The sequence below is a fragment of the Streptomyces sp. AC555_RSS877 genome, assembly GCF_019049245.1.
In the GTDB taxonomy this organism is placed as follows: domain Bacteria; phylum Actinomycetota; class Actinomycetes; order Streptomycetales; family Streptomycetaceae; genus Streptomyces.
This window is the reverse complement of record NZ_JAGMUK010000054.1, coordinates 287,632-345,139: the sequence shown is the minus strand read 5'-3', so window position 1 is coordinate 345,139 and position 57,508 is coordinate 287,632. Positions and strand designations below refer to the sequence as shown.

The 57,508-nt window shown below is 71.5% G+C and carries 46 protein-coding genes, 1 tRNA gene and 2 pseudogenes (1 of these 49 cut by a window edge); 10 read left to right on the top strand and 39 right to left on the bottom strand.

The annotated features are described in order from the left end of the window. A protein-coding gene (ribA, locus tag KUM49_RS25100; protein WP_217239186.1) for a GTP cyclohydrolase II crosses the window boundary here: on the bottom strand, positions 1-569 show its 5' portion. Its footprint begins 91 nt before the window's first position; 569 of the gene's 660 nt are visible here — the first part of the coding sequence; its start codon is at positions 567-569; its stop codon lies beyond the left edge, outside the window. Positions 570-607: 38 nt separating this feature from the next. Between ribA and KUM49_RS25095 the strand changes: the two genes are divergently transcribed. Beyond that, positions 608-1,372 carry a creatininase family protein gene (locus tag KUM49_RS25095; protein WP_217239185.1) on the top strand — a complete coding sequence of 255 codons (765 nt, stop codon included), beginning with the start codon at positions 608-610 and terminating at the stop codon, positions 1,370-1,372. A gap of 170 nt (positions 1,373-1,542) precedes the next feature. Here KUM49_RS25095 and KUM49_RS48555 read toward each other — a convergent pair. The 5 genes and pseudogenes from KUM49_RS48555 to KUM49_RS25075 form a co-directional block, all read right to left on the bottom strand. Further along, a pseudogene (locus tag KUM49_RS48555) lies at positions 1,543-2,517 on the bottom strand (lysylphosphatidylglycerol synthase transmembrane domain-containing protein); the annotation flags it as partial. Between the two features lie 65 nt (positions 2,518-2,582). Further along, the gene (locus KUM49_RS25090; RefSeq protein WP_217239184.1) at positions 2,583-3,557 is read right to left on the bottom strand and encodes a class I SAM-dependent methyltransferase; all 975 of its coding nucleotides are present in this window, start codon (positions 3,555-3,557) and stop codon (positions 2,583-2,585) included. A gap of 107 nt (positions 3,558-3,664) precedes the next feature. Further along, entirely contained in the window at positions 3,665-4,846 is a 1,182-nt protein-coding gene (locus KUM49_RS25085; RefSeq protein ID WP_217239242.1) for a glycosyltransferase family 4 protein, read from the bottom strand. An 11-nt stretch (positions 4,847-4,857) separates the two neighbouring features. Continuing rightward, entirely contained in the window at positions 4,858-5,256 is a 399-nt protein-coding gene (locus KUM49_RS25080) for a 6-carboxytetrahydropterin synthase (protein WP_217239183.1), read from the bottom strand. Positions 5,257-5,430: 174 nt separating this feature from the next. Next, positions 5,431-6,414 (bottom strand): zinc-binding alcohol dehydrogenase, encoded by a 984-nt coding sequence (locus KUM49_RS25075; RefSeq protein WP_217239182.1) that lies wholly within the window; start codon positions 6,412-6,414, stop codon positions 5,431-5,433. Between the two features lie 108 nt (positions 6,415-6,522). Between KUM49_RS25075 and KUM49_RS25070 the strand changes: the two genes are divergently transcribed. Then, the gene (locus KUM49_RS25070) at positions 6,523-7,299 is read left to right on the top strand and encodes a CDP-alcohol phosphatidyltransferase family protein (protein WP_217239181.1); all 777 of its coding nucleotides are present in this window, start codon (positions 6,523-6,525) and stop codon (positions 7,297-7,299) included. A gap of 122 nt (positions 7,300-7,421) precedes the next feature. Here the strand turns inward: KUM49_RS25070 and KUM49_RS25065 are convergent, their stop codons facing one another. The 4 genes from KUM49_RS25065 to KUM49_RS25050 are packed head-to-tail and all read right to left on the bottom strand — an operon-like array spanning position 7,422 to position 12,479. After that, on the bottom strand, positions 7,422-8,657 hold the full coding sequence (locus tag KUM49_RS25065) for an MFS transporter (protein WP_217239180.1): 1,236 nt from the start codon (positions 8,655-8,657) through the stop codon (positions 7,422-7,424). After that, entirely contained in the window at positions 8,654-10,432 is a 1,779-nt protein-coding gene (locus KUM49_RS25060; protein ID WP_308406727.1) for an ABC transporter permease subunit, read from the bottom strand. The genes KUM49_RS25065 and KUM49_RS25060 overlap by 4 nt, the downstream gene beginning before the upstream one ends. Before the next feature lie 15 nt (positions 10,433-10,447). After that, the gene (locus tag KUM49_RS25055) at positions 10,448-11,938 is read right to left on the bottom strand and encodes an ABC transporter substrate-binding protein (protein WP_217239178.1); all 1,491 of its coding nucleotides are present in this window, start codon (positions 11,936-11,938) and stop codon (positions 10,448-10,450) included. Between the two features lie 4 nt (positions 11,939-11,942). Beyond that, positions 11,943-12,479 (bottom strand): GNAT family N-acetyltransferase, encoded by a 537-nt coding sequence (locus tag KUM49_RS25050; RefSeq protein ID WP_217239177.1) that lies wholly within the window; start codon positions 12,477-12,479, stop codon positions 11,943-11,945. 140 nt (positions 12,480-12,619) lie between these two features. Between KUM49_RS25050 and KUM49_RS25045 the strand changes: the two genes are divergently transcribed. Continuing rightward, entirely contained in the window at positions 12,620-13,576 is a 957-nt protein-coding gene (locus KUM49_RS25045) for an ATP-binding protein (RefSeq protein WP_217239176.1), read from the top strand. A 51-nt stretch (positions 13,577-13,627) separates the two neighbouring features. After that, positions 13,628-14,020, top strand: coding sequence for an SCO5389 family protein (locus tag KUM49_RS25040; protein ID WP_217239175.1), 393 nt, complete (start codon positions 13,628-13,630; stop codon positions 14,018-14,020). Here the strand turns inward: KUM49_RS25040 and KUM49_RS25035 are convergent. From KUM49_RS25035 to KUM49_RS25015, 5 genes and pseudogenes are all read right to left on the bottom strand, one after another. Beyond that, the gene (locus KUM49_RS25035) at positions 13,965-14,888 is read right to left on the bottom strand and encodes an alpha/beta fold hydrolase (RefSeq protein ID WP_217239174.1); all 924 of its coding nucleotides are present in this window, start codon (positions 14,886-14,888) and stop codon (positions 13,965-13,967) included. The two genes, KUM49_RS25040 and KUM49_RS25035, sit on opposite strands and share 56 nt — an antisense overlap. Positions 14,889-15,147: 259 nt before the next feature. Beyond that, complete coding sequence (locus KUM49_RS25030) at positions 15,148-17,319, bottom strand: elongation factor G (RefSeq protein WP_217239173.1); 2,172 nt, start codon at positions 17,317-17,319, stop codon at positions 15,148-15,150. Between the two features lie 384 nt (positions 17,320-17,703). After that, on the bottom strand, positions 17,704-19,185 hold the full coding sequence (locus tag KUM49_RS25025) for an MFS transporter (protein ID WP_217239241.1): 1,482 nt from the start codon (positions 19,183-19,185) through the stop codon (positions 17,704-17,706). Between the two features lie 98 nt (positions 19,186-19,283). Next, positions 19,284-20,312 (bottom strand): XdhC family protein, encoded by a 1,029-nt coding sequence (locus KUM49_RS25020; RefSeq protein WP_308406724.1) that lies wholly within the window; start codon positions 20,310-20,312, stop codon positions 19,284-19,286. Positions 20,313-20,369: 57 nt separating this feature from the next. Further along, positions 20,370-20,537 (bottom strand): annotated as a pseudogene (locus KUM49_RS25015) (xanthine dehydrogenase family protein subunit M); the annotation flags it as partial. Between the two features lie 51 nt (positions 20,538-20,588). Here KUM49_RS25015 and KUM49_RS25010 point away from each other — a divergent pair. Beyond that, entirely contained in the window at positions 20,589-21,182 is a 594-nt protein-coding gene (locus KUM49_RS25010) for a TetR/AcrR family transcriptional regulator (RefSeq protein ID WP_217239172.1), read from the top strand. Between the two features lie 15 nt (positions 21,183-21,197). Here KUM49_RS25010 and KUM49_RS25005 read toward each other — a convergent pair. Beyond that, positions 21,198-21,285 (bottom strand) — tRNA-Leu (locus KUM49_RS25005). Positions 21,286-21,426: 141 nt separating this feature from the next. On the opposite strand from KUM49_RS25005, the gene KUM49_RS25000 reads away from it, so the two are divergent. After that, positions 21,427-22,755: a DUF2254 domain-containing protein gene (locus tag KUM49_RS25000; RefSeq protein WP_217239171.1), complete on the top strand. Its 1,329-nt coding sequence runs from the start codon at positions 21,427-21,429 to the stop codon at positions 22,753-22,755. 175 nt (positions 22,756-22,930) lie between these two features. On the opposite strand, the gene KUM49_RS24995 is transcribed toward KUM49_RS25000, so the two are convergent. The 3 genes from KUM49_RS24995 to sucC form a co-directional block, all read right to left on the bottom strand. Next, positions 22,931-24,472, bottom strand: a complete 1,542-nt coding sequence (locus KUM49_RS24995) for an aldehyde dehydrogenase family protein (protein WP_217239170.1) — start codon at positions 24,470-24,472, stop codon at positions 22,931-22,933. Positions 24,473-24,586: 114 nt separating this feature from the next. Beyond that, positions 24,587-25,465, bottom strand: a complete 879-nt coding sequence (sucD, locus tag KUM49_RS24990; RefSeq protein ID WP_217239169.1) for a succinate--CoA ligase subunit alpha — start codon at positions 25,463-25,465, stop codon at positions 24,587-24,589. An 11-nt stretch (positions 25,466-25,476) separates the two neighbouring features. After that, a complete protein-coding gene (sucC, locus tag KUM49_RS24985; RefSeq protein WP_217239168.1) occupies positions 25,477-26,607 on the bottom strand; it encodes an ADP-forming succinate--CoA ligase subunit beta in 1,131 nt (376 codons plus the stop codon). A 143-nt stretch (positions 26,608-26,750) separates the two neighbouring features. Here sucC and KUM49_RS24980 point away from each other — a divergent pair, with 143 nt between their 5' ends. From KUM49_RS24980 to KUM49_RS24965, 4 genes are all read left to right on the top strand, one after another. Next, positions 26,751-28,433, top strand: a complete 1,683-nt coding sequence (locus KUM49_RS24980; RefSeq protein WP_217239167.1) for a thiamine pyrophosphate-binding protein — start codon at positions 26,751-26,753, stop codon at positions 28,431-28,433. Between the two features lies 1 nt (position 28,434). Continuing rightward, a complete protein-coding gene (gene frc / locus KUM49_RS24975; RefSeq protein WP_217239166.1) occupies positions 28,435-29,676 on the top strand; it encodes a formyl-CoA transferase in 1,242 nt (413 codons plus the stop codon). A 4-nt stretch (positions 29,677-29,680) separates the two neighbouring features. After that, positions 29,681-31,825: an acetate--CoA ligase family protein gene (locus KUM49_RS24970; RefSeq protein ID WP_217239165.1), complete on the top strand. Its 2,145-nt coding sequence runs from the start codon at positions 29,681-29,683 to the stop codon at positions 31,823-31,825. A 122-nt stretch (positions 31,826-31,947) separates the two neighbouring features. After that, a complete protein-coding gene (locus tag KUM49_RS24965) occupies positions 31,948-33,336 on the top strand; it encodes an OFA family MFS transporter (protein ID WP_217239164.1) in 1,389 nt (462 codons plus the stop codon). A gap of 114 nt (positions 33,337-33,450) precedes the next feature. Here KUM49_RS24965 and KUM49_RS24960 read toward each other — a convergent pair whose 3' ends face one another. From KUM49_RS24960 to KUM49_RS24870, 20 genes are all read right to left on the bottom strand, one after another. After that, the gene (locus KUM49_RS24960; protein ID WP_217239163.1) at positions 33,451-34,524 is read right to left on the bottom strand and encodes a sugar phosphate isomerase/epimerase; all 1,074 of its coding nucleotides are present in this window, start codon (positions 34,522-34,524) and stop codon (positions 33,451-33,453) included. Positions 34,525-34,582: 58 nt separating this feature from the next. After that, positions 34,583-35,980, bottom strand: coding sequence for a nucleotide pyrophosphatase/phosphodiesterase family protein (locus tag KUM49_RS24955; protein ID WP_217239162.1), 1,398 nt, complete (start codon positions 35,978-35,980; stop codon positions 34,583-34,585). After that, positions 35,977-37,185, bottom strand: a complete 1,209-nt coding sequence (gene eboE, locus KUM49_RS24950; protein WP_217239161.1) for a metabolite traffic protein EboE — start codon at positions 37,183-37,185, stop codon at positions 35,977-35,979. The genes KUM49_RS24955 and eboE overlap by 4 nt, the downstream gene beginning before the upstream one ends. 3 nt (positions 37,186-37,188) lie before the next feature. Further along, positions 37,189-38,037, bottom strand: coding sequence for a TatD family hydrolase (locus tag KUM49_RS24945; protein WP_217239160.1), 849 nt, complete (start codon positions 38,035-38,037; stop codon positions 37,189-37,191). Next, positions 38,037-38,753 carry an EboA domain-containing protein gene (locus KUM49_RS24940; RefSeq protein WP_217239159.1) on the bottom strand — a complete coding sequence of 239 codons (717 nt, stop codon included), beginning with the start codon at positions 38,751-38,753 and terminating at the stop codon, positions 38,037-38,039. Before KUM49_RS24940 ends, KUM49_RS24945 begins: the two co-directional genes overlap by 1 nt. Continuing rightward, complete coding sequence (locus tag KUM49_RS24935; protein ID WP_217239240.1) at positions 38,750-39,685, bottom strand: sugar phosphate isomerase/epimerase family protein; 936 nt, start codon at positions 39,683-39,685, stop codon at positions 38,750-38,752. The genes KUM49_RS24940 and KUM49_RS24935 overlap by 4 nt, the downstream gene beginning before the upstream one ends. A gap of 80 nt (positions 39,686-39,765) precedes the next feature. After that, positions 39,766-40,719, bottom strand: a complete 954-nt coding sequence (locus KUM49_RS24930; protein ID WP_217239158.1) for an SCO3242 family prenyltransferase — start codon at positions 40,717-40,719, stop codon at positions 39,766-39,768. Then, positions 40,716-41,843, bottom strand: coding sequence for an inositol-3-phosphate synthase (locus KUM49_RS24925; RefSeq protein ID WP_217239157.1), 1,128 nt, complete (start codon positions 41,841-41,843; stop codon positions 40,716-40,718). The genes KUM49_RS24930 and KUM49_RS24925 overlap by 4 nt, the downstream gene beginning before the upstream one ends. A gap of 230 nt (positions 41,844-42,073) precedes the next feature. Beyond that, positions 42,074-43,435: a ThuA domain-containing protein gene (locus tag KUM49_RS24920; protein ID WP_217239156.1), complete on the bottom strand. Its 1,362-nt coding sequence runs from the start codon at positions 43,433-43,435 to the stop codon at positions 42,074-42,076. 14 nt (positions 43,436-43,449) lie between these two features. Continuing rightward, positions 43,450-45,972 (bottom strand): PQQ-dependent sugar dehydrogenase, encoded by a 2,523-nt coding sequence (locus KUM49_RS24915; RefSeq protein ID WP_217239155.1) that lies wholly within the window; start codon positions 45,970-45,972, stop codon positions 43,450-43,452. Positions 45,973-46,067: 95 nt separating this feature from the next. Then, complete coding sequence (locus KUM49_RS24910) at positions 46,068-47,072, bottom strand: sugar phosphate isomerase/epimerase (protein WP_217239154.1); 1,005 nt, start codon at positions 47,070-47,072, stop codon at positions 46,068-46,070. 14 nt (positions 47,073-47,086) lie between these two features. Beyond that, complete coding sequence (locus KUM49_RS24905; RefSeq protein WP_217239153.1) at positions 47,087-48,397, bottom strand: Gfo/Idh/MocA family protein; 1,311 nt, start codon at positions 48,395-48,397, stop codon at positions 47,087-47,089. A gap of 83 nt (positions 48,398-48,480) precedes the next feature. Continuing rightward, on the bottom strand, positions 48,481-49,542 hold the full coding sequence (locus KUM49_RS24900) for a substrate-binding domain-containing protein (RefSeq protein WP_217239152.1): 1,062 nt from the start codon (positions 49,540-49,542) through the stop codon (positions 48,481-48,483). A 17-nt stretch (positions 49,543-49,559) separates the two neighbouring features. Beyond that, positions 49,560-50,579: an ABC transporter permease gene (locus tag KUM49_RS24895; RefSeq protein WP_217239151.1), complete on the bottom strand. Its 1,020-nt coding sequence runs from the start codon at positions 50,577-50,579 to the stop codon at positions 49,560-49,562. Then, positions 50,576-52,093: a sugar ABC transporter ATP-binding protein gene (locus tag KUM49_RS24890; RefSeq protein ID WP_217239150.1), complete on the bottom strand. Its 1,518-nt coding sequence runs from the start codon at positions 52,091-52,093 to the stop codon at positions 50,576-50,578. Before KUM49_RS24890 ends, KUM49_RS24895 begins: the two co-directional genes overlap by 4 nt. 234 nt (positions 52,094-52,327) lie before the next feature. Next, a complete protein-coding gene (locus KUM49_RS24885) occupies positions 52,328-53,509 on the bottom strand; it encodes an ROK family transcriptional regulator (RefSeq protein WP_217239149.1) in 1,182 nt (393 codons plus the stop codon). A gap of 543 nt (positions 53,510-54,052) precedes the next feature. Beyond that, positions 54,053-54,730 (bottom strand): GntR family transcriptional regulator, encoded by a 678-nt coding sequence (locus KUM49_RS24880; RefSeq protein WP_217239148.1) that lies wholly within the window; start codon positions 54,728-54,730, stop codon positions 54,053-54,055. Positions 54,731-54,894: 164 nt separating this feature from the next. Next, on the bottom strand, positions 54,895-55,836 hold the full coding sequence (locus tag KUM49_RS24875; RefSeq protein ID WP_217239147.1) for a beta-ketoacyl-ACP synthase III: 942 nt from the start codon (positions 55,834-55,836) through the stop codon (positions 54,895-54,897). Between the two features lie 147 nt (positions 55,837-55,983). Next, positions 55,984-56,118, bottom strand: coding sequence for a hypothetical protein (locus tag KUM49_RS49865; protein ID WP_302185473.1), 135 nt, complete (start codon positions 56,116-56,118; stop codon positions 55,984-55,986). Then, positions 56,087-57,421 (bottom strand): OFA family MFS transporter, encoded by a 1,335-nt coding sequence (locus KUM49_RS24870; protein ID WP_217239146.1) that lies wholly within the window; start codon positions 57,419-57,421, stop codon positions 56,087-56,089. The genes KUM49_RS49865 and KUM49_RS24870 overlap by 32 nt, the downstream gene beginning before the upstream one ends. Positions 57,422-57,508 lie beyond the last annotated feature (87 nt).

Below are 57,508 nucleotides of genomic sequence, written 5' to 3'. Positions count from 1 at the left end.
GGCGGTATCAGAAGCGGCACCGTCTCGGCGACCTCGATGCCGTGCCGCACCAGCGCCTCGCGTTTGCGCGGGTTGTTCGACATCAGGCGGACCGAGTTCACGCCCAGGTCGTGCAGGATCCCGGCGGCGACGCCGTAGTCGCGGGAGTCCACCGGCAGGCCGAGCGCCAGGTTCGCCTCGACGGTGTCCAGGCCCTCCGCCTGCAGCGCCATCGCCCGCAGTTTGCCGAGCAGGCCGATGCCGCGGCCTTCATGCCCTCTGAGGTAGACGACGACGCCGCTGCCCTCGGCGACGACCGCGCGCAGCGCGGAGGCGAGCTGGTCGCCGCACTCGCAGTGCTGGGAACCGAAGGCGTCACCGGTCAGGCACTCGGAATGCAGGCGGGTCAGGACGTCGTCCGTGCCGATCTCACCGTAGACCAGGGCCACTTGTTCGTCACCGCGGTCGTGATCGAGGTAGCCGACCGCCTGGAATTTCCCGTACACGGTGGGCAGCGGGGCATTCACCACGCGTTCCACACCGGTGCGCTGTGGCGACTTCTTGCCGAGCACGCCAATTTTATCTGTCATGATCTGGTTCCTAAGCAGAGACGAAAGGCCGGGAAAAGATGAGTGGTTCGGGAATACGGTCGGCTGCGTACGGTCTGGTGCCGGCGGACACTACCGAAGACGTACGGACGCGAGGGGCGGACGTCTCAACGCAGGTGGCCGTCCTTCCGGTCGGGAGCTTCGAGCAGCACGGTGCGTACCTTCCGCTGGCGACCGACACGCTGGTCGCCTGTGCCGTCGCCCGGGAGATCGCCGCGGCGTACCCGGTGCACCTCCTGCCTCCGGTGACGATCTCCTGTTCGCACGAGCACGCGGCCTGGCCGGGAACCGTCAGCATTTCCTCCGTCACCCTTCACGCGGTGGTACGGGACATAGCGGCTTCGCTTCGCCGCTCCGGCGTCGACACCCTGGTGGTGGTCAACGGACACGGCGGGAACTACGTGCTGGGCAACGTCGTTCAGGAATCCTCCGCGCGGGGTGAGCGGATGGCCCTCTTCCCGGCCGCGGAGGACTGGGAGGCGGCGCGGGAGCGGGCAGGGGTGGCCACCTCGCTGCTCACCGACATGCACGCGGGAGAAATAGAGACCTCCATTCTTCTGCACGCTCATCCCGAATGTGTCCGACCCGGCTATGAGACCTCCGATTTCGTCGCGGACGACCGTCGTCATCTCCTGACCCTCGGTATGTCCGGCTATACCGATTCGGGTGTCATCGGCCGCCCTTCGCTGGGCTCCGCGGAAAAGGGGAAGGTGCTCCTCGCGAGCCTGACGGAATCATTCGGCACGTATTTCTCGATGCTGACCGGCAGCGAGCCCACGGAGTAGGCCGGGGATGTGTGACGGGGTTCCGGGTCCGCTGCGACGGCCTGGGCCCCGCTGTCGTTTCCCGCCCCGGCACGCAGGCCGGCGTGCCAGCGGACGACGAGTACCAGGACACCCGGCAGGCTCGCCACGAAGCTCAGCACCCCGTACACGACCGCGACCGCGAGGCCGCTGCTCGCGCCCAGTCCGGCGGCGCCGAACGCCCATGCGGTGACGCCCTCCCGGGGGCCCCAGCCGCCGACGTTGAGCGGGAGGCTCATGGCGAGCAGGGCGAGGACCGCGAGCGGCAGCAGCACAGCGGCCGAGGCGGCGGATCCGGCGACGCGGGCGGCGACGACGAACATCCCGAGGTGCCCCGCCAGGACGACGGCGGAGGAGAGCGCGACACCGGGCCCGTTGCGGCGCGACAGCAGCCCCTCGCGCGCCTCGCCGAAGCTCGTGCGCAGCGCCCGTTCCCGGCGTGAGGAGGCCCGGTTCGGCCGCAGGGCCAGGACGACGGCGAGGGCGCCCAGCGCGGCGAACGCGATGAGGGGCGCGAAGTGCCGGACGTCGGCCATGACCGGCGACGGCATCGTGAGCAGCACGGCGACGCCGACGACGGCCAGGACGACCTGTCCCGCGGCCCGTTCGATGACGACCGAGCGGACCCCGCGGCCCAGGTCACCGGTGCTCTGCCCGTGCCGGACCGCCCGGTGGACGTCGCCCAGGACGCCGCCGGGCAGGGCGGCGTTCAAGAACAGCGCACGGTAGTAGTCGGCGACGGCCGGGCCGAGCGGCAGCCGGATGCGCAGACCACGGGCCACCAACTGCCAGCGCCAGGCGCTGAACACGGTGGTGACGAAACCGATCCCGAGCGCCACGAGCAGCGTCACGCCGTCGATCCGGCGCAGGCCGTCCAGGAAGACGCCGGTACCGAGGCGCCAGAGCAGCACGGAGAGGATGGCCACGCCCACCACGGTCCCGAAGTGGGTGCGCAGGGCCCGGGAGCCGAAGCGGGAGAACCGGGGGAACCGGGGGAACCGGGAGAACAAGGAGCGGGCGGCGCCGGGCCGGGGTGCCGACACGATCACGCCGATACGGTCCTCGGAGACGGCCGCACCCGTGGGAGCCGCCGGCGTGCCGCCGGCCAGGGCGGGCGCCACGACCATGTCCGTGTGCCGCGCCCTCGGCTCGACGCCGGGCAGCCCGGCCCAAGTCCGTACCGTCTCCACGCTCATGACGCTCCGCCCGTCGGCCGGGACAGTGCCAGCAGGTCGGTGTGGTGGACCACGACCCGCAACTCGCCCGCCGCGCAGGCCGCCAGGCGTTCTTGCAGATAGCGGTCGGCGCGTTCGCGCAGTTCCGGGCGCTGTTCCACGGCCGCGCCGACCCAGCCGCGCAGCCACTGGGCGGTCAGCTCCGCCTCGGCGGGGCCCAGGCGCCACGGGCTCGGGTGCAGCCGTACCGTCGCGCCGCGCTCGGAGAACGCCTCGCACGCCGCGGTGACGGCGTCCGGGCCGAGCAGGCCGCCCTGGCGCTGGTGGGCGTTGAACGCGTCGGCGATCTCCGCGTCGAGCGGGTGGGACGGGCTGAGATCCACGCGGCCGGCCACGGACAGCGTCAGCAGGGCCGGGCAGCCCGCTCCGGTACAGGCGTCGGCGAGGGTGTCGATCTCCTCACGAGTGAGGACGTCGAGCAGCGCGGACGCCGTCACCAGGGACGCGCCGGCGAGGGCGTCCGGGGTGAGCAGGCCGACGTCACCGCGGCGGGTCTCGGCCGAGACGCGGCTGCCGTCGGCGCCGGCGCGCGGGGACGCCACGGCGGCGAAGTGCAGGAGGTACGGGTCGCGGTCGTGCAGGATCCAGTGCTGGGCGCCGTCCAGGCGGGGGGCCAGCCAGCGGCCCATCGAGCCGGTGCCGCAGCCCAGGTCGTGGACGACGGTCCCGGTCTTGCCCGGCAGGTTCGCGAGCCGGATCCGCAGCGGATCGATCAGCTCGGCCGCCCGCGCGGCGGCGTCGGCGCCCTCCCGCAGCTCCAGCCACTCGGGGGCGTACCGCGGCGGGTCGTCGGGCCCGGCGTCCCGCAGCCGCACGGTGGGACGCTCACCGGGGCGCAGGGTGGGTCCCGCGCCGGCGATGACGTGTCCGGCCTCGCCGGGGACCTCCACGGATCCGGTGACGGGGGCGGGAGCGGGAGCGGGGACTTCCATTGACGTTCCTCCAGGACCGGCGACCACGAAATCCCTCGACTCGACGGCCCCATCGGGGCCGAGCTGCGTCGGAATCATCCCCGTCTGCTGTGTCATTGCCGTCCTCCTCATGCCACCCTCCTGGGTTCGCCGGGCAGTCGTCCCAGGACGACGGCCAGGCTGCGGGCCGTCGCCGCCCAGCCGCCCAGGGCGGACCGCCGGCCCCGGGCGGCTGCCTTCAGCCGTCGTCGTACGTCCGCCTCGCCGAACCAGCCGCGCAGCTCCGAGGCGAGGGCTGCCGGGTCCTCCGGCGGGACGAGGATGCCGGGCACACCGCCGTCGGGGGCGCGGCCGACCGCCTCGGGCAGACCGCCGACGTCCGTGGCCAGCACGGGGATGCCCCGCGCGAGGGCCTCGGTGACCGCCATGCCGTACGTCTCGGCGTAGGAGGTGAGGACCATGAGGTCGGCCGCGTTGTAGCTGGCGTCGAGTTCGGCGCCGGACTGCGGGCCCGCCAGATGCAGGCGGTCCTGGAGGCCGTACTTCTGGATCAGCATTCTGAGGCCGGCGACGTACTGCGGGTCCTGTGTGAGTCCGCCGACGCAGACGCAGCTCCACGGCAGGTCGGTCACCCCGGCCAGCGCCTCCACCAGCCGGTGCTGCCCCTTGCGCGGGGTCACGGCGGCGACGCACAGCAGCCGGGACACGCCGTCGGTGCCGGAGGCCAGGGGGGCGATGTCGGCGCCGGGGGCGGCGACATGGACCCGGTCGGGGGCCAGGCCGTGGTGGGAGACGAGGCGGCGGACCGCCCAGTCGCTGGTGGCGATGACGGCGGGGACGGCCCGCAGAACGGTGCGCTCCCGTGCGTCCAGTTCCGCCGCCACCGCCGGGTCCAGTCCCGTCTCGTCGCCGAGCGGGAGGTGGACGAGGACGGCCAGGCTCAGCCGCTCCGTCTCGGGGACGACGATCTCCGGGACACCGCAGGCGACCAGCCCGTCCAGGAGGACGACGGCCCCGTCCGGCAGGTCCCGCAGGGTCTGCGCGAGTTGCGCACGGGCCGCCGCTCCCGGGCGGGGCCACTCGCCGGGCACCGCGTGCTGGTGCACCTGCCAGCCGAAGCCGTGCAGGTCCAGGCTCACGCGCCGGTCGTAGGCGTTGCCACCGCTGGGCGCGGTCGGGTCGTCCACGCCGCCCGGCAGGACGAAGTGCACGGAGCGCAGGGACATCGGGATGATCTCCGCGTTCTTGAGAGCGGAGTGCTGCACGGGCACGTAGTCGAGCGCCGTGGTGGCGGCCGTCGACCGCTCCATGGTCGTGTCGGTCACAGGGCACGCTCGTAACTCGCCCAGGCGACATGCGACTCGTGCAGCGCGACGGTGAGACCCGCCAGGCCCATGGCGCCCTCGCCGAGCGCGCCCTTGTGGATCCGCTCGGCGAGCCGGTCCGCGATGACCTTGGCCAGGAACTCCGTTGAGGTGTTGACTCCGGCGAAGTCGGGCTCGTTGTCGAGGTTCCGGTAGTTCAGCTCGCTGACTACGGCGCCCAGTTCCTGTGTGGCGAGTCCGATGTCGACGACGATGTTGTCGTCGTCCAGCTGCTCGCGCCGGAACGTGGCGTCCACCAGGAACGTCGCTCCGTGCAGGCGCTGCGCGGGTCCGAAGACCTCGCCGCGGAAGCTGTGGGCGATCATGATGTGATCGCGGACGGTGATGCTGAACAACGGACGACCCTCCAGGTGCGGCGCGTCTTGTCCCCCGCTGATCCCTGCCGGGGGATGCCGTGTAGTACGGCTCCTCACCCCCCGTTGTTCAGCCTCCTCTCACTCTTTTCTCAGGTCAGGCGCTCTTGTGCGCCTGAGGTAGGGCGTACGGGAGGGAACCCGTGTGCCGCCCGTTCACTCGTCCTCGTCGTAGCGGACCCGGTGGCACAGGGCCGGGATCTCGCCCGAGGCCAGGCGCGGCAGCACGTCCGGCAGTTGGCCGAAGCCGCTCTCCCCCGTGACGAGGGCGTCGAGCGCCGGGTCCGCGAGCAGATCCAGGGCGACGGCGAGCCGGTCGGCGTACGTCCGGCTGGAGCGGCGGGCGGGTGACACGGAGCCGACCTGGCTGCTGCGGATGACCAGCCGCCGGGAGTGGAAGGCCTCGCCGAGCGGGAGGCTGACCTGCCGGTCGCCGTACCAGCTCAGTTCGAGGACGGTGCCCTCGGCGGTCAGCAACTCCAGGGAGCGGGCGAGACCTTGCTCGGTGGCGCTGGCGTGCACGACGAGGTCGCAGTCGCCGAGCGCGTCCTGGGGCGAGGCGAAGTCGACGCCGAGGGCCTCGGCGGTCTTGGCGCGGGCCGGATCGGCGTCCACCAACTGGACGCGGACGCCGGGGAAGCGGGCCAGCAGGGCGGCCACCGAACAGCCCACCATGCCACCGCCGACCACCGCGATCCGGTCGCCGACCAGCGGCGCCGCGTCCCACAGGGCGTTCACGGCGGTCTCGACGGTGCCGGCGAGGACCGCCCGTTCGGCGGGCACGGACGGCGGTACGACCGTCACCGCGTCCACCGGGACGACGTACCGCGTCTGATGCGGATACAGACAAAAGACGGTCCGCCCGACGAGGTCCGCCGGTCCTTCCTCCACCAGACCCACATTGAGGTAGCCGTACTTCACCGGCCCGGGGAAGTCGCCCTCCTGGAACGGTGCCCGCATGGCCGCGTACTGGCTCTCGGGCACCCCTCCGCGGAACACGAGGGTCTCCGTGCCCCGGCTGACCCCGGAGTACAGCGAGCGGACGACGACTTCGCCCTCGGCGGGGTCCGGCAGGGCCGTCTCCCGTATCTCGCCATGGCCCGGGGAGCTGAGCCAGAACGCACGTGCGGCGCGCTTCATCGGCATCCTCCTGAACGATCGGGAAGCTGTTCACGTACCGAGGTGTGCACAGGTCGCGCACAGTACGCGGCCTTGATCCACTCTGTCACCTGGCCGGAGGAATGTGCGGTGGCCCTGAACAACACTTACGACGCAAGGCTGGTCCAGCAGGAGACCGCGGTGGGAGCGGGCCTGCAGATCCTGCTGCTGGCCCTGCTCGGCACGGCGATCGGCATGGGGCCGGCGGGCTGGCTCACCGGCCTCGCCTTCGCCATCGCCACCTGGGCGGTCCTCTCCCGAGCCCTGCACCGCTCCCGCCTGCGCTCCTTCGGCCCGGCCAACCGGGTCACCCTCGGACGGGCAACCTTGGTCGGCGTAGTGACCGCCCTGGTCGCGGACTCCTTCGAAAGCTCACCGCCGGTGACGCTGTTCGTCGGCCTCACGGCGGTGGCACTGATCCTCGACGGCGTGGACGGCAAGGTCGCCCGCCGTACGGGCACCTCGACACCCCTGGGCGCCCGCTTCGACATGGAGGTCGACGCGTTCCTGATCCTGGTGCTCAGCGTGTACGTCGCGATGGCCCTCGGCCCGTGGGTCCTCCTGATCGGCGTCATGCGCTACGCCTTCGTCGCCGCGGCCCGCGCCCTGCCCTGGCTCAACGCCCCGCTCCCCCCGAGCACGGCCCGCAAGACGGTCGCCGCACTCCAGGGCGTCCTCCTCCTGCTCGCCGCCTCAAACCTCCTGCCGTACGCCGGGACGTTCGCGGTCGTCGCGACGGCGCTGGCGCTGCTGGTCTGGTCGTTCGGCCGGGACATCCTGTGGCTGTGGCGGACGTCGCGGTCGCAGAAGGTCGCCGTGGCGGAGATGCTGGAGTTGGTGGCGCGGCCGGAGCCGGTGGCGTCCTGAATCTGCGGTATCCGGTATACCGTCGGCAGTAGCCGTACGGCATGCGGTATACCGTCGCCGACGATCACGTCGTCCGTCACCACCCGGATGTCCTGGATTGCCCTGCGGCGGACCCGCGGACCCTATCTGCGTGGCAACAGCCCGATCGCCGCAGCCGGTACGACCGCCAGCACCAGCCACGGCACCACGGCCGGCAGTCCGCTGTCCAGCAGCATCCCCGTCGCCGCGCTGCCGACGAGGACGATCAGGCCGGACACCGAAAACAACGCTCCCGTGTACAGACCGAGTCGGCCTTCCTCGGCGAGGTCGGGGACCCAGGCCCGGGCGACGGGGGCGACAAGCATCTGCCCGAAGGTGAGGAGGACGACGAAGCCGGCGGCGGGCAGCAGACCCGGCGTGCCGGTCCAGGCCGCCGGCCGGGCGAGGGCCACCACCGCGAAGCCGGCCGCGATCAGCAGCAGTCCGGTCGCCATGGAGCGGCGCAGGGCGAGGCGGTCGCCCACCCAGCGGGTGACGGGGAGTTGGGCGGTCACGACCAGCAGCGACGACAGGGCGAACAGCCAGGCGAGCGGGGCTTGGGAACCGGCCGCGCGCTGCACCTCGTCGGGGAGGGCGAGGTAGAGCTGGTTGTAGGCGAGCAGGTAGGCGCCGTACGCGCAGCACAGCGCGAGGAAGCGGCGGTTGCGGAGCAACGCTCCCAGTCCGCCCCGGACGTGGACGCGTTCGCGGCCGGGGATGTGCTGCGGCAGCAGCCACGCGTGGCCGGCGAGGACGAGGACGAAGATTCCGGCTCCTGCCAGGCACACCGTGCGGAAGTCCACCGACAGCAGCAGTGCGCCCAGGAGCGGTCCGACGAACGCGCCCGCCTGTCCGGCCACCGTGAACAGGGCCAGGACGCGGGTACGGGAGCCGCCGCCCGCCGACTCCCAGGCCACCGCCTGCCGGGCGACCTCGGACTCCACCGCCGGTGAGAACAGGGCGGCGGCGAACCCGATGAGCAGGACGGCGCCGATGACGGCCCAGGTCCGTTCGGCGAGTCCGAGCCAGACGAATCCCGCGATCCGCAGGACGCAGCCCGCGAGCACCACCGGCCTGATGCCGTACCGGTCGGCCAGCGCCCCGCCCACCACGAACAGCCCCTGCTGGCTGAAGGTCCGCAGGCCCAGCACCAGGCCGACGAGCCAGCCGGCCATGCCCATGGCCTGTCCGAGGTGTTCGGAGAGGAAGGGCAGCACGGCGAAGAAGCCGACGTTGAAGGCGAGTTGGGTGAGGATCAGCAGGCGCAGCAGGGGCGAGAGGCGGGTGCCTCCGGGCGCCCCGGGCGCCTTGCGTCGCAGTCCCGTCAGCAGTGCGGTCATTGGGTTCCCACCAATTCCTTCGCGGGTGACGGCTCTTCGGCCGGTGGCTGGGGTGTAGGAGGCCGGGTGCGCCTGGGCAGCCGCACTCCGCCGGCTGAGGTCACCGCGAGCGCCCCGAGCAGGGCGAGTACGGCGGCCGGGGCGAGGACCGCCCAGGGGGCTCGCTCGGCGTAGGGCTGGTTCTCGGCGAGGAGCAGGCCCCACTCCGGGGCGGGCGGCTGGGCGCCGAGGCCGAGGAAGGCGAGGGAGGCGAGGGCGAGGGCGATGCCGGGCAGCCGGAGCAGGGCGTGGCGGGTGACGGGCGGGAGGGCGGCGGGCAGGAGTTCGTGGCGCAGGAGGTACCAGCGGTCGGCGCCGAGGCCGCGGGTGGCCGTCACGTGGAGGGCGGCGCGTTCCTGGCGCAGCAGCGCGGCGGTGTGTGCGGCGAGGGGCGCCCAGGCGACGGCGCCCACGGCGAGGGCGGGTGTGGCGGGCCCGCTGCCGGCGATCGCGGTGACCAGGAGCGCGAGGAGGACGGGCGGGACGGCGTTGACGGTGTCGACGAGCGGTCCAGAGAGCCGGGGCACCAGTCCGAGCAGCACGCCGGTGAGCAGCGCGGCCGCGCCGATCGCAAGGGTGAGCAGCAGGGTGTCGACGGCGCCGTGGGCGACCCGGGCGAGGACGTCCCGGCCGAGGGCGTCGGTGCCGAAGGGGTGGGTCCGGGAGGGCGGTCGGAGGCGTTCGCCGGTGTCCAGGGTGAGCGGGTCGCGGGGCAGGCCGAGCGCGATGACGACGGTCAGCAGTCCACCGTATGCAAAAGGCAGGATCCTGCGGACGGGCGGCGATGGCCGGTGGAGTGAGGGCAACGCGCCGTCCCGCAGGGCCGGGCCGACGAGGCGCCGGGTCGCGAGGGCGGCGAGCCCGGCCGTCGCCGCCGCCAGCAGGACCATGGCCAGCGTGCCGGCCTGCAGGACGGGCAGGTCCTGGGCGAGGGCGGCCTGGAGGGTGGTGCGGCCGAGGCCGGGGATGTCGAAGATCTGCTCCACGGCGACGGCACCGCCTGTCAGGCCGACCACGAACAGGCCCAGGTTGGGGAGCAGTCCGGGCAGGCAGCGGCGGACCGCCTGACGGGCGATGCTGCGCCCCGGCAGTCCGCGGGCGGCGGCCGCCAGGGCCCAGGGTTCGGCGAAGGCGCCGGGCAGCAGGTCGTCGAGGAGCCGCCCGATGACGGCGCCGGCGGGCAGGCCGAGGGCGAGGGCGGGCAGCACTGTCCACTGGGGTCCGTACCAGCCGAGGGCGGGCAGCCAGCCCAGTTGTACGCCGACGACGGTGGCGAGGACGGATGCGGTGAGGAACTCGGGCAGCGCGGCGAGTACGGCCGATCCGCCGCCTCCCGCTCGGCGGCCGTCGAGGTGCCGGTGGGCGCCGAGCCACAGGGTGCGGGCGCAGATCAGGGCGGCGGTGAGGGCGGCGACCGCGAGGGCCACCGCCATCAGCAGCAGGGATGCGCCGAGGGCCTGGAGCACGGCGGGGGTGACCTCGTCGCCGGAGAGCCAGGACCGTCCGGCGTCCCCGCGCCACAGCCCGCCGAGCCACTGTCCCAGCAAGGGCAATGGGCCCTGTTCCAGGCCGAGTTGGGACCGGATGTCCGCGAGTACCCGGGGTGTGGGGTCGCGGTCGGCCGAGCGTGCCTTGAGGACGGTCAGCGCGGGGTCGGTCCGTGTCAGCCAGGGCAGCAGGCCGATGCCGCAGACGAGGATGGCCGCGAGGGCGGCACGCCACACGAGGGCGGTCACGTGGCGTCGCACGGTTCAGCGCCGCGTTCCGGTGCCGACGAGGGTGCGCTCGTACGGGTCGAGGAGTACGCCGCCGACCGAGTCGGCGACACCGGTGATGATGCGCTGGTGGACCAGCGGGACGACGGCGTCGGTGCCAAGGACCGCGGCCTCGGCGGCCATGGCGGCGCTCTGGCGTCGGGCGGTGTCGGCGACGCCCTCGGCCTGGGCGACGGCCCGGTCGACGGCCCTGTCGCAGAGTTGCGCGATGTTGTAGCCGCCGTCGCAGGTGTAGTCGCCGGCGAGGACCGCGAGGGGGTCGCCGGTGTCGACGAGGGTGTTGCGGGCGAGGACGAAGGCGTCGAACCGGCCGTCCAGCGCGTCGCTCTCCAGGCGGGAGTACTCGCGCACCTCCAGGGTGACCGTGAACCCGGCCTTCTCCAGCTGCTGCTTCAGCACCTGGGCGACTTCGGGGAGTTCGGGCCGGTTGTCGTAGGTGGCGAGGGTGATCTTCGTACCGTCGGGGTCGCCTGCCTTAGCGCGTCCGGCGGGCTGCCGCCGCTTGCCCTCGGCCCAGGTCACGGCGGGTCCGTAGATGCCGGCGCCGGGGTCGGCGTACCCCTCGTAGACGCCGTCGGCGAGTGCGGAGGTGTCGACGGCCCGGCGGGCGGCGGCGCGCAGTCCGGCGTCCTTGAAGGGGCCCGTCCCGGAGTTGAGGAGCAGGCTCGTGGTGCGGGTGGTGGCCGTCTCCTTGCGGGTGTCCTCGTCCAGGGTGGCGGCCTGCGCGACGGGGACCGCCTCGGCGATGTCGATCTCGCCGGTGCGCAGGGCGCCGGCGCGGGCGGTGCCGTCGGCGATGAAGCGGACGTCGACGCCGGATGCCTGGGCGCGGCCGGCCCAGTAGTCGTCGTACCGGTCGAGGGCGGCCGAGGTCGATCCGGTGACCTTGGTCAGTTCGAAGGGTCCGGTGGCGGTGCCGACCGGGTCGACGCGGCCCTTGGCGTCGTAGGCCTTCGGGGAGAGCACGGCGAGGCCCGGGCCGGCCAGGCGCAGGGGCAGGACGGGGTCGGGGGCGGCGGTGGTGATGCGTACGGCGCCACCGCTCCCGGCCTTGGCGGTGAGCGTGACGCCGGAGAGGGCGGCGGGCGCGGGCTTGGCCTCGGTGGCGTGGGTGAGGGCGGCGGCGACCGCGGAGGGGGTCACGTCGGAGCCGTCCTGGAAGGTGGCCTCGCGCAGGGTGAACACCCAGGTGCGGTCGTTCTCGCGGCGCCAGGACCGGGCGAGCGCGGGGGCGGCGGCGCCGTTGGCGTCGAGGGCGGTGAGGCCCTCGGTGACACCGAGGCGGCTGAGGATGGTGGCGTCGGCGCCGTACGGCGAGAGGTTCTCGGCGGGCGGGAAGGCGAGAGCGACCCGCAGCCGGGAGCCTTCCTTCGCGTCGCTCGGCGAGTCGCTGCCGCCGCCGGAGGCGAAACAGGCGGTGAGCAGGGGGGCGAGCAGCAGGGAACCGAGGATGTGGCGGCGTCGCATGCCGTCACCGCCCCAGCGGGATCTCGAAGTGGACGACGCCGTTGCCGCCGCCGGGATCCTCGCGCTCGTCGTGGACGATCTTGCCGAGGGACCGCCAGAAGGGCTCGGCGCCGGGCACTGCGGGGTCGGTGTGCAGGTAGACGGCACGGTAGCCACCGTCGGCGGCCGCGAAGGCGAGCAGGTCGTCGACCAGGCGCCGGGCGAGGCCGCGCCTGCGGTGCCCGGGGCGCACGTACACCCGGCGCAGTTGGGCCGTCTCGCCACAGGGGTAGCTCTCGGCGAGGTGGCGGGGGTTCGGCGGGTGGGCCGGGCCGCGGGAGTCGAGGGCGGCGGTGGCCACGACGGCCGCGTCGCCCGGGTCGACGGCGACCAGCAGGGTGTGGCGCGCGGGGGTGAGGTAGGCGGCGGCAGGGTCGACGATGTCGGCGTGCCAGCGGGGCACGTACCCGGTGCCGAAGTCGCGGTAGACGGTGTCGAGCATGACGGCTCGCGCACCATCGAGGTCGTCCGGGCCGGCCGCCCTGATGCTGTAGTTAAGCACTTGCACATCATATGCATTAAGCCGGAAGGGTGATCAACGCACCCCTGCCACCACCCCGGGACTGCGGCCTGATTTGACACCCCCGAGTCACACCTACAACCTACCGACATGACATCCATTTTCAAAAAGGTGGAGCGGTAGTGCGGATCGCGTTCGTCGGCAAGGGCGGCAGCGGCAAGACCACCCTGTCGGCGCTCTTCACCCGGCATCTGGCAGGCTCCGGCGCGCCGGTCCTCGCCATCGACGGTGACATCAACCAGCACCTGGCCGAGGCGCTCGGCCAGGACGACGGACCCCTGGGCGCCCCTCCGCTCGGGGCTCACCTCGACGAGATCAAGGACCTGCTGCGCGGCACCAACCCGCGCATCCCCTCCCGCGAGGCCATGATCAAGACGACCCCGCCCGGCACCGGCTCACGCCTGCTGCGCCTGCTCGGCGACGACGAGCTGCACGCGCGGCACGTCCGGCGGGTGGGCGAGGTGCCGATGATGGCGACCGGCGAGTTCGACGAGAGCGACCTCGGGGTGGCCTGCTACCACTCCAAGCTCGGCGGCGTGGAGCTCTACCTCAACCACCTGGTCGACGGCCCCGGCGAGTACGTCGTCGTCGACATGACGGCCGGCGCGGACGCGTTCGCCTCCGGCCTGTTCACCCGCTTCGACATGACCTTCCTGGTGGCCGAACCCACCCGCAAGGGCGTCTCGGTGTACCGCCAGTACCGGGACCACGCCCGGGAGTTCGGGATCCGCGTCGCCGTGGTCGGCAACAAGGTGACCGGCGAGGACGACCTGCTGTTCCTCAAGGAACACGTCGGCGACGACCTCCTGACGCACCTGGTGCACTCCCCCTGGGTGCGCTCGGCCGAACAGGGCCGTACCGAGGGCGGCTTGGACACGCTCGAGCCGCACAACCGGCACGCCCTGACCATCCTGCGCGAGGCCGTCGACGCCCACCCCAGAGACTGGGCGACGCATCACCGTCACGCCGTCGAGTTCCACCTGCGCAACGCGCGGGCCTGGGCCGACAAGGCGACCGGCCTCGACCTCGCCGCACAGGTGGACCCGGACTTCGTGCCGGGCCCCGCCGCCCTCGCCTGACCCCCTCGCCCGCCCCCTCACCCCACGACAACCGGACAGGAACCCCAGCACATGTCTCTCGACGTCTCCCCCCAGCTTCTCGCCGAGGCCGAGCACGGTGACATCCGCGAGGAGGACTTCGTGGACACCGTCCGCACCTCCCTGCCGTACGCCTACGACCTCGTCGCCTCCCTCGCGGCCGAACTGAAGGGCGGACAGGCGGAGTTCACCGACAACCAGACCCCTCCCCCGTCCGAGCGGGAGCGCGGCCAGCTGCTGCGCGCCCTGGCCAGCGACGCGATCCGCGGCAGCCTGGAGCGCCACTTCGGGGTGGCGCTCGCCTTCCAGAACTGCCACCGGGTGGCGGCGTTCCGGCCGGAGTCCCGCGACGGTGAGACGTACGGGCGGTTCACGTCGGTGCGGTCGCAGGTGCTGAATCAGTCGCCGGAGTTCCGGGACTGCTGACCTGCGGGGACACCTTCGGGCCGGCCCCCTGTGACACCCGTTCCAGGAACGCCGTCACGAACCGCCCCGCGTCGTCCAGCCACGGGAAGTGCGCGGCGCCGGACTGGACGACCACCTCGGCGTTCGGGAACAGGCCCGCGTACTCCGCCACGGCGCGTGGTGGTGCCGCCACGTCCACCTCTCCGGCCAGGACGAACACCGGAGCGGCGAGACCGGCGAGGGCCGCGCGGGTGGCGGCCGGGTCGAACGCGCCCTCGGCGGCGTACACGGCCGCCGCCTCGTCATTGCGCTGTCTCTCCTCCGCCTCCCGTACGGCCCTCGCCTCCTCGTCCCAGCGGGCGAACCAGAAGGGGGCGACGGCCTGCCAGTCGTCGGGGGCCGCACGGCCGGCGGTGATCGCTTCCAGGGCCTCGTGCGCCGGGGTGAACCACGGTTCGTCCCGGCGCAGGCGTGCGGTGCTCAGACGGTCCTCGGCGGTGATCTCGACGCCGACCGCGTGGACACTCGGGGTGATCAGCGCGAGGCGTGCGACGCGGTCGGGGTGCCGGGCCGTATGGAGGACCGCCAGGTTCGCACCGGCCGAGTGGCCGAGGAGGTCCACCCGGTCCAGGCCCAGCTCCTCACGGAGCGCCTCCACGTCGTCGACCAGGCGGTCGCAGCGGTACGACGCCGGGTCCGCCGGCCTCGCCGAACGGCCCGTGCCCCGCAGGTCCAGGCGGATCAGGGTGCGGTGGGCGGTCAGACCGCCCAGGTCGCCCAGGTAGACCGAGTCCTGCATCGGGCCACCGGGCAGACAGATCAGGGGCGGTCCGTCACCGGACACGTGGTAGGCGAGGCGGGTTCCGTCGGACGCGGAGAAGGTGGGCATGAGCGTGAGCCTTTCAACGGGTCCCCGCCCCGGCAACCGGATTGCGGCCGGGGCGGGGACCTGGGGACCACCGCTCAGGCGCCGCGCGCCGGCGTACGACGCCCCGAACCCGGCCGTGCCGTGCCGTGCCGTGCCGTGCCGTGCCGTGCCGTGCCGTGCCGTGCCGTCAACTGTCGTGTGTACCCGGGAACCGGGGCGGCCCCACCCTTGGGTACAGGTGGGGCCGCCTGTCGGTCACCGCGGTACCCGCGTCACCTCGTCACCGCATCGGTGCGGTGACCGGTGCCGGGGCGTATCCGGTGGGCCGGGCTGTGAAGGTGCCGCGGCCCTGGGTACGGCTGCGCAACCGGGTCGCGTAGCCGAACAGTTCGGCCAACGGGACGGTCGCGGTGACGACCGCCGACCCCGCTCGCGTGGCCGAGCCGGAGACCCGGCCCCGTCGTGCGGCGAGGTCGCCGAGGACGGTGCCGACGGCGTCCTCGGGCACGGTGACCGTGACCTCGACGACCGGTTCCAGCAGGGTCATCGCCGAGGCGCGCAGGGCTTCCCGGAGCGCGAACCGGCCTGCCGTACGGAAGGCCGTGTCCGAGGAGTCCTTCACATGGGTCGCCCCGTCGGTGAGGGTGACGCGCAGCCCGGTCACCGGGTGCCCGCCGATCGGTCCCTCGGCGAGGGCGTCCCGGCAGCCCGCCTCGACCGCCCGGACGTACTCCTGCGGCACCCGCCCGCCCACGACGACGGACCGGAACTCGAAGCCCGTGCCGTTCTCCAGGCCCAACGGTTCCACGTCGAGGACGACGTGCGCGAACTGCCCTGATCCACCGTCCTGTTTGACGTGCCGGTACACCAGGCCGGACACCCCGCGGGCGACCGTCTCCCGGTACGCCACCCTCGGCCGGCCGACGGCGACCCCCAGCGACTGGTCGCGCCGGACCTTCTCCACCGCGACCTCCAGATGCAGCTCGCCCATGCCGGACAGCAGTGTCTGACCGGTCTCGGGGTCGGTCCGGACCACCAGCGACGGGTCCTCCTCGGCCAGCCGCGCCAGCGCCGTGGCCAGCCGGTCGGTGTCGGTGGACCGGCGTGCCTCCACCGCCACGGAGACCACCGGTTCGGCCACGCCGGGCGGTTCGAGGACGAGCGGGGCGTCCGGCGCACACAGCGTCGAGCCGGCTCGGGCCGACTTCAGTCCGACCACGGCGACGATGTCCCCGGCGACCGCTTGCTCCAACCGGGCGTGCCGGTCGGCCTGCACCCGCAGGATCCGCCCGATCCGCTCGGTGCGCCGCGCACCCGCGTCCATCACGGTGGCCCCCTTTCCGATCGTTCCCGAGTACACCCGCAGATAGGTCAGCCGGCCCGTCGCGGTGGCGGTCACCTTGAACGCCAGCGCCGCGAAGGGCGCCTCCGGGTCGGCCGCCCGTTCCTGTTCCGTGCCGTCGTCGCGCGTGCCGCGCACGGCGGGCACGTCGAGCGGCGACGGCAGGTACGCCACGACGGCGTCGAGCAACGGCTCGATCCCGCGGTTGCGGTAGGCGGAGCCGCACAGCACGACCACGCCCTCGCCGGTACGCGTGAGGTCGCGCAGGGCGTCGACGAGCGTGTGCGTGTCGAGCGCGGGCCAGTCGAGCGCGGGCCAGTCGAGCGCGGGCTGGTCGAGCGCGGGCAGGTCGCCGGTCGACTGCATACCGTCGGCCCGCGCCATACCGTCGGCCGACGGCACGCCCACCGTCGACTGCATACAGAATTCCTCCAGCGCGCCCGGATGCAGTTCGGCCACCGCCTCCTCCAGCGCCCGACGCCGCCTGAGCGCCTCCTCGCGCAGACCCTCCGGCACCGGACCTTCCTCAACCGTCTCACCGTCGTCGGACCAGGTCAGCGCCCGCATCCGCAGCAGATCGACGACACCGGTGAAGGCGTCCTCGCGCCCGATGGGCAACTGCACGACCAGCGGAGCCGGATGCAGCCGTTCCCGGATCGACTCGACGGCCGTGTCGAGATCCGCTCCGGAACGGTCGAGCTTGTTGACGAACGCGATCCTCGGCACACCGTGCCGGTCCGCCTGCCGCCACACCGACTCGCTCTGCGGCTCGACGCCCGCGACGGCGTCGAACACGGCGACCGCTCCGTCGAGCACGCGCAGCGAGCGCTCCACCTCGTCGGCGAAGTCGACATGGCCCGGCGTGTCGATCAGGTTGATCCGGTGACCGTCCCAGGCGCAGCTCACCGCCGCGGCGAAGATGGTGATCCCGCGATCGCGCTCCTGGGAGTCGAAGTCGGTGACGGTCGTGCCGTCGTGGACCTCGCCACGCTTGTGCGTGGTCCCGGTGGCGTACAGGATCCGCTCGGTGACGGTGGTCTTGCCGGCGTCGACGTGGGCGAGGATGCCGAGGTTGCGGACGGCGGAGAGGGGGTTGAGGTTGGTGCGCACGGCCCGTGGCCTTTCGAATGGGTCGGTGACAGGGCGGCGCGATTCCCGGACGGCACTGATTTTCTGACGGCACGTCAGATCGGGGTACGTGCGCCCGGAGTTCAGACCGGGCGTCGTGGTCAGTCGTTCGTCCGGGGCATCCGGTACCGGCCGCGCAGCGGGCACCGGACGGGCGAGGACACGAGGATCACGTCGTACTGCGGCCGGGGAACGACGACAGCGGTGCACTCACGCACGGCCGGCTCCCCTCACTCGTCGTTCACGTCATGGCACGCGCCGCGAACTGGTGGGCGGTGCGTGGTTCGTGGTGAGTGTAGGGAACCGAGGAGTACGGGGGCACGCCCTTTTCCGCGCCCGGGCACGAGCCGCACGGCTGCCCCGCCCTCAGACCGGCCCCGGCCCCGTCCCGCCCTTGAGCCGTTCCAGGTCGGAGGGCCGGACCTGGATGACGAGTACGGCGATGATCGCGGCGACCGCGGTGAAGATGGCGGCCACGACGAAGGCGGCCGACACTCCCGCGGTCAGGACCTCGTCGGAGAAGGGCGGTGGAAGCTCCCCGGTGCGCTGGAATTGCAGGCGTTCGGCGGGGGTGGCCTGTTCCAGGAAGAGTGGGATCTGCTTGTCGGCCTCGTTGGTGCTGGCCGTACCGAACATCGTGACCAGGATGGACAGACCGAGCGACCCGCCCACCTGCTGGGTGGCGTTGAGGAGTCCGGAGGCAGCACCGGTCTCGCGGACGGAGACGTTGGACAGCGCCATCAGGGTGAGCGCGACGAACTCCATGCCCATGCCGAGGCTGAAGACGAGAATCGGACCGAGGACACTGCCCGCGTAGGTGGAGTGGACGTCGGTCAGGGTCAGCCAGGCCAGGCCCGCGGCGGCGAGGATCGCGCCAACGACCATGAAGGGCTTGGGGCCGTAGGTGGGCAGGAAGCGCGAGGTCAGCCCGGCACCGATCGCGATGACCGCACTGACCGGCAGGAAGGCGAAGCCGGTTGCCAGCGGGCTGAAGTCCAGCACGTTCTGCACGAAGAGCGTGAGGAAGAAGAACATGCCGAAGATCGCGGCGGCGAGGCAGAGCATGATTCCGTACGTGCCCGCCCGGTTGCGGTCGGCGAACATGTGGAGCGGGGTGATCGGCTGCCGAGAACGCCGCTCGACCAGGACGAAAGCCACGAGGACGACGACCGCGGCCGCGAACGAGGCCAGCGTGAGAGCGTCCCGCCAGCCTTCCTGCGCGGCCCTGATGAACCCGTACACCAGCAGGACCATGCCCACGGTGGAGGTCAGCGCGCCGGTGAGGTCGAAGTGGCCCGGGTGGCGCTCGGACTCCTTGATCCAGCGAGGTGTGGCGAGGGCGATGAGCAGTCCGATCGGGACGTTGACGAAGAGCACCCACCGCCAGTTCAGCCACTCCACGAGGATTCCGCCGGCGAGCAGCCCGATCGCGCCGCCGCCCGCCGAGACCGCGGCGAAGACGCCGAAGGCCCGGTTGCGTTCGGGTCCTTCGCGGAAGGTCGTACTGACCAGGGAGAGGGCGGTCGGGGACGCGATGGCGCCGCCGACGCCCTGGAGGGCGCGGGCTGCGAGGAGTTGGGCCTCGTTCTGGGCGAAGCCGCCGAGCAGGGAGGCGAGCACGAAGAGCAGCACGCCGAAGACGAACACGCGCCGTCTGCCGAGGATGTCGCCGGTCCGGCCGCCGAGCAGCAGCAGGCCGCCGAAGGTGAGGGTGTACGCGTTGACCACCCAGGCCAGGCTGGTGGTGGAGAAGCCCAGGGAGCTCTGGATGTCGGGCAGCGCGATGTTCACGATGGTGATGTCGAGCACCACCATCAGCTGGCAGGACGCGAGGACCAGCAACGCCATCGCGTTTCCGCCACCGCCGGGTTCCCGGGTGGTGGTCTGCGCTGAGGGATGTGGCTGCGGGCTCGTCATGGCATGTCGCACTCTCGGGGGTCGAACCCTCACGAGGGGCAGTGGCCGCTCGGCGTCCACTGCGGGTCACCGTTCGACGGTACGCCCGTCGCGGGTGCCCTTCCACTCGAACCCGCACCGGACCTTCTGGCGGCCGGCGCCGCGCTCCCCTCTTCGCCGTCAGGGTGTATCGGCGTCCCCGACCCGGTCAGCGGCACGCCCGTCCCGCCCCGCCTGGCCGCGATGATCTCCGCCGCGATGGACAGGGCGGTCTCCTCGGGCGTACGCGCGCCGAGGTCGAGACCGATCGGCGACCGCAGCCGGGCCAACTCCCCTTTCGTGAGGCCGACTTCGCGCAGGCGTCGCTCCCGGTCGGCATGCGTGCGGCGCGAGCCCATCGCGCCGACGAACGCCACCGGCATCCGCAGGGCCTCCTGCAGCAGCGGTACGTCGAACTTGGCGTCGTGGGTGAGCACGCACAGCACGGTGCGCGCGTCGGTCGCGGTGTCCCGCAGGTAGCGGTGCGGCCAGTCGACGACGATGCCGTCGGCCTCGGGGAAGCGGGCGCGGGTGGCGAAGACGGGGCGGGCGTCGCACACGGTCACGTGATATCCGAGGAACTTCCCGGCGCGCACCAGAGCCGCCGCGACGTCGATCGCGCCGAAGACGATCATGCGGGGCGGCGGCACGCTCGACTCGACGAGCAGGGTCAGGCCGCCGGGGCAGTGCGAGCCGTCCTCCGACAGCTCTACCGTGCCGGTACGGCCGGCCTCCAGCAGCGCCCGGGCCTCGGCCGCCGCCGCCCGGTCCAGCTCCGGCGCGCCGCCGAGTCCGCCTTCGCACGATGTGCCCGGTGCGCTCTCATACGCCCCGCCCGCGACTCCCCCGTACGTCCCGTCCGCCCGCACGAGCAGCGCTCGGCCCTGGAGGCCGACCGGGCCGCGGACCACGCGGGCGACGGCCGTGGGCTCGCCCCGGACCGCGGCGGACAGCGCCGCCAGCAGCACGGGCAGGGCCGGTGCTTCGGCGGCGAACGGCGTGACCTGGGCCGCCCCGGTGACCTTGTCCCGTCCCTCCACGCGGATGTGCAGGGCCGCCGACGGCGCCCTTGAACGTGCCGGTGGTGGTGGACGTCGTCATCGGGTCGCCTCCTCGGCGAGTTCGGTCAGCACGGCCACCACGAGGTTGCGCATCAGCGTCACCTTGTATCCGTTGTCGCGCAGCGGCTTCGCGGCGGCCAGTTCGGCGTCCGTGGCGGCGGCGAAGGTCTCGGCGTCGGCCGCCGCGCCGGTCAGCACGCTTTCCTATCAAGGACGGGTTTCGGCCGTGACGCCCAGTGATCACGAGGAGGGCAAATGCGGCAGCAGAAGGACACACCTCTGCGGTCGGACGCGCAACGCAATCGCGAGCGCATCCTCGAAGTGGCACTGGCCGAGCTGACCCGCTCCGCGGACGCCCCGCTGAGCGCGATCGCGAAGAAGGCGGGCGTCGGACAGGGCACCTTCTACCGGAACTTCCCCAACCGTGAGGCACTCGTCCTGGAGGTCTACCGCTACGAGACGCAGCAGGTCGCCGACGCCGCGTGCCAGCTGCTGCGGAACTGCGCGCCCGACCGGGCGCTGCGGGAGTGGATGGACCGGCTGGCCCGGTTCGCGATGGCCAAGGCCGGCCTGGCGGAGGCGTTCCGTCACGCCGTGAGCGCCTCGCACGGCCAAGCGAAACCCGGCCACGCCCCGGTGACGGCCGCGGCCGAACTCCTGCTCCGCGCGGGCGAGGAAGCCGGCGCCATACGTCCCGGTGTCACCGCGGACGACTTCCTTCTCGCCATAGCCGGCCTCTGGCAGATCGACCCCCGCGGGGACTGGGAGCGGCGCGCCGCCCGGCTCTTGGACCTCGTCATGGACGGGCTGCGCGCGGGGGCACCCGGAAACGCAAAAGACCCCCGATGAACAGGGGGTCTTCGTTGGTGTCCGAGGGGGGACTTGAACCCCCACGCCCGATAAAGGGCACTAGCACCTCAAGCTAGCGCGTCTGCCATTCCGCCACCCGGACGAGGTGTCTGCCGCCAGGCGAGGGTGTTCCCCGCGGCGACATGGACAACAATACCAAGCTTTCGGAGTGCCTTTCACCTGCATATCCGTCGTCCGAGCGCCGCTCCCGGGCCGACCGGACCCGGGAATCTAAGGTCTCACCATGAGCGACTGGATGGTTACGCACGGCCCGTCCGCCGGACGCAGACCGCGGGCGCTGTCGCCGCTCAGGGAGCATCTGCGGGACACGTTCTGGTTCGCGCCCGCCGCGGCCATGCTGTGTGTCGTCCTCGTATGGGCGGTGGCGGCGGAGATCGACACCAGGATCGTCGAAACCCTTCAGGACGAGGGTGAGTACGACACGCTGGAAGAGCTGCTGAAGTTCGCGGGGGACGCGAAGATCGTCGTCACCACGGTGAGCTCGGCGATGATGACCTTCATCGGTGTGGTCTTCAGCATCTCCCTGGTCGCGGTGCAGATGGCGAGCGGGCAGTTCAGCCCGCGGGTGGTGCGGATCTTCGTACGGAGCCGGATCACCAAGGCGACGTTCGCCGTCTTCCTCTCGACCTTCCTGCTGACCCTGCTCGTCCTGACCTCGTACGAAAGCGAACCCGACCCCCGCCTGGTCTCCTCCGTCCCCGTCGTCCAGTCGCTCCTCACGATCGCGATGGTCGGACTGAGCCTGCTGCTGTTCGTGATGTACGTGAACACGACACTGCGGCTGATGCGGATCGGCCAGGTGATCGACCGGATCGTCGGGGAGTCGTTCCGGGTGGTCGCCCTGATGCCGGTCGAGGCTTCCGCCCACCAGGGCGCGCTCGGGTCCGAGACGGCGCGCATCGCCCACGAGGGGCGGGCCGGGGTGCTGCGGGACGTGAACATCGCCCGGCTGGTGCGGGTGGCGCGGCAGCACGACGTCGTGCTGCGGCTGATTCCGCGGACCGGCGACTTCGTCGTACCCGGAACGCCCGTCCTGGCCGTGCACGGCGGCAAGGCGCCGCCGCGCCGCGCACTGCGCTACGCCGTCTCCGTCGGAGTCGAACGCACCTTCCACCAGGACCTCGGGTTCGGGATGCGCCAGCTGTCCGACATCGCGCTCAGGGCCCTGTCCCCGGCGGTCAACGACCCGACGACGGCCGTACAGGCACTGGACCGCATCGTGCAGTTCCTGGCCGCCCTGGCCCGGCGGCCGCTGGACGCCTCCCTGCACCGGGACCGGCGGGGCGCGGTCCGGCTCGTGCAGCCCGTGCCCGGTTGGACCGATCTGGTGGATCTGGGGTTCACCGAGATCAGGGGCTGCGCGGTCGGTACTCCCCAGGTCACGCGGCGTCTGCTGGCCGGACTCGACGACCTGGCGCTGCTGGTCTCCGAGGAACGGCGGGCGCCGCTGCTGCGCCACCGGGCACTGCTCGTGCAGGCAGTCGAGCGCGGTGTCCCGGAGGGCGCGGACCGGGCCTTCGCCCTCCAGCCGGACCGTCAGGGCATCGGCTGAGACTCCCGTCCCTGTTCCGAGGGTGTGGCACAGTCGTCGGCCGACGAGGTGCCGGCCGGGTGGTATCCGCGGGAAGCGGACACCACCCGGCCACCGGTCACCGGTTGAGCCGGCCACTGACGGGACGCTGCGAGCGTGCCTCGTCACGTCGGTGCCGGTGTCGGCCGACCGGGCTTCACGGCGTGAGCTGATACTCCGGGAAGTTGCCTGGCAGCCGCTCCCCCTCCGGGCCCCGCGTCACCGCACGCACCAGCAGCTCGCCGCCGACGAAGGCGCCCCGCCAGGACGCGCCGAACCCGCCGAACAGCTCGTCGCGGTCGCCGCGGGAACGCGGCGTGCCGTGCCCGACCTTGAACGCCCTGATCTGCGGGGCGAGTCGGTCGAAGGTCGCCCGGTCGTCGGTGGACAGGGTGGCCACCAGTGCGCCGTTGGACGCGTTCATCGCGGCCAGCAGCTCCGCCTCGGTGTCGACCAGGACGATGGTGTCGACCGGTCCGAACGGTTCCGCGTGGTGCAGCGGGGAGGACGGTGGCGGGTTCAGGAGCGTGACCGGCTGGACGTACGCCGAGGTGTCCTGGCCGGGCAGGAACCGTGCGTCCGCCGGCTTGCCGCGGTGCAGTGGGACGGCCCCGCGGTTCACGGCTTCGGTGACCTGGTCGTGCAGCTCCTTCGCCTTGGCCGCGTTGATGACGGGCCCGAAGTCCAGTTGCGGGTACGGGTCGCCGGCGTGCTCGACCGCCAGCGGGTGGCCGACCCGCAGCGTACGGACCGCCGGGAGGTACGCCGCCAGGAACTCGTCGAACAGCTCTCGCTGGACGACGAAGCGCGGGTACGCCGTGCAGCGCTGTTTGCCGTAGTCGAAGAGTTTCGGCACGACTGCCGTGAGCGCGTCCCAGTCCGTGCAGTTCCAGATGCCCCAGGTGTTGAGTCCCTCCTGTTCGAGGATGTGTCGTTTGCCCAGGTCGGCGACGGCCGTGGCCACCGCGGCGCCGGTGTCACGGCCGCCGACGAAGGAGACGCAGCCGATCTCGGGCGCCCGCACCAGCGCCTCGGACAGCTCACCTCCGCTGCCGCTGACGAGGGTGACGGGAATTCCCTCGCGGGCGGCCAGCGCCGAGGCCAGCGTCAGACAGGCGACACCGCCGTCGGTCGGGGTCTTGGCGATGACCGCGTTGCCTGCCAGGGCCTGTACCAGCACCGCGTGAACGAGCACGCTCATCGGGTAGTTCCAGCTCGCGACGTTCGACACCGGGCCGTCCAGCGGGGCCCGGCCGGCCAGCATCGGCTCGATGCCGTCGACGTACCAGCGCACGCCGTCGATGGCCCGGTCGACGTCCGCCTGTGCGAGCCGCCAGGGCTTGCCGATCTCCCAGACGAGCAGCAGGGCGAGCAGTTCACGGTGCTGGGTGAGGGCGTCGAGGGTGGCGGCCACGCGGGCCCGGCGTTCGTCGAGGGGGACGTGCCGCCAGGCGCGGTGCTGGTCGAGCGAGGCGCGTACGGCCTGGTGGGCGGTGGCCCGGTCCAGGCGGGGCGGGCCGGCGATCGGACTGCCGTCGACGGGACTGGTGGCGGGCAGTGCCCGGCCGCCGGCCCGCCAGGCGCGGTCCCAGAGGTTGAGGGCGCGGTCGTCGCGGAACGCCTCGGGGGCGACGGCGAGGCAGCGTTGCCAGGCGTCGGTCCAGGACGTGCCTGATTTGAGGGTGAGGGTGGTTGCCATCGGGGGTTCTCCGCTCTCGGTGCACAGTCGGGGGCGGGTTCGTGCATGGCTGCGAAGGACGCCGGCGAGGTGCTGCGACTTCGGTAAGTGACCTCGCGTCACCTATGAGTGGTGTCACGCCTCCAGTTGGGCCAGGACCAGACGGGCCGTCTCGGTGGGCGTGCCGCCGACCTTGACGCCGACCGCCTCGAGCGCCGCCTTCTTGGCCTGGGCGGTGCCGGAGGAACCGGACACGATCGCGCCCGCGTGGCCCATCGTCTTGCCCTCGGGTGCGGTGAAGCCGGCGATGTAGCCGACGACGGGCTTGGTGACGTGCTCGCGAATGTAGGCGGCCGCGCGCTCCTCGGCGTCACCGCCGATCTCCCCGATGAGGACGATGGTCTCGGTGTCGGGGTCGTCCTGAAAGGCGGCGAGGCAGTCGATGTGGGTGGTGCCGACGACGGGGTCGCCGCCGATGCCGACGCAGGTCGAGAAGCCGATGTCGCGGAGCTCGTACATGAGTTGGTAGGTGAGCGTGCCCGACTTGGAGACCAGGCCGATCCGGCCCGGCTTGGTGATGTCGGCGGGGATGATGCCCGCGTTGGACTGGCCGGGGGTGATCAGCCCCGGGCAGTTCGGGCCGATGACGCGGGTGCCCATGGTCTTGGCGTAGGCGGTGAAGGCGACGGAGTCGTGGACCGGGATGCCCTCGGTGATGACGACGGCGAGGCCGATGCCGGCGTCGGCGGCCTCGACGACGGCCGCCTTGGCGAAGGCGGGGGGTACGAAGACGACGGTGACATCGGCTCCGGTCGCCTGTATACCGTCGGCGACCGACCCGAAGACGGGGACCGCACGGTCGTCGAAGTCCACGGTGCGGCCCGCCTTGCGCGGGTTGACACCGCCGACGACGTTCGTGCCGGCCGCGAGCATCCGACGGGTGTGCTTCATGCCCTCGCCGCCGGTCATGCCCTGGACGAGGACCTTGCTTTCCTTGGTGAGATGGATCGCCATGTCCCGTCTCCTCAGGCTGTGGTGGCGAGTTGGGCTGCGCGGCGCGCGGCGCCGTCCATGGTCGTGGCCTGCTGGACCAGCGGGTGCGCGCGCTCGTCGAGGATGGCGCGGCCGCGCGCCGCGTTGTTGCCGTCGAGGCGGACCACGAGCGGCTTGGTCAGCTGGACGGTGTCCAGGGCGCGCACGATGCCGTCGGCGACCGCGTCGCAGGCGGTGATCCCGCCGAAGACGTTGACGAGGACGGATTTCACGGCCGGGTCGGAGAGGATGACCGACAGTCCGTCGGCCATGATCTGCGCCGACGCCCCGCCGCCGATGTCGAGGAAGTTGGCGGGGCGGGCGCCGCAGCCGGCGACCACGTCGAGGGTCGACATGACGAGGCCGGCGCCGTTGCCGATGATGCCGACCTCGCCGTCGAGCTTGACGTAGTTGAGGCCCTTGGCGGCGGCCGCCGCCTCCAGCGGGTCGTCGTGCACCGCGCCTTCGGCGCCCCAACGGGCCTGCCGGAAGCGGGCGTTGTCGTCGAGGGTGACCTTGCCGTCCAGGGCGAGGAGCTGCCCCTGCCCGGTGCGGACGAGCGGGTTGACCTCGACGAGGACGGCGTCCTCGCGGACCAGGACCTCCCACAGGCGCACGAGGACGTCGACGGTCTGCGGTGGCAGTGCGGCGGCCTCCGCGATCTCGGCCGCCTTCGCCGAGGTGACTCCCTCGGCCGGGTCGATGTGTATACGGGCGACCGCCTCCGGCCGACTGGCGGCGACCTCCTCGATCTCCATGCCGCCCTCGGCGGAGGCGATCGCGAGGAAGCGGCCGGCGGCCCGGTCGAGGACGCAGGAGACGTAGAACTCGGTCTCGATGTCCACGGGCTGGGCCAGCATCACCTTGCCGACCGTGTGGCCCTTGATGTCCATGCCCAGAACCTGACGGGCGGTCAGCTCTGCGGCGGCGGGATCGGCGGCGAGCTTGACCCCGCCCGCCTTGCCCCGGCCACCGGTCTTCACCTGGGCCTTCACCACGACGCGACCGCCCAGCCTGCGGGCGATCTCGCGCGCCTCCTTGGGTGAGTCGGTGACCTCCGCCCTCGGCACCAAGATGCCGTGTTCCTCGAAGAGTTCCCTTGCCTGGTACTCGTACAGGTCCATTCCGGCTCCTGCCTGAAAGTGCCGCACGCCCCCTGGACACCACCCACCGGATGCGGGATAACAAGCTTCATACAGTATTCGTCGACTGTATGCAATGTACTGCGAGAGCGTTCCAACCCCCTACGAAGGGACAGGACTTCGCCATGCCCGACGACACCCAGGACGTGATTTCCGGTGGTCATCTCGTTGCCAAGGCGCTGAAGGCCGAGGGGGTCGACCGCATCTACACCCTGTGCGGCGGCCACATCATCGACATCTACGACGGCTGCGTCGACGAGGGCATAGAGGTCGTCGACGTCCGGCACGAGCAGGTAGCCGCCCACGCCGCCGACGGCTACGCCCGCATCACCGGCAAGCCCGGCTGCGCGGTCGTCACCGCGGGCCCCGGTACGACCGACGCCGTCACCGGCGTCGCCAACGCCTTCCGCGCGGAGTCCCCGATGCTGCTGATCGGCGGCCAGGGGGCGCTCACCCAGCACAAGATGGGATCCCTGCAGGACCTGCCGCACGTCGACATGATGACGCCGATCACCAAGTTCGCGGCGGCCGTGCCGGACACGGCACGCGCGGCGGACATGGTCTCGATGGCGTTCCGCGAGTGCTACCACGGCGCCCCCGGCCCCTCCTTCCTGGAGATCCCACGCGACGTCCTGGACGCCAAGGTGCCGGTGGCCAAGGCGCGCGTACCTCAGCCCGGTGCCTACCGCGCCTCGACACGCTCGGCCGGCGACCCGGAGGCGATCGAGAAGCTCGCCGACCTGCTCGTCCACGCCGAGAAGCCGGCCATCCTGCTCGGCAGCCAGGTGTGGACGACCCGGGGCACCGAGGCCGCCATCGACCTCGTCCGGACACTGAACATCCCGGCGTACATGAACGGCGCCGGCCGCGGCACCCTCCCGCCCGGCGACCCGCACCACTTCCAGCTGTCGCGCCGGTACGCCTTCTCCCACGCCGACGTCATCGTCATCGTCGGCACGCCCTTCGACTTCCGCATGGGCTACGGCAAGCGGCTGTCGCCGGACGCGACCGTCGTGCAGATCGACCTCGACTACCGGACCGTCGGCAAGAACCGCGACATCGACCTCGGGATCGTCGGGGATGCCGGGCTGGTGCTGAAGTCGGTGACCGAGGCGGCCTCCGGACGCGTCAACGGAGGCGCGTCCAGGCGCAAGGAGTGGCTCGACGAGCTGCGCGCGGCCGAACAGACCGCCCTGGAGAAGCGGCTGCCGAGCCTGAAGTCCAACGCCTCACCGATCCATCCGTACCGGCTGGTCAGCGAGATCAACGACTTCCTCACCGAGGACTCGATCTACATCGGCGACGGCGGCGACATCGTCACCTTCTCCGGGCAGGTCGTGCAGCCCAAGTCACCCGGCCACTGGATGGACCCGGGTCCGCTCGGCACCCTCGGCGTCGGCGTCCCCTTCGTGCTCGCGGCCAAGCAGGCACGGCCCGACAAGGAGGTGGTAGCCCTCTTCGGCGACGGGGCGTTCTCCCTCACCGGCTGGGACTTCGAAACCCTCGTCCGCTACGACCTCCCCTTCGTCGGCATCGTCGGCAACAACTCCTCGATGAACCAGATCCGTTACGGCCAGGCCGCCAAGTACGGCCTGGAGCGCGAGCGGGTCGGCAACACCCTCGGCGACGTCCACTACGACAAGTTCGCCCAGATGCTGGGCGGTTACGGCGAGGAGGTCCGCGACCCCGCCGACATCGCCCCCGCGCTCCGGCGCGCCCGCGAGTCGGGCAAGCCGTCGCTCATCAACGTCTGGGTCGACCCGGACGCGTACGCCCCCGGAACCATGAACCAGACCATGTACAAGTGAGGTGACCCAGGTGACCACCAAGGCACTTGAAGGCATCCGCGTCCTGGACATGACGCACGTCCAGTCCGGACCCTCCGCGACCCAACTCCTCGCCTGGCTCGGCGCGGACGTCGTCAAGCTGGAGGCGCCGACCGGTGACATCACGCGCAAGCAGTTGCGCGACCTCCCGGACGTCGACTCCCTCTATTTCACGATGCTCAACTGCAACAAGCGGAGCATCACACTCAACACCAAGACCGAGCGCGGCAAGGAGATCCTCACCGAGCTGATCCGGCGCTCCGACGTCATGGTCGAGAACTTCGGACCGGGCGCGGTCGACCGCATGGGCTTCACCTGGGACCGCATCCAGGAGATCAATCCGCGGATCGTCTATGCCTCCATCAAGGGGTTCGGGGACGGCCCGTACACCAACTTCAAGGCGTACGAGGTCGTCGCTCAGGCCATGGGCGGGTCGATGTCGACCACCGGGTTCGAGGAGGGGCCGCCGCTGGCGACGGGGGCCCAGATCGGGGACTCGGGCACGGGCGTCCACGCCGTGGCGGGGATTCTCGCGGCGCTGTACCAGCGGGAGAACACCGGGCGCGGCCAGCGGGTCAATGTGGCCATGCAGCACGCCGTGCTCAACCTCTGCCGGGTGAAGCTGCGCGACCAGCAGCGCCTGGCACACGGCCCGCTCGCTGAATATCCCAACGACGACTTCGGCGACGAGGTTCCCCGGTCCGGGAACGCCTCCGGCGGCGGCCAGCCCGGGTGGGCCGTCAAGTGCGCGCCGGGTGGGCCGAACGACTACGTGTACGTCATCGTGCAGCCCGTCGGCTGGCAGCCGCTCAGCGAGCTCATCGGCCGGCCCGAGCTGGCCGGCGACCCCGAGTGGGCGACGCCCGAGGCCCGGCTGCCCAAGCTGGGCAAGATGTTCCAGCTGATCGAGGAGTGGTCCGCCACGCTCCCCAAGTGGGAGGTGCTGGAGAAGCTCAACGCGCACAACATCCCGTGCGGGCCGATCCTCTCCACCAAGGAGATCATCGAGGACCGGTCGCTGGTCGCCAACGAGATGGTCGTCACCGTGCCGCACCCCGAGCGGGGCGAGTTCGTGACCGTGGGCAGCCCGCTGAAGCTCTCCGACTCCCCCGTCGAGGTGAGCAGTTCACCGCTGCTGGGCGAGCACAACGAACAGGTCTACGTCGGCGAGCTCGGTCTCGGCGACGAGGAGCTGCGCCTGCTCAAGTCGAACGGAGTGATCTGACGTGATGGCCGAAGACCGCCACCTGAGGGTGCGCACGCTTCTCGACTCCGTGCGGGCCGAGGGCCGGACGGCGCTGACCGCACCCGAGGGCAAGGTGATCGCCGACGCGTACGGGATCGCCGTACCGGGTGAGGAGGTGGCGCGGGACGTCGAGGAGGCGGTGGCGTACGCGGCGCGCTTCGGCGGGCCCGTGGTGATGAAGATCGTCTCACCCGACATCCTGCACAAGACCGACGCCGGCGGTGTGATCGTGGGCGTCGAGGGCTCGGCCGACGTACGCGCCGCGTTCCACACGATCGTCGACAACGCGCGCGCGTACAGCGCGGACGCCCGCATCGAGGGCGTACAGGTCCAGGAACTGCTGCCCAAGGGTCAGGAGGTCATCGTCGGCGCGGTGACCGACCCGACCTTCGGGAAGGTGGTGGCCTTCGGGCTCGGCGGGGTGCTCGTCGAGGTCCTCAAGGACGTCACGTTCCGGCTCGCCCCACTGGACGCCGACGAGGCGCTGTCCATGCTGGACTCGATCCGTGCGGCGGAGATCCTGCGCGGGGTGCGCGGGGCGCCCGCCGTGGACCGGTGGGCGATCGCCGAGCAGATCCGCCGGGTGTCCCAACTGGTGTCGGACTTCCCGGAGATCGCCGAGGTGGACCTCAACCCGGTGATCGCCACGCCGGAGAGCGCGGTCGCGGCCGACATCAGGGTCATCCTCGCCGAGTCGATGCCCAAGCCCCGGCCGACGTACACGCGCGAGGAGATCCTCACGTCGATGCGCCGGCTGATGCAGCCCTCGTCCGTCGCGGTGATCGGTGCCTCCAACGAGCAGGGCAAGATCGGCAACTCGGTGATGCGCAACCTCATCGACGGCGGCTTCACCGGGGAGATCCATCCGGTGAACCCCAGGGCCGATGACATTCTCGGCCGCAAGGCGTACAAGAGTGTCACCGACGTTCCCGGTGAGGTGGATGTGGCGGTCTTCGCGATCCCCGCCAAGTTCGTGGCCTCGGCCCTGGAGGAGGTGGGACGCAAGAAGATCCCGAACGCCGTGCTGATTCCCTCCGGCTTCGCGGAGACCGGCGAGCACGACCTCCAGGACGAGATCGTGGCGATCGGCGAACGGCACGGTGTCCGGCTGCTCGGGCCGAACATCTACGGCTACTACTCGACGTGGCAGGACCTGTGCGCCACGTTCTGCACCCCGTACGACGTCAAAGGCGGGGTGGCGCTGACCTCGCAGTCCGGTGGCATCGGGATGGCCATCCTGGGCTTCGCCCGGACCACCAAGACGGGCGTGTCGGCGATCGTCGGCCTCGGCAACAAGTCGGACCTGGACGAGGACGACCTGCTGACCTGGTTCGGCGAGGACCCGCACACCGAGTGCATCGCGATGCACCTGGAGGACCTCAAGGACGGGCGCGCCTTCGTCGAGGCCGCGCGGTCGACCGTACCGAAGAAGCCGGTCGTCGTACTGAAGGCGGGACGTACCGCGGCCGGTGCGAAGGCCGCCGGGTCGCACACCGGGGCGCTGGCGGGCGACGACGCCGTGTACGACGACATCCTGCGGCAGGCCGGTGTCATCCGGGCGCCCGGGCTGAACGACATGCTGGAGTACGCGCGCGCGTTGCCGGTCCTTCCCACCCCTCAGGGAGACAACGTCGTGATCATCACCGGGGCGGGCGGCAGCGGGGTGCTGCTGTCCGACGCGGTGACCGACAACGGCCTGACCCTGATGGAGATCCCGCCGGACCTGGACGCGTCCTTCCGGAAGTTCATCCCGCCCTTCGGGGCCGCGGGCAACCCGGTGGACATCACCGGGGGCGAGCCGCCGTCGACGTACGAGGCGACGATCCGGCTGGGTCTGGAGGACCCGCGCGTCCACGCGCTGGTCCTCGGCTACTGGCACACCATCGTCACTCCCCCCATGGTCTTCGCGGAGCTCACCGCGCGCGTGGTGGCCGAGTTCCGGGAGCGCGGCATCGAGAAGCCGGTGGTGGCGTCCCTCGCGGGCGACGTCGAGGTGGAGGAGGCCTGCCAGTACCTCTACGAGCGCGGCGTCGTGGCGTACCCGTACACGACCGAGCAGCCGGTGGCCGTACTCGGCGCGAAGTACCGCTGGGCGCGGGCGGCGGGACTGTTGGGGGGCGGTTCATGAGGTGAGCCGGTGCGGGGGCCGGGCGACGGTGCGCGTCGGCCGGCCCCGGGACCCGTGCGCACACGAAAGGCATTGGACAGGGGGCGCTGGCCAGAGCTTTCGACGCAAGGGGTGCGACACACATGACAACCACCGACTTCTCCACACCCGTCCCCTACAGGGAGGTGACGGACCGCAACGGCCGCCTGTACCGGATCGGTGAGACCGACCGGGACATCATGGGCCGGCCACGATGGACCATGGTGCTCTTCCCGTGGATCGGCATGATGGGGATCAGCTCCTCGGAGTACGCGTTCACCTCCGCCGAGGACACCCTGCACGAGGCCCACCTGTGGGACAACGGGCACATCTTCTGGCTGATGGGCGTCTGGGTGTTCTTCCAGGCCGCCGTCGCCTTCCCCGCCGGGCAGCTGCGGGAGAGCGGCCGGCTCCCCGCGCGGTACGCGATGATGCTCGGCGCGTTCGGCACGATCTGCGGCTACATCTCGCTGGCGTTCGCGCCGCACGTGATCGTCGCCTACATCGGTTTCGGCATGTTCAGCGGCATCGGCGCCGGCCTCGTCTACGCGACCTGCGTGAACATGGTCGGCAAATGGTATCCGGAGCGCAAGGGCGGCAAGACCGGCATGGTCAACGGCGGCTTCGCCTACGGGTCGGTGCCCTTCGTCTTCCTGTTCACCTCGTACATGGACCTGAGCAACTACGAGGTCGTCCTGGTGATGGTGGGTGTCATCTGCTGCGCGGTCGTCGCGTTCGCGGGCTGGTTCTTCAAGGACCCGCCGAAGAACTGGTGGCCCGCGAACGTCGACCCGCTGCGGCAGACCGACGACCCGAAGATCCGCCGGGCACTGGAGAAGAACCCGCCCGCGGTCAAGCAGTACACCCCCAAGGAGGCCGCCCGCACCCCTGTGCTGTGGATGATGTGGTTCTGCCTGCTGTGCACGGCCGGCATCAACATCTTCGGTATCGCCTTCCAGGTGCCGTTCGGCAAGGACATGGGCTTCGCGGGCGGGATCGTGGCCACGGCGATGTCCCTGAAGGCCATCGTCAACGGCACCGGGCGCGGGGTCATCGGCTGGATCTCCGACAAGTTCGGGCGCCGCAACACGCTGATCATCGTGTGTCTGGTGCTGGGGACCGCGCAGTTCGGGGTGTTGATCTCGGGCCAGATGGGCAGCATGCCGTTCTTCCTGTTCTGCTCCATGGTCTCCGGGTTCGGCGGCGGCGCGATCTTCCCGCTGTTCGCGGCGATGACCGCGGACTACTTCGGGGAGAACAACAACGCGTCCAACTACGGCATGGTCTACAGCTCGAAGCTGATCTCGGGGCTCGTGGGATCGGGGATGGGCGCGGTCGTGGTCAACGTGTGGGACTACGAGGGCGCGTTCGTCATAGCGGGCTGCATCGGTCTGGCCTCCGCGGTATTGGCGCTCTTCCTGAAGGCACCGGGCAGGCCGCAGGCCCGGCACATCGCTCCCAACCCGCACCCGCTCGGTGAGGAGATGGCGTGACATGACGGCCGGCCCCGTCGCACCGGACGGCGCGGCAGCGACGGATGAGGCGGCACGCGTGAGGCGGCCCTCCCCAGGACCGGGGAGGGCCGCCTCACGCGGGTGCGAGCGCCGTCAGCACTTCTCGCGCAGCGAGTGCAGATGTGCGCTCGAACGCCGTGCGAACGTGAAGGACTCGGTCGGGTTGTCGTGCTCGGCCTGCCAGTGGTGGGCGAGCCGTTGGCCGCGCAGCCGGGTCACGGCGGAGATGAACCGCTGGTAGTCGATGTCGCCGTCACCGACGTCGGTCATGCGGTAGCCGTACTGGTTCGCCGGGTCGCTCTCACCGTCCTTGACGTGGAAGAGCGGGTAGCGGTGGGGCTGCTTGAGGACGTAGTCGAGGGGTTCGAAGGGCGCGGGCGTGCCGTCGGGCCGCTTCGAGAAGCGGAACTGGCCCGAGTACGCCCAGAAGATGTCCATCTCCAGGAACACCAGGTCGGGGTCGGTCTCGGCGAGCAGCACGTCGTACAGCCGGACCTTGGGGTTGTCGGTGGCGAAGGAGAACTCCTCGGAGTGGTTGTGCTGGTAGAACTTCATGCCGCGCGCCCTGGCCGCCGCACCGTAGGTGTTGAAGTCCTCGGCCGCGCGCTTCCAGGCGTCCACGGTGGAGCCGTAGCGGAACGGGCCGGCGGCGGTGCCGATGTGCTTGAGGCCGAGGGCCTGGGCGTCGTCGAGGACCTTGGTGAGGTTCTGGGCGAAGGTGTAGGCGTTCGGGTCGCTGGAGTAGTAGCCGACGTGGCTGCCGATCGGGTTCAGGCCGTGGTTCCTGGCCAGCCGCTTGAGCTGGGCGAGCGTGATCCGACCGGCCGAGCCCTGGGTGTAGCCGGCGAACTCGACCTCGTCGTAGCCGTACTTCTCGAGCTCGGCGAAGACGGGGGCGAAGCCCAGCGTGGAGACCTTGTCGCGCAGGCTGTACAGCTGGATCCCGAGCCGCCCGGGCGGCAGGACGGGGCGGCCCCGGCCGGCGGCGGAGGTCGCGGTACCGGTCGCGGCGGTTGTGGCGGCGGTGGCGGGGGCCGCCGCGGCGCCGAGCAGTGCGGCGGCGGTGGTTCCGGCGGCCACGCCGAGCATGCCTCGTCTGGTGAGGCGGTGGGTGAGTTCGGGGTCGTGCGCCTTGCTCGTCGCGGTGGTGCGGGGTGTGCGGCTCATCTGGAACTCCTCGTGGTGGGAGGGCGTTGTCAGTGGTGAGTGCTTCACTGGTGACCAGTCAGGACAGACCGGACAGGTGGAGCAGCAGTGCTTTCACGTCGGTGGCCGCCACGCGGTCTCCGACAGCGCGGGGGGTGGAGCAGATGAGGAGCGGACCGTCGTCGTCGCTCGCGGGAAGGCGGCCGTGGCTGCCGCGAATAGGTGAGGGATCCAGCGGCACGACCGCCATGCGGTAGCGCATGCCGAGCTTCTTGCGGGCCAGTGCCGTGGCCGCCTTCACCTTCACATAGGGGTCGAGCGGGTCCATGAACAGTTCGACCGGGTCGTAGCCGGGTTTGCGGTGGATCTCGACCAGCTGCGCGAAGTCGGGCGCGCGGGCGTCGTCGAGCCAGTAGTAGTACGTGAACCAGGCGTCCGGCTCCGCGACGGCGACGAACTCGCCGGAGCGCGGATGGTCGAGGTGGTGGGCCTTCTTGCCCTGGTCGTCCAGGAGTTGCTCGATGCCGGGCAGGCCGTCGAGGGCGGCCCGCGTCGCGTCGAGGTCTTCGGGCCGGCGGACGTACACGTGGGCGATCTGGTGGTCGGCGACGGCGAAGGCGCGGGAGGCCATCGGGTCGAGGTACTCCATGCCGTCCTGGGTGTGCACCTCCAAAAGCCCTGCGCGGCGCAGGGCGCGGTTGATGTCGACGGGGCGGTCCACGCGGGTGATGCCGTACTCGGACAGGGCGACGACGGTACGGCCCTCGGCTCGGGCGTCGTCCAGAAGCGGGGCCATGGCCGCGTCCAGGTCGGCGGCGGCCTTCAGGGAGCGCGGGTCGTCGGGGCCGAAGCGCTGCAGGTCGTAGTCGAGGTGGGGGAGGTAGCAGAGTGTCAGGTCGGGGTGGCGGGTGCGGATGATGTGGCGGGTCGCGTCGATGATCCAGCGGCTGGAGACCAGGTCCGCGCCGGGTCCCCAGAAGTGGAAGAGGGGGAAGGTGCCGAGTTTCCCAGTGAGTTCGTCGTGGAGGGCGGCGGGCCGCGTGTAGCAGTCGGGTTCCTTGCGGCCGTCGGCGTAGTAGACGGGACGGGGGGTGACGGTGATGTCGGTGTCGGCGCCCATGGCGTACCACCAGCAGATGTTGGCGACCGTGTAGCCGGGGTGCGCGCGGCGGGCGGCGTCCCAGAGTTTGTCTCCGGCGACCAGTCCGTTGTGCTGACGCCACAGGAGTACCTCGCCGAGTTCGCGGAAGTACCAGCCGTTGCCGACGATGCCGTGCTCGCCGGGGTGGGTGCCGGTCAGGAAGGTGGACTGGGCGGCGCAGGTGACAGCGGGCAGGACGGTGCCGAGCGGCGCGCGGGAGCCGGATTGGGCGAGCGCCTTGAGGTGGGGCATGTGGTCGAGGAGACGGGGGGTGAGGCCGACGACGTCGAGGACGAGGAGGGGGGTCGGACCCTGGGTGGTCCGGTGGGTGCTCATGGGAGCTCCTTCAGGCCGAGGTCCGTCAACAGGTCCCGGGCCAGGGTGAGTTCGGCGGCGATGCCGTCGGCGAGCTGGGAACGGCCGCGGGGCCGCAGCTCGGGCGGGAGCGCCTGCCAGGTGTAGGTCTCGACCTCCAGGTGGCGGGTGAGCGGGTGCGGTCCGCCCACGAGCCGGGTCAGGGCGGCCTTCAGGACGGGGAGCGTGGAGGTCAGGGGCGCGGCGGGGGCCGCGTGCAGCGGGACGTGGAAGTGGGCACGCCAGGGGGCCGAATCGGGCAGCGTGTCGCCCTTGAGGGCCTCGCCGAGGTCGTCGGTGCCGCGGAGGCCGGCAGCGGTGGAGGTGCGGGTCTGGTGCAGGAAGCGGGGTTCGTCGAAGGCTGCCAGGGCCTCGCGGACCTCGGGGAGATGGGGGTGTTCGGCGTGCAGGGCGGCTGAGAGCTGGGACTTGACGACGGGGACACCGGCCCCGGTGAGCGCGTCCAGGGCGGTGTGCGGGTCTTCGAAGGAGGTGGCGAGGTGGCAGGTGTCGACGCAGATGCCGATGCGCTCGTGTCCGATCGCGGTGAGCGGGGCGAGGGCGTCGGCGGTGGTCTCGACGACGCAGCCGGGTTCGGGTTCGAGGCCGACGCTGATGGAGCGGCCGGTCAACTCCGTCAGGGCGTCCAGTCGTCCGGCGAGGGCGAGCAGGGCGGTGCGGGCTGTCTCGGCGCGCGCTGCCGTGGACGTGCCGTCCGCCGTCGCCGAGCCGTCGGTGGAGGGCAGAGCGGTGCGCCAGGCGAGCGGCAGTGTGGAGATGCTGCCCTCGGTGACGTCGTCGGGGAGGAGGCCGGCCAGGACCCGGGCCAGGGCCGTGGTGTGGTCGAGGCGTTCCGGGTCGGCCCAGTCCGGCCGGTACACCCGGTACTTGACCTCTTCGGCGCCGAAGCCCTCGTAGGGGAAGCCGTTGAGGGTGACGACCTCGAGGCCGCGCCGGTCGAGTTCCGTGCGCAGCGCGCGCAGGGAGCACGGGTCGCTGACGAGGGCGCGGGCGGCGTCCTTGGCGAGCCACAGGCCGATGCCGAGCCGGTCGCGTCCGAGGCGCCGGCGGACGGGCTCGCAGTGGTCCCGGAGCTGGGCGAGGACACCGTCGAGGGTTTCGGCGGGATGGACGTTGGTGCAGTAGGCGAGGTGGACGGTGGAGCCGTCGGGGTGGCGGAAGCGCATCGCTCACTCCCCGCCGCGCAGTACGGAGTTGCCCTCGTGGGTGGCGTCGGGCGCGGAGACCTCTAGGTTCAGACGGCCGCTGAGGCCGTAGAAGGCGACGGGGTTGCGCCACAGCACCCGGTCGACGTCGTCCTCGGTGAAGCCCTCGGCCAGCATCAGGTCGCCGACCCTGCGCGTCTTGAGGGGGTCGCTGCGGCCCCAGTCCGCGGCGGAGTTCACCAGCACCCGCTCGGGCCCGTACGCGTGGAGGATCGCGACCATCCGGTCCTCGTCCATCTTGGTCTCCGGATAGACGGAGAAGCCCAGCCAACAGCCGCTGTCCTTGGCCTCTTCGACGGTCGTCTCGTTGAGGTGGTCGACCAGGACACGGTCCGGGGACAGCGCCGACTCCCGGACGACGTCGAGGGTGCGGCGCAGACCGGCGAGCTTGTCGCGGTGCGGAGTGTGGACGAGGGCGGGCAGACGGTGGTCGGCGGCGAGCTGCAGCTGCGCGGCGAGGGCGTTGTCCTCGGCGGGGGTCATCGAGTCGTAGCCGATCTCGCCGACGGCCACGACCTGGTCCTTGACGAGATACCGGGGCAGTTCGTCGAGGACGGGCACGCAGCGCGGGTCGTTGGCCTCCTTCGGGTTGAGGGCGAGCGTGCAGTGGTGGGCGATGCCGTACTGGGCGGCACGGAAGGGCTCCCAGCCCAGGAGGGAGTCGAAGTAGTCGAGGAAGGAGGCGGGTGAGGTGCGGGGCTGGCCGAGCCAGAAGGACGGCTCGACGACGGCACGGACGCCGGCGGCGCGCATGGCCTCGTAGTCGTCGGTGGTGCGGGACGTCATGTGGATGTGGGGGTCGAAGATGCGCATCAGAACTCCTCGCCGTCGCCGCCCGGACCGCCCTTCACAGCGGGCGGGGCGGCCGTGGGGTCGGTCAGGGTCAGGACGCGGTACAGGTCCTCGGGGACGGGTCGGCCGGCAGCGGCGCGTTCGGCGGCGTAGTCGCGGAGCATGCGGGCGAGTTCCGGGTCCCCGTCCGCCCGGCGGTCCAGGTCGGCCACCGCATCGACGGGCACACCGGTGAAGAGGCACTTCAGGACGGCGTGGCGCCAGTGCTGGGCAGGCAGGTGCCGGGCGGCGTACGGGCCGACCGCGGCGGCGAGGAGGCTGGTGTCGTTGGTGCGCAGAGCGTCCTCGACGAGCGGGAGGGCGTTCGGACCGGTCACCAGGTGGGGCAGCGCGTGCAGGACGGCTCGGCGTTCGGCGGCGGTGCCCTGCCTGTAGACGCGGGTGAGCGCGTCCGTGTCGGCACGGGCCGCGTGCAGGATGAGGACGCGGACGGCGTCGGCGTACGCGGAGCCGCAGCGGCGCCCCGCCTCGGCGAGGCGCAGCTCCCACACCGAGATGGGCCCGTGCCTGCCGGGGTGTGCGGCGGCCTCGTCGAGGGCCTGGTCGAGCCAGGCGCGGGCGGCTCCGCCGAGGGCGGCGACGGCGCGGCTGTGCAGGTCGGGCGGCGGGGTGTGGGCGAGGGTGGCGCCCTGGATGCCTGCCGCCGGGGGCGCCGGGTCGGCGTCGGTGTGGGTCATGAGGTACTCCGTGGCGAGGGCGCCGCCGCGTGACGGAGGAACGGGAGGGAAAGTTCGGCGAAGTGGGGGCCCGCGTGGGAGTGACGGGGCAGCTCCACGACGGCCAGGCCCTGGTAGCCGGTCGTGGACAGGGCGGCGAGCACCGCCGGGAAGTCGATCTCCCCGTCTCCGAGAGGGAGGTGTTCGTGGACGCCGCGGCGCATGTCCTCGATCTGGACGTGCCGCAGCCAGGGGGCGGCGGCGCGTACGCACTCGGCGGGAGACCAGGGCTCCAGGCACTGGCAGTGGCCGATGTCGAGGGTCAGGCCGAGGTGCTGCGGATCGCCGAGGGTACGGCGGAGTCGGTGGAAGTCCGCGAGGGTGGCGAGGAGGTGACCGGGTTCGGGTTCGACCGCCAAGGGGATGCCGGCACGGGTGGCGGCGTCCAGTACGGGGGCGAGTGTCTCGGCCAGACGTTTCCATGCCGTGTCCGCGTCCGTGCCCGCCGGTGTGATCCCGCTGAAGCAGTGAACGGCGTGGGCACCGAGGTCGGCGGCCACCTGGACCGCGCGGATCAGCAGGCCGACGCGTCGGGCGCGGTCGTCCGGGTCGGGGTCCAGCAGGGAGGGGCCGTGTTTGCGCCGGGGGTCGAGCACATAGCGAGCGCCCGTCTCCACGGTGACCGACAGCCCGAGCACGTCCAGCCGTTGCGCGAGGCGGCGGGTGCGGGCGGCCAGGTCCGGGGCGAACGGGTCGAGGTGCATGTGGTCGAGGGTCAGCCCGACGCCGTCGTAACCGAGGTCGGCGAGGAGGCCGAGGGCGTCGTCGAGGCGGAGGTCGGCGAGACCGTTGGTGCCGTAGCCGAAACGGAGAGGGCGGGGGGTGGAGGAGGGCGAGCTGGTTGAGGGGTCGAACGGGTGGGGGGTGAGGGCGGGACTGTGCGGGTGGGGCATGGCTGCGAGGCTGTGCGGCCGGGTGTCTCCGGCGCTTCGGGTGCCGGCCCCGCCGGTCGACGGGCGGAGGGCATCGGGGCTCATGTCACGCTCACCTTCCTCGCGAACCTCCCGGCGAGCGGGGCCAGGGCGGCCGTGAGCAGCGCGCTGACGGGGGCGCCGGAGCGGGCGGAGAGGGCGGCCTGGAAGGGGATCGTGGCGCGGATGCCGCCGCTGACGGCTCGTTGGGTGAGCGGGGGTGACGGGTTGAGAGCGGCGTGGAAGTAGGGGCGGGCGGCGGTCGTCGCGTAGCCGACGGCGAGCGCGGTGCGCAGGGCGGCTTCGCCTGGGGGCCCGGGCACGCCCGGCTGTTTGGACGGACGTGTCAGAAGCCGGGTCAGCGCGGTGGTGGCGGCCAGGGCCGCCAGCGGGACCAGAGGTGCGCCGCCTTGGGTCTCCCGGCGCGACACGGTCGTGACCGTGAGGGTGTGTGCGCTGAGGAGAGCGGCGGACGGAAGGGCCCGGCGGATGCCGATCGCGGTGCCCGTGGCCGGCGTCGTCCCCACCTGCCCGAACGCCCGCGCGCTCGTCGTGGCCGTGGCCGTGGCCGTGGCGCCGAGCAGCAGGTCCAGGCCGCGCGCCGCCGCCATGGCCACTGGGCCCGCGGGGGTGCGTTTCAGGGCGAGGTCGTACGCCCAGACGGTCGCCGCCAAGGTCGTCGCGACGGCAAGAGCGGGGCGGCCGGCGCGAGCGGCCAGGGACAGGCCGGCGCCGGTGAGGGCGCAGGCCGCCGCGAGCGCCGCGGTGGGGCGGACGCGACCGGAGGGCAGGGGCCGGTGCGGGCGCTCGGCGGCGTCTTCGTCCCGGTCGGCCCAGTCGTTGAGGGCCATGCCGGCCTCGTACAGACAAAGGGAGGAGCAGACGGCGAGCAGGGTGCGGGAGTTCGGGTGCGGGGCGGCTGCCGCCGCACCGGCCAGGGCGTCGCCCGGAACGGTGAACAGGGCGGGGAGACGGAGCAGTTCGGCCCAGGCCGCTCTCGCCGCGGGGCCGTTCATCGCACCGCCCCGGCCGCCAGCCGCTGCCCGAACTTCACCAGTGCCGCGTACTGCTCCCCCAGGGACGACGGCCCCGTGCCCAACGGGTCCTTGAAGTAGAAGCCGAGATCGGCCAGCGGGCCGGACAGGCCCCGCTCGTGGGCGCGGGCGACCAGGCGGGCCAGGTCGAGGACCAGGGGCGCGGCCAGGGCGGAGTCGCAGCCCTGCCAGGTGGTCTGGAGGATCATGCGGGCGCCGAGGAAGCCGTCGAAGGCGATGTGGTCCCAGGCGGTCTTCCAGTCGCCGAGTACGGGAACGTCGTCGATGTGGACCTCGCCCTCGGGGACCGTGCCGAGGGTCTCGGCGAGGACCCGCTCCTTGCCCGCGTTCTTCGCCGCCGCGGCGGCCGGGTCGGAGAGGGAGGCTCCGTCGCCACCGCCCAGCAGATTGGTCCCGGACCAGGCCCGCACGGTGAGTGCCCGCTGCGTGAACATCGGGCCCAGCACCGAGCGGAGCAGGGTCTGGCCGGTCTTGCCGTCCCGGCCCGCGTACGGGAGTCCCGACGACCCGGCGAGCGGCGCCAGCGCCGGATGATGCAGGCCGGTCGACGGGGTGAAGTTCACGTACGGGCAGCCCGCGCGCAGGGCCGCCGCCGCATAGAGGGAGCTGGCAGGCAGGTCGGTGCAGGTTGCCGCCGGTTCCGTGGAGGCGACGTTCACCACGACTGCCCGGTCCAGGGAGCGCCGCCGAACGAAGTCCCGGATGTCCGCGGTGAAGGCGGTGATCAGCTCGTCCTCGCTGCGGGTGTCGTCCGGGACGGGTCCGCCGGGCCTGATCTCCCGGTCCGCGGAACTCAGTTCTGCCTCGATCGCCGCAGGGAGGCCGTACGGCAGGACACCGTCGGCCGCCAGCGCCTCCGCGCGTTTGGGCAGGGGGCAGTCGAGTGTGTCGTGACCGCCGAAGACGAGGTCGCCCAGGGCCGGCAGGCCGCTGTCGGCGAACGCGGGTGTCTCGGTGACCAGGCCGCTCGGTGGGTGCAGGCCCGCGCTCACTGCGGCGCAGCCGGCGACGACCGTGGTGGCGACGGAGCCGCGCGCCCCGATCAGCCATACACCGACGCGCGATGCGGAAACGGACGCGGACATGGGCAGCCTCCTTGATCGAACACGTCGTACGAAGCCGGATGGAGCCGTATGAAGCCGCGCGAGGTCGCGCGAAACCGTTGCGCGAAACCGTTGCGCGAAACCGTCACGCGAAGCCGTCGCGCGAAGCCGTCGTACGAAGGCCTGAGCCGTACGCACAGCCGGCGGTCGTACGGAGCTCGCGGTGGGGGGAGGCGGCGGGCGGGGGTCCGGCGTCCCCCGCCCGCCGCCGCTCAGTCGCCCTGCGAAGCTGTAGGTGCCACGGACCTCGCGGGCAGTTCCTTGATCCGGATGTCGCGGAAGGACACCCGGTCGTCGGCTCCGTGGTTCTGGATGCCGACGTGGCCGTCCCTGAGACTGCGGGCCGGATCGGTGTTGGTGAAGTCGTTGATCTTCACGCCGTTGAGCCAGACGCGCAGACGCTCGCCCTCCACCCGGATCTCGTACGTGTTCCACTCCCCCGGCGGGTTCAGCGCGCGGTCGCGCTTCTTCACGTCGGCGGACCGGAACCCGTAGACGGAGCCGGTGGTCTTCTCCGGCACATCGCTGGCGTCGATCTGGATCTCGTAGCCGTTGTTCACCGCCGACCACGGGTCGGACGAGGGCGGGAAGCCCACGAACACCCCGGAGTTGTCGTCGCCGGACTCACTGGCCATCTTCCAGTCGAGCTTCAGCGAGTACGCCCCGAAGGCCCGGTCGGCGTACCAGAGCATCCCCATCCCGCCCGACGAGGTGATCGTGCCGTCGTCGTCCAGGGCGAAGGAGCCCGGGCCGGCCTGACTCCAGCCGGCCGTCGAGCTGCCGTCGAAGAGCGGACGGTATCCGGTCTCCGGTCGACAGTCCGCCTGCACATCACCTATTGCATACAGGATTCCACCGGCCAGGTGTCGACGGAATACCGGATCCGCGTACGACTCCTTCGTGTGCCCGCCGCCCGTGTAGAAGGCACGGCCGCCCTGGTAGGTCTGGCACCAGGCGATCGGGTGGTCGCCGTGCATGGTGCCGCCGGTGTACGACGACTCGTCGAGCGAGGCGAGGACGTGGGCCCGCTCCCGGGGATTCGAGCGGTAGTTGTACCACTCGTCGGTGCGTCCCCAGGTCTTCGCCAGGTCCGAGGTCGCCGGGTGCGCACGGTCCTCGACGGTGACGGTCGCGGGCTGGATCGCCGGGTGCGACTGGAAGTAGGCGCCGGCGAGGCCGCCGTAGAACTCCCAGTCGTACTCGGTGTCGGCGGCGGCGTGAACGCCGACGTAGCCGCCGCCGTGGCGGATGTAGCCCTCGAAGGCCGCCTGTTGGGTGGCGTCGAGGACGTCTCCGGTCGTGGACAGGAACACGACCGCGTCGTACCGCCGCAGGTTGCGCGCGGTGAACGCGCCGGCGTCCTCCGTCGCGTCGACCTTGAAGCCCTCGGCCTGCCCGAGCTGTCGGACCGCCGCCACGCCGTCCGGGATCGAGTCGTGCCGGAAACCTGCCGTCTTGGAGAAGACGAGCACCCGTTCGTCGTCCTCGGGGTGCGAGGCGGCGGGCCCGGAGACGCAGCCGAGGAGCAGCGCCGCGCCGACAACCGCGGTACTCAGACGCCTGGTTGGTCGCATCTCGATCCCTCCTCTCAGCCCGTCGTGAAGGTGAAGTCGTCCACGTCGTACAGGGCCCCGGTGCCTCTGCCCTTGAAGACGAGGTACAGGGTGGTCGTGCCGCGCGGGGCGCGCGACAGGTCGGCGCCGACGTCCTGGAAGGTGTCCCAGCCGCCGGTCACCGGCACGGTCGCCTTTCCGAGCAGCGTGCCCCTCGCGGATCCGGCGCGGATCTCGAGCGTGCCGCCCGTGCCGCCCGAGGAGACGCGGGCCGTGACCTTCTCGGCGTTGCCGAGGGCGTAGGGCGTGAAGGAGATCCAGTCGCCGTTGTGCACGTCCCCGACCGTCTTCCCGCCGTGAGCGGTGTCCTTGGCCACGACGGAGACGCCGGAGGCGGCGCCGAAGTGCTCGGCCTGGCGGTGCTCGGGCTGGACGACGTTCTGGTCGTGGGTGGTGAGCGGGGCCTGGCCGCCGCCCCCGCCGTCGGTGTACTCGGCGTCGAACACACCGAAGATGTTGGCGTCCTCGTCGTGGCCGCCGTCGGCGCTCGTCTGGATGGTGCCGGTGCAGCCGTTGGCGGAGGTCAGCGGGTGGCCGTGGGTGTCGTGACCGAGGATGAAGGTGACCTTGACCTTCGAGCAGTCGATGTTCCTGCCGTCCTCGGGGTCGGTGACGCGGACCTTGAACGGGATCGCGTCGCCGAAGCTGAACAGCTGCCCGTCACGCGGGAGTTCGAGGGTCACCTTCGGCGCGGTGTTGCCGACGACGATCTGCACGCTCGCGCTGCCGGTGCGGCCGCTCGGGTCCTTCGCGGTCAGGGTCGCGGTGTACGTGCCGTTCTTCTTGTACGTGTGCGTCGGGTTGGCCGCGGTCGACTTGGCGCCGTCGCCGAAGTCCCAGCTGTAGGTGAGGGCGTCGCCGTCCTGGTCGGAGGTGCCCGCGGAGGAGAAGCTCGCCCGCAGCGGGGCCTGGCCCGAAGTCCGGCTCGCCGCGGCCTGCGCGACCGGGGAGTGGCCGTCCGTGGCGTTCTCGATGCGGTACAGGGCCGAGTGCTCGTCGCCGCCGAACCAGGAGACGCCGTAGTCGAGGACGTACAGCGCGCCGTCGGGGCCGAAGGCCATGTCCATGATCTGGGTACCGGTCCAGGGCACGTCGTTGATCGACTGGACGGTGCCGTCGGCGTCGCTCGTGATCCGCTTGATCCAGCGGCGGCCGAACTCCCCGGCGAAGAAGTCACCGTCGTAGGCCTCGGGGAACTTCACCGGCGAGTCGAGCGAGGCGTCGTAGTCGTAGACCGGCCCGCCCATCGGGGACTCGGAGCCGGTGCCGAACTCGGGCACGGATCCGCCGTCGTACGGGATCCAGGCCGGCTGGGCGGGCGGCAGGTCGGTCAGACCGGTGTTGTGCGGGGAGGTGTTCTTCGGTGCGCTGCAGTCGAACGGCGCACCGGATACACCGGTCGCGAAGTCGTATGCGATGTACGGGTCGTTGTCGCCCGTGCAGAACGGCCATCCGAAGTTGCCGGGGCCGGTGACCCGGGCGAACTCCACCTGACCGGCCGGTCCGCGGGCCGGGTCGGCGGTGCCGGCGTCGGGGCCGTAGTCACCGACGTAGAGGATGCCGGTCTTCTTGTCGACGCTGAAGCGGAACGGGTTGCGGAAGCCCATCGCGTAGATCTCGGGCCGCGTCTTGTCGGTACCGGGCGCGAAGAGGTTGCCGTCGGGGACCGTGTACGAACCGTCGGCGTTCACCTTGATGCGCAGGATCTTGCCGCGCAGGTCGTTGGTGTTGCCGGACGAACGCCGGGCGTCGAAGGCGGGGTTGCGGCCGTCCCGGTCGTCGATGGGAGTGAAGCCGTCCGACTGGAACGGGTTGGTGTCGTCGCCGGTCGACAGGTACAGGTTGCCCGCCGCGTCGAAGTCGATGTCGCCGCCGACGTGGCAGCACAGGCCGCGCGAGGCCGGGACGTCGAGGATCTTCTTCTCGCTGGCGGCGTCGAGGGTGCCGTCGGTGTTCAGGACGAACCGGGAGAGCCGGTTGACGCCGTCGAAGGGCGCGAAGTCGGCGGCGGTGCCGGTCTCGGGGGCGTCGCCCGCGGGAGTGTCCAACGGGGGCGCGTAGTAGAGGTAGATGAAGCGGTTGCTCGTGAAGTCGGGGTCCACGCCGATGCCTTGGAGGCCCTCTTCGTCGTGGGAGTAGACGTCGAGCTTGCCGGCGAGTCTGGTGTTGCCCGCCGCGTCGGTGAGGCGGAGTTCGCCGTCGCGCGAGGTGTGCAGGACCGAGCGGTCGGGAAGGACGGCGAGCGACATGGGCTCGCCGACCTCCGGCTCGCCCTTGGCGAGGGTGACCTGCTGGAAGTCCTCGGCGGCGGAGGCGGCCGGCGCGGCCGGCGCGGCTCCCGGGTCGGCGACGGCTGCGCCGGCCTGCGGCGCGGTGAGGGTGAGGGACGCACCTGCGAGCAGCACCCCGCTGAGCAGGGCGACCGCCTTGCGGAACGGCAGGCGTCGTCTGTGGGTCTCGATTCTGTCGGTGCTGGTGGTGCTGTCGTTCCCGTGCACGGGTGCCTCCAGAATGGGGCCGGTTGTACGTGCGGGTGTGGTGCGCCGGGATGCGCCGTCATCCCGGAAGTCGTGGCAGGGGCAACGCGGTCGGGCTACTCGTTGCCGCCGAACGCCGCGTCGAATGAGGCCGACGGCGGCTCGAAGTCGTATGCCTTCAGGCGGGCCAGGGCCTCGGGTGCGCCCTGCAGCCGGTCCATGCCGGCGTCCTCCCACTCCACGGAGATGGGGCCCTGGTAGTCGATGGAGCGCAGCATCCGGAAGACGTCCTCCCAGGGGACGTCTCCGTGGCCCGCGGAGACGAAGTCCCAGCCGCGGCGCGGGTCGCCCCAGGGCAGGTGGGAGCCGAGGCGGCCGTTGCGGCCGTCGAGCCGCTTGCGGGCCTCTTTGCAGTCGACGTGGTAGATGCGGTCGCGGAAGTCCCAGAGGAAGCCGACCGGGTCGAGGTCCTGCCACACGAAGTGGCTCGGGTCGAAATTGAGGCCGAAAGCCGGTCGACGGTCGACCGCATCCAGCGCGCATACAGTCGTCCAGTAGTCGTATGCAATCTCGCTCGGGTGGACTTCGTGCGCGAACCGCACACCTTCCGCGTCGAAGACGTCGAGGATCGGATTCCACCGCCTGGCGAAGTCCTCGTAGCCGCGCTCGATCATCGAGGCCGGCGCGGGCGGGAACATGGCGACCAGGTGCCAGATCGACGACCCGGTGAAACCGACGACGGTGTCGACTCCGAAGGCGGCCGCGGCGCGGGCGGTGTCGGCGATCTCGGCCGCGGCCCGCCGCCGTACGCCCTCCGCGTCGCCGTCGCCCCAGATGCGGGCGGGCAGGATGGCCTGGTGCCTCTCGTCGATGATGGCGTCGCAGACCGCCTGGCCGACGAGGTGATTGGAGATGGCCCGGCAGGTGAGGCCGTACTTGTCGAGGAGTTGGTGACGCGAGTCGATGTACGACGGGTCGGCGAGTGCCTTGTCGACCTCGAAGTGGTCGCCCCAACAGGCCAGTTCGAGACCGTCGTAGCCGAATTCGCGGGCCAGGCGGCAGACCTCTTCGAGCGGCAGGTCGGCCCACTGGCCGGTGAAGAGCGTGAAGGTGCGCGGCATGTCGCGGGGCCTCCTCAGGCCGCTATGGGCGTGTAGACGGAGTTCTTCTCGGCGCTCTCCTCGACCGCCGCCAGGACGCGCTGCACCTGGAGCCCGTCGGCGAAGGAGGGTTCGGGCCGGCGGCCCTCGGCGATGGCGTGGACCAGGTCGCGGGCCTGGTGGACGAAGGTGTGCTCGTAGCCGAGACCGTGGCCCGGCGGCCACCAGGCGTCCAGGTAGGGGTGGTCGGGTTCGGTGACGAGGATGCGGCGGAAGCCGGCGTGCGCCGCGGGCTCCGTACCGTCGTGGTACGCGAGTTCGTTGAGGCGCTCCAGGTCGAAGGCGAGTGAGCCGAGTTCGCCGTTGAGTTCGATGCGCAGGGCGTTTTTCCGGCCGGTGGCGTACCGGGTGGCCTCGAAGGAGGCGAGGGCGCCGGAGCTGAAGCGTCCGGTGAACAGGGCGGCGTCGTCCACGGTGACCTGACCGGTGCGGCTGCCGACGGCGGACGTCGCGGACAGGCCGCCGCCGGGGCCGCCGGGCAGCGGACGCTCCCGTACGAAGGTCTCGGTGAGGGCGGAGACCCCGGCCAGCGGTTCCCCCGCCAGGTACTGGGCGAGGTCGACGATGTGCGCGCCGAGGTCGCCGAGCGATCCCGAGCCCGCCAGTTCCCTGCGCAGGCGCCAGGTCAGCGGGAACTGAGGGTCCACCAGCCAGTCCTGAAGGTACGTCACCCGCACGTGCCGCAGGGTGCCGAGGCGGCCGCCGGCGACCATCGAGCGGGCCAGGGCAGTGGCGGGCAGCCGACGGTAGTTGAAGCCGACCATGGCCAACTGGCCGTGCGCAAGGGCGATGTCCGCCGCGCGGGTCATCGCCTCGGCCTCCTCGACGGTGTTCGCGAGGGGTTTCTCGCACAGCACGTGCTTGCCGGCGGCCAGGGCGGCGAGGGCGATCTCGGCGTGGCTGTCGCCGGGGGTGCAGATGTCGACGAGATCGATGTCGTCCCGCGCGATCAGGGCACGCCACTCGGTCTCGGTGGACGCCCAGCCGTGCCGGTCGGCCGCGGCACGGACGGCCACCGCGTCCCGTCCGCAGAGCGCGGCCAGGACCGGAGTGCGGGGCAGGTCGAAGACGCGGCCCGCGGTACGCCAGCCCTGGGAGTGGGCGGCACCCATGAAGGCGTAGCCGACCATGCCGACGCGCAACGCCGGCTTTCCGGCCTCGGCACCCTCCAGGCGCTCCGCCCCGGTCGCCGTCAGGAGCTCCGCCCCGGCCGGCGCCGGGTTCCGGGCCCCGGCCCTGTCCGGCCCGTTCTCCTCCGCCCCTGCTGACTGCTGCGGCTGTGCCATACGCGGTGTCCTCCTCGTCGTGGTGGCGCGGTGGGGGGTGCAGCCCGGACCGTCGAGGAACCGGGCCCCTTCGGCGGGACGCCTCACTTGAAGCCGGTGGACATGTACTGGTCGACGTTGTCCTTGTCCACGACGGCCGAGTAGAGCGTGATCGAGGCCGGGATCTCGTACTCGGCGAGGCCGCTCACACCCTTGGTCTGGCCCAGGGCGCGGGCGAGATCGATCGCGGAGGCGGCCATGGTCGGCGGGTAGAGGACGGTCGCCTTCAGGACGCCGTTGTCCTGCTTGATGGCCTGGAAGGCGGACAGGGCGCCCGCGCCGCCGACCATCAGGAAGTCGTCGCGCCCTGCCTGCTCGATGGCGCGCAGCGCGCCCACGCCCTGGTCGTCGTCGTGGTTCCACAGTGCGTCGAACGTCGACTGGGCCTGCAGGAGTTGGGCCATCTTGGCCTGCCCGGACTCGACCGTGAAGTCGGCCGCCTGGCGGGCCACCTTCCTGACGTTGGGGTAGTTCTTCAGCGCGTCGTCGAAGCCCTGGGTGCGCTGCTTGGTGAGTTCCAGGTTGTCCAGGCCGGCCAGTTCGATGACTCTTGCACCCGACTTCCCCTTGAGCTTCTCGCCGATGTAGTGACCGGCGCTCAGGCCCATGCCGTAGTTGTCGCCGCCGATCCAACAGCGGTACGCCTGAGGGGTGTTGAAGATCCGGTCGAGGTTGACGACGGGGATGCCCGCCCGCATCGCCTTGAGGCCGACCTGCGTGAGCGCCTTGCCGTCGGCGGGCAGCACGACCAGGACGTCGACCTTCTTGTTGATGAGGGTCTCGATCTGACCGATCTGCTGGGCGGTGTCGTTGGAGCCCTCGGTGATCTCCAAGGTGACGTCGGAGTACTTCTCGGCCCGCTTCTTGGCGTTGTCGTTGATGGCGTTGAGCCAGCCGTGGTCGGCCTGCGGGCCGGCGAAGCCGATGGTGACCTGCTTGCCGGGCTTGTCCTCGGCGGCCGGCTGGTCGTTCGCCGCCGGCTCGTCGTCACCGGACTCGTTGCTGGTGCAACCCGTGAGGAGGACACCGGCCGAGACGGCGGCGGTCCCGAAGAGCAGTCCTCTGCGACTGGTGGAGCGATTCTGAAAAGTCGTCGGCTCTGGCATGGCGGTGAACCCTTTCCTCAGTTCGTGCTCGCGGTACGGCGCTGGACCAGCACGGCGGCGACGATGATCGCGCCCTTGGCGATCTGCTGGACGTCGCTCTGCAGGTTGTTCAGGGCGAAGATGTTGGTGATCGTGGTGAAGATCAGGACGCCGAGCACGGAGCCGACGATGGTGCCGCGCCCCCCGCTGAGCAGGGTGCCGCCGATGATCGCGGCCGCGATGGCGTCGAGTTCGTAGAGGTTGCCGTTGGTGTTCTGGCCTGAGCCGGACAGGATGACCAGCAGGAAGGCGGCGATGCCGCAGCACAGTCCGGACAGCAGGTAGAGGTACAGCCGCTGACGGCGTACGTCGATGCCGGCGAGCCGGGCGGCCTCGGCGTTGCCGCCGACGGCGACGGTGCGGCGCCCGAAGGTGGTCCGGTTCAGCACCAGCCATCCGATGACCGTCACGAGTGCGAACACCATGACCAGGGGCGGGACGCCGAGCACGTACGCGTCGCGTTCGCCGAGGTCGAGGACGCCGTCGACGGTGACGATCTGCGTGCGCCCGTCGGTGATCTGGAGTGCGAGGCCGCGGGCGGAGGCCAGCATGGCGAGTGTCGCGATGAACGGGACTACCCCGCCGTAGGCGATGAGCAGCCCGTTGACCAGGCCGCACCCGACGCCGACGATCACCGCGGTGAAGAGGATGCCCGCGAAGCCGTACTCCTGCGTGGCGACCGTGGTGGCCCACACCGAGGCGAGGGCGACGATCGCGCCGACGGACAGGTCGATGCCGCCGGAGGTGATGACGAAGGTCATCCCGACGGTGACGACACCGATCACCGAGGCCTGGGTGAGGACGAGTTGGAGGTTGCGGGTGTCGAGGAACTGCTCCGGCTTGCTGATGCCGCCGATGACGATCAGCGCGGCGAGCACGCCGAGGAGGGAGAGGGTGCGCAGGTCTGCGCGGAACACGAGGGACCGCCAGGCCGGGGCTTCGTTCGTCGACGGCACCTTGTCGGCGCTGTCCCTGGGCGGGGAGACGGGCTGCGTCATGACGCGGGGCTTCCTTCCATGACGAGGTCGAGGACGCGGTGTTCGTCGAGGTCGCGGGCGGGCGCCGTGTGGACGACGCGGCCCTCGCGCAGCACCAGGACACGGTCGGCGAGGCCGAGCACCTCGGGGACCTCGCTGGAGACCAACAGCACGGCGAGGCCTTCGTCAGCCAGTCGACGGACGACTGCATACAGTTCGGCGCGGGCGCCGACGTCGACCCCACGGGTCGGTTCGTCGAGCAGCAGCACCCGGCAGCCACGCAGCAGCCAGCGGGCCAGGACGGCCTTTTGCTGGTTGCCGCCGGACAGGGTGCGCACCGGCACGTTCGGGTTGTCGGGCCGCAGCGACAGCTCGCGCGTCGCGGCCCGCGCGGCCCGATGTTCGGCACTCCGGTCGATCCAGCCCGCGCGGGCGAAGCGGGACATGGAGGAGACGGAGACGTTGCGGGTGACCGACTCCAGCATCAGCAGGGCCTGCGCCTTGCGTTCCTCGGGGGCGAGTCCGAGGCCGGCGCGGACGGCGGCGCGGACACTGCCGGGTCGCAGCGGGCGTCCGTCGACGCTGACGTGGCCGGCGGTGGGTTTGCGGGCACCGTAGATCGTCTCCAGGATCTCGGAGCGGCCCGACCCGACGAGTCCGGCGAGGCCGACGATCTCGCCGGGACGGATGCTCAGGTCGAGGGGTTCGAACTCGCCGTCCCGGGCCAGCCCTCGGACCTCCAGGATCGGGGTGCCGCCGGGTGCCCGGGCGGGCCGTTCCGGGAACACGTACTCGACGTTGCGTCCCGTCATCAGCGCGACGACCTCGCGGGTCGGCGTCGTCTTCGCGGGCAGTCCGACCGCGACGGCCCGCCCGTCCTTCAGGACGGTCACCCGGTCGCCGATGCGGCGGATCTCCTCCAGCCGGTGCGAGATGTAGACGACCGCGACGCCGTCGGCGGTGAGGTCGCCGACGATCCGGAAGAGGTTGTCGACCTCGTCCGGGTCGAGGGCGGCGGACGGTTCGTCCATCACGATCAGCCGTACGTCGTGCGAGAGCGCCCGGGCCATGGACACGATCTGCTGCTGGGCGGCCGACAACTCCCCCACCAGACGGCCGGCGTCGATCTCCGGATGCCCGAGTCCCTTGAGCAGCGCGGCTGTCGACGCTCGCGCCGCCTTGCCGCGTACGACGAATCCGGCCGCCGTGGGTTCATGGCCCAGGTGGACGTTCTCGGCCACCGACAGGTGCTCCACCAGGTCCAGTTCCTGGTAGATGGTGGCGATTCCGAGGCGCATCGCGGCGATCGGCGAGCGGAGTGTGACCGCATCGCCGCGCCAGCTGATGGTGCCGGTGTCGGGCTGGTGGGCACCGGCCAGGACCTTGATGAGAGTGGACTTGCCGGCACCGTTCTGGCCGAGCAGGCAATGCACCTCTCCGGCCTGGACGTCGAGGTCGACGCCGTCGAGGGCCCGGACTCCGGGGAACGACTTGGTGATGCCGGACATGCTGAGCAGCGTGGGTTGTGGTGCCATGTGCGGGTCCCCCTGGCAGGCGTGCGGGCCGGATTCAGGGCAGGGCGAAGCTGGGCTGGGTGCCGGTGAGCTGTATACGGTCGGCGATATGCCGGATGAGGTCTGCTGGCGAACGTATGGGGTCTGCTGGCAGCTGTATGGGGTCTGCCGGCACGTTTAGGGAATCTGCCGGCAGGCGTATGCGGTCGGCGGGTCAGCGTATGAAGTGTGCTGGTGAGTGTGCGAAGTCGGTGTTCACGCGGGTGAGAACAGGTGGTCGCTGATGAGGCGGGCCGCGCCGATCACTCCGGCGGTGGGGCCCAACTCCCCCAGGACGATGGGCAGGTTGCCGGTCGCGAGGGGCAGCGACTGGCGGTAGACCTGGGTGCGGATCGCGGCGAGCAGGGTGTGGCCGAGGCCGGTGACCCCGCCGCCGATCACCACCAGGCCGGGGTTGAAGAAACTGACCAGTCCGGCGATGACCTGGCCGACCCGGTCGCCGCCCTCGCGGATCAGGTCGAGGGCGGTGGCGTCGCCCGCGGCGGCCGCGGCGGCGACGTCGACGGCGGTGAGGCCGCCGTTCGTCTCCAGACGGGTCGCGAGTTCCGCCGACAGGCCCTGCTGGGCCGCGTCCGTGGCGTCCCTGGCGAGGGCCGCCCCGCTGAAGTGGGCTTCCAGGCAGCCCCGGTTGCCGCAGGCGCACGGTCGTCCGTCGGGCACGGCCTGGATGTGCCCGATGTCGCCCGCACTGCCCGTCACCCCGCGGTGGACGTCACCGCCGGCGACGATGCCGCAGCCGATGCCGGTGCCGATCTTGACGCAGAGGAAGTCGCCCACGGAGCGTGCGACGCCCGCGTGCATCTCCCCCATCGCCATCAGGTTCACGTCGTTGTCGACCATGACCGGGCAGCCGAGTTCCTGACTGAGTGCTTCCCGCACGGGGAAGCCGTCCCAGCCCGGCATGATCGGCGGAGCCACCGGCACACCCTCGGGGAAGCGGACGGGTCCCGGGACGCCGATGCCGGCGCCGTCGTACCCCTCCGCGAGTCCCGAGGCCCGCAACTTCGCGGCCATGGCCAGGACTTGTTCGAAGACCGCGACCGGGCCCTCGCGTACGTCCATGGGCTGGTTGAGGTGGCCGAGGATCTCCAGTTCGGCGTTGGTGACGGCGACGTCGACCGAGGTCGCGCCGATGTCGACGCCGAGGAACCTGAGCTCCGGCGCGAGCCTGATGTTGTGGGAGCGGCGGCCGCCGCGCGAGGCGGCGAGTCCGTCGGCCACGACCAGGCCCGTCTCCAGCAGTCGGTCGACCTCCACGGCCAGCTTGGACCGTGACAGATCGACCTGGTCGCCCAGTTGTGCACGGGAGTTGGGGCCGCCGTCCCGCAGGAGCTTGAGCAGGCGGGCCTGGTGAGCGTTCGCGGGTCGTGCCGTCATGCGTCTCACGAGCCCCTCCCCGCCTCAATCGGCCACCTGTTGCCGGGCTTTCGAGGGGAACGTAGCAGCGGCTGCCGAAGGTGGGAAGAAGTCGTGCACGGATTGCCGCATACTTTTTCCCCTCACAGGACAAAGACGGCCCGCGCCCTGGTGGATCCCGCCGCCGCACCGCAGGATGGTTGTGTCCTCGAACTGACCGTTCCCGGGCCGCTGTTCCCCGCCGATGGCGTCCGGGCCCTCGGCGAGGCGCAGGGCGCAACCGCCGACGCCAGGTGCTGGGCCGGGGCCTGCGCGCGCCGCAGGGCTGACGCATGAGGAGGCGCGTGCCGGGCTGGAGTCGGGCATGCCGTCGAAGCCTGCCGGCGCCGGCCGGGCCGCCGGCGCCCTACGCCGACGCGTTGTTCGGCTTCTTCCTGGATGGCGCCCTGGGCGAGTCGGGGGTCGTGCCGACGGTGCAGGTGGTCACCGGGGAGGCGCCGGGCGCCTTCGCCGAGTGGGCGAGGGCGCACGCGGACGCCGTCCGAGAAGCAAGTCCCGTGAGTTTCAGGGCTCTTGGCGGGCGTGGTACGAACGGCGCGTGTGCTCGGTGTGTTCCCGCATGAGCTCGGTGGCGCGCTGCTCGTCGCGGTCGGCGATCGCGGCGATCAGGTCCCGGTGTTCGATCCAGGACTGGTTTCCGCGCTGCCGGGCCACCGGCGTGTAGTACCAGCGCACCCGCCGGTCGACCTGCGCCGCGAGTTCGGCGAGGACCGCGTTGCCCGCGAGTTCCATGACCTTTCCGTGGAAGCGGGCGTTCAGGGCGACGGCGGCGTCCACGTCGTCGGAGGCGACCGCCAGCCTGCCCTGCGCCACGATCTCCTCCAGCGCCTCGATGCCGGCCTTGTCCGCGTTCGCGGCGGCCAGTCGGGCGGCCTCGGCCTCCAACAGCGTGCGCACTGTGAGGAGTTGGTCGGCCTCCTCCTCGGTGGGCTCGTGCACGAACGCGCCCTGGGCGGGGCGAAGATCGACCCAGCCCTCGGTGTTCAGCCGCTGCAAGGCCTCGCGCACCGGCTGCCGGGAAACCCCGAGATGGCCGGCGAGTTCGCTCTCCACGAGGTGCTGGCCGGGCTGCAGGGCACGGGTGGTGATGAGTTCGAGCAGCGCCTCGTAGACACGGTCCCGCAGCGGGCCGGGCCTTTCGAGTTTGGGCACTGCTCCCTGCGGCAGTCCTGTCGACAACATCGCGGTCCCCCTCCTCGGCGGGCCGTGCACAGCAGCCGTAAAGCCGGTGTCACCCGTAGACCCAGTATCGATTGTCTTTCGTCTACAGTCTACGGTGCACAGTTGCCAGAGAAGCGGGCAGTCTTCCTCGTCACATCCCCGTTGTACCGGCGCGTCAGGGCACGTCAGGGACAGCGGACGACCTGTCCGGCGTACGACAGGTTCCCGCCGAAGCCGAAGAGCAGCACCGGATCCCCCGTGGAGATCGAGCCCTGCTCCACCAGCTTGGAGAACGCGAGCGGAATGCTCGCCGCCGAGGTGTTACCGGATTCGGTGACATCGCGCGCGATCACCGCGTTGACGGCGCCCAGCTTCTCCGCGAGGGGTTCGATGATCCGCAGGTTCGCCTGGTGCAGCACGACCGCGGCGAGGTCCGCGGGGGTGAAGCCCGCGCGTTCGCAGGCCTGGCGGGCGAGAGGCGGCAGCTGGGTGGTCGCCCAGCGGTAGACGCTCTGCCCCTCCTGCGCGAACCGCGCGGGCTGTCCCTCGATGCGTACCGCGTGCCCCATCTCGGGCACCGATCCCCACAGCACCGGCCCGATACCGGGTTCCGTCTCCGCCGGCTCGACCACCGCGGCGCCCGCCCCGTCGCCGACGAGCACGCAGGTCGTACGGTCGGTCCAGTCGGCGACCTCGGACATCTTGTCGGCGCCGATGACGAGCGCGCGGGTCGCGGCGCCCGCCCGCAGAGTGTGGTCGGCGGTGGCCAGGGCGTGGGTGAAGCCGGCGCACACGACGTTGAGATCCATCGCGGCGGGCGAGGGGATGCCGAGCCGGGCGGCGACCCGGGCGGCCATGTTCGGCGAACGGTCGACCGCGGTCGACGTGGCCACCAGCACCAGGTCGATGTCGGCGGGGGTCAGGCCGGCCGCGGCGAGCGCCTTGGCGGCGGCGTGCGCGGCCAGCTCGTCGACCGGCTCGTCCGGCCCGGCGATACGACGGGTCCGGATGCCCACCCGGGACCTGATCCACTCGTCGCTGGTGTCGACCATGCCCGCCAGCTCCTCGTTGGTGAGTACCCTGGCGGGCTGGTAATGGCCGACGGCAGCGATGCGTGAGCCGTTCATGGGCGAATCCCCCTCGTTGTTCAGGTAGCGGGATTCACCAGTCTGATCAGTGACTCGCGGGTACGACGGCAGGTGAAGCCACAGGAAACCGCGGCCCTGCTTGTCGGCTTCCGTCAGACCTTCGGGCGCCCGGACACTTTCCCGAGCTCACCCGGTGAACAGCTGTGTCGCCTTCTGCACCAGTTCGTACAGCCCGTAGGCGAGCGGCGCTCCCACCCACACCCAGGCGAAGGCGATCAGCCCTCGCCGGTCAGGCGGACTCTGACTGCTGTCGGTGGACATCGACGGCCTCCTCCCTCGGGGCGGGGATGTGGTGACGGACATGGACGGGCCGGACGAGTTCGTTGGCGACGAAGCCGACGACGAGCAGCCCGATCATGATGACGAACGACAGACCGTACAGCGACGCCCCGTGCCTTCCGGCCTCCTCCTGCCGGTCGGCGACCCAGTTCACGATCAGCGGCCCGAGGACGCCCGCCGTGGACCATGCGGTGAGCAGCCGCCCGTGGATCGCGCCGACCTGGTAGGTGCCGAAGAGGTCCTTCAGGTAGGCGGGGACGGTCGCGAACCCGCCGCCGTAGAAGGAGAGGATCACCAGCGCGCACAGGATGAACAAGGGCTTCGACGAGTCGCCGAACAGGGCGATCAGCGCGTACATCACCGCGCCCACCCCGAGGTAGAGGCGGTAGATGTTCTTGCGGCCGATCAGGTCGGAGGTCGACGACCAGCCGATACGGCCCGCCATGTTGGCCGCGGACAGCAGGGCGACGAAGCCGGCGGCGGCCGACACCGACACCGGCGTGGAGGTGTCCGCGAAGAAGTCCGTGATCATCGGGGCGGCCTTCTCCAGGATGCCGATGCCCGCGGTCACGTTCATGCAGAGCACGACCCACAGGCACCAGAACTGCGGTGTGCGCACGGCACCGCGGGCGGAGACCTGCGGTCCGGCGAGGGCACTTGGGGCGCCTTCGACCGGCTTCGCTGTGCGCGGCACCCGCACAAGCAGCACGCCCAGGGTCATGAAGACCGCATACGAAAGCCCGTGTACGAGAAACGCGAGGGCGATCCCCGAGCTGTCGCTGCCGAACGACTCCAGCATCTGTGCCGACCAGGGCGAGGCGATCAGCGCGCCGCCGCCGAAGCCCATGATGGCGATGCCTGTGGCCATGCCGGGCCGGTCCGGAAACCACTTGATCAGGGTGGAGACGGGCGAGATGTAGCCGATGCCGAGACCGATCCCGCCGACGAAGCCGTAGCCGAAGACGATCAGCCAGTACTGCTCGGTGACCGCGCCGAGCGCGGAGAGCAGGAAGCCGGACGAGAAGCAGATCAGGGCCACGCTCATCGCCCAGCGCGGCCCTTTGCGCTCCACGAGCGTGCCGCCGAACGCGGCCGACAGACCGAGCATGACGATGCCCAGCTGGAAGGGCAGCGCGCTCTGGGTTCCGCTGAGGCCGAGCGCGGATTCGAGCGGCGGCTTGAAGACGCTCCAGGCGTAGGCCTGGCCGATGGAGAGGTGGACTGACAGAGCGGCGGGCGGAACCAGCCAGCGGCTCCACCCTGGGGGTGCGACTGGGGGACTCATGATCCAGAACGGTAGGAAGGATCACGGGAGTTGAAAAGGCGGCGCGTCGACCGTATGCGGTGAACGGTATGCCGTACGCGCCGAACG

Coding starts and splice junctions, on each gene's coding strand:
- KUM49_RS24940 (WP_217239159.1), bottom strand. CDS start 38,753: ATGACCCACACCGACGCCGACCCGGCGCCCCCGGCGGCAGGCATCCAG.
- KUM49_RS24995 (WP_217239170.1), bottom strand. CDS start 24,472: ATGGCAACCACCCTCACCCTCAAATCAGGCACGTCCTGGACCGACGCC.
- KUM49_RS24870 (WP_217239146.1), bottom strand. CDS start 57,421: ATGAGTCCCCCAGTCGCACCCCCAGGGTGGAGCCGCTGGCTGGTTCCG.
- KUM49_RS24945 (WP_217239160.1), bottom strand. CDS start 38,037: ATGCGCATCTTCGACCCCCACATCCACATGACGTCCCGCACCACCGAC.
- KUM49_RS24910 (WP_217239154.1), bottom strand. CDS start 47,072: ATGCCGCGCACCTTCACGCTCTTCACCGGCCAGTGGGCCGACCTGCCG.
- KUM49_RS24875 (WP_217239147.1), bottom strand. CDS start 55,836: ATGAACGGCTCACGCATCGCTGCCGTCGGCCATTACCAGCCCGCCAGG.
- sucC (WP_217239168.1), bottom strand. CDS start 26,607: ATGGACCTGTACGAGTACCAGGCAAGGGAACTCTTCGAGGAACACGGC.
- KUM49_RS24885 (WP_217239149.1), bottom strand. CDS start 53,509: ATGACGGCACGACCCGCGAACGCTCACCAGGCCCGCCTGCTCAAGCTC.
- KUM49_RS24880 (WP_217239148.1), bottom strand. CDS start 54,730: ATGTTGTCGACAGGACTGCCGCAGGGAGCAGTGCCCAAACTCGAAAGG.
- KUM49_RS24955 (WP_217239162.1), bottom strand. CDS start 35,980: ATGAGCACCCACCGGACCACCCAGGGTCCGACCCCCCTCCTCGTCCTC.
- KUM49_RS24920 (WP_217239156.1), bottom strand. CDS start 43,435: ATGCGACCAACCAGGCGTCTGAGTACCGCGGTTGTCGGCGCGGCGCTG.
- KUM49_RS24925 (WP_217239157.1), bottom strand. CDS start 41,843: ATGTCCGCGTCCGTTTCCGCATCGCGCGTCGGTGTATGGCTGATCGGG.
- KUM49_RS24905 (WP_217239153.1), bottom strand. CDS start 48,397: ATGGCACAGCCGCAGCAGTCAGCAGGGGCGGAGGAGAACGGGCCGGAC.
- KUM49_RS24970 (WP_217239165.1), top strand. CDS start 29,681: ATGGCCGAAGACCGCCACCTGAGGGTGCGCACGCTTCTCGACTCCGTG.
- KUM49_RS25085 (WP_217239242.1), bottom strand. CDS start 4,846: ATGGAGCGGTCGACGGCCGCCACCACGGCGCTCGACTACGTGCCCGTG.
- KUM49_RS25075 (WP_217239182.1), bottom strand. CDS start 6,414: ATGAAGCGCGCCGCACGTGCGTTCTGGCTCAGCTCCCCGGGCCATGGC.
- KUM49_RS25095 (WP_217239185.1), top strand. CDS start 608: ATGAGTGGTTCGGGAATACGGTCGGCTGCGTACGGTCTGGTGCCGGCG.
- KUM49_RS25065 (WP_217239180.1), bottom strand. CDS start 8,657: ATGACCGCACTGCTGACGGGACTGCGACGCAAGGCGCCCGGGGCGCCC.
- sucD (WP_217239169.1), bottom strand. CDS start 25,465: ATGGCGATCCATCTCACCAAGGAAAGCAAGGTCCTCGTCCAGGGCATG.
- KUM49_RS49865 (WP_302185473.1), bottom strand. CDS start 56,118: ATGTCCACCGACAGCAGTCAGAGTCCGCCTGACCGGCGAGGGCTGATC.
- KUM49_RS24890 (WP_217239150.1), bottom strand. CDS start 52,093: ATGGCACCACAACCCACGCTGCTCAGCATGTCCGGCATCACCAAGTCG.
- KUM49_RS25000 (WP_217239171.1), top strand. CDS start 21,427: ATGAGCGACTGGATGGTTACGCACGGCCCGTCCGCCGGACGCAGACCG.
- KUM49_RS24935 (WP_217239240.1), bottom strand. CDS start 39,685: ATGCCCCACCCGCACAGTCCCGCCCTCACCCCCCACCCGTTCGACCCC.
- KUM49_RS25090 (WP_217239184.1), bottom strand. CDS start 3,557: ATGGAAGTCCCCGCTCCCGCTCCCGCCCCCGTCACCGGATCCGTGGAG.
- KUM49_RS24895 (WP_217239151.1), bottom strand. CDS start 50,579: ATGACGCAGCCCGTCTCCCCGCCCAGGGACAGCGCCGACAAGGTGCCG.
- KUM49_RS25040 (WP_217239175.1), top strand. CDS start 13,628: ATGTCTCTCGACGTCTCCCCCCAGCTTCTCGCCGAGGCCGAGCACGGT.
- KUM49_RS24960 (WP_217239163.1), bottom strand. CDS start 34,524: ATGAGCCGCACACCCCGCACCACCGCGACGAGCAAGGCGCACGACCCC.
- KUM49_RS25025 (WP_217239241.1), bottom strand. CDS start 19,185: ATGGCGTTGCTGGTCCTCGCGTCCTGCCAGCTGATGGTGGTGCTCGAC.
- KUM49_RS25055 (WP_217239178.1), bottom strand. CDS start 11,938: ATGCGACGCCGCCACATCCTCGGTTCCCTGCTGCTCGCCCCCCTGCTC.
- KUM49_RS24900 (WP_217239152.1), bottom strand. CDS start 49,542: ATGCCAGAGCCGACGACTTTTCAGAATCGCTCCACCAGTCGCAGAGGA.
- KUM49_RS25035 (WP_217239174.1), bottom strand. CDS start 14,888: ATGCCCACCTTCTCCGCGTCCGACGGAACCCGCCTCGCCTACCACGTG.
- KUM49_RS25010 (WP_217239172.1), top strand. CDS start 20,589: ATGCGGCAGCAGAAGGACACACCTCTGCGGTCGGACGCGCAACGCAAT.
- KUM49_RS24930 (WP_217239158.1), bottom strand. CDS start 40,719: ATGAACGGCCCCGCGGCGAGAGCGGCCTGGGCCGAACTGCTCCGTCTC.
- KUM49_RS24965 (WP_217239164.1), top strand. CDS start 31,948: ATGACAACCACCGACTTCTCCACACCCGTCCCCTACAGGGAGGTGACG.
- KUM49_RS24980 (WP_217239167.1), top strand. CDS start 26,751: ATGCCCGACGACACCCAGGACGTGATTTCCGGTGGTCATCTCGTTGCC.
- eboE (WP_217239161.1), bottom strand. CDS start 37,185: ATGCGCTTCCGCCACCCCGACGGCTCCACCGTCCACCTCGCCTACTGC.